The organism is Aeromicrobium sp. Leaf291 (assembly GCF_001423365.1).
Taxonomy (GTDB): domain Bacteria; phylum Actinomycetota; class Actinomycetes; order Propionibacteriales; family Nocardioidaceae; genus Aeromicrobium.
This window is the reverse complement of record NZ_LMNM01000002.1, coordinates 113,283-169,258: the sequence shown is the minus strand read 5'-3', so window position 1 is coordinate 169,258 and position 55,976 is coordinate 113,283. Positions and strand designations below refer to the sequence as shown.

At 72.5% G+C, this 55,976-nt stretch carries 58 protein-coding genes and 1 tRNA gene (2 of these 59 cut by a window edge); 34 read left to right on the top strand and 25 right to left on the bottom strand.

Annotated features, from left to right (window positions below; genetic code table 11):
* The 4 genes from thrB to ASF35_RS10580 all read right to left on the bottom strand — a co-directional run.
* Positions 1–880, bottom strand: the 5' portion of a protein-coding gene (thrB, locus tag ASF35_RS10595; protein ID WP_055966921.1) for a homoserine kinase. 11 nt of this gene lie to the left of the window's left edge; only the first 880 of its 891 coding nucleotides appear in the window; it begins with the start codon at positions 878–880; its stop codon lies off the left edge, out of view.
* Positions 881–887: 7 nt separating this feature from the next.
* Positions 888–1,952 (bottom strand): threonine synthase, encoded by a 1,065-nt coding sequence (gene thrC, locus ASF35_RS10590; protein WP_055966919.1) that lies wholly within the window; start codon positions 1,950–1,952, stop codon positions 888–890.
* 13 nt (positions 1,953–1,965) lie between these two features.
* On the bottom strand, positions 1,966–3,285 hold the full coding sequence (locus ASF35_RS10585) for a homoserine dehydrogenase (RefSeq protein ID WP_055966917.1): 1,320 nt from the start codon (positions 3,283–3,285) through the stop codon (positions 1,966–1,968).
* A gap of 81 nt (positions 3,286–3,366) precedes the next feature.
* Complete coding sequence (locus tag ASF35_RS10580; protein WP_082495476.1) at positions 3,367–4,767, bottom strand: MFS transporter; 1,401 nt, start codon at positions 4,765–4,767, stop codon at positions 3,367–3,369.
* Positions 4,768–4,822: 55 nt separating this feature from the next.
* On the opposite strand from ASF35_RS10580, the gene soxR reads away from it, so the two are divergent.
* The 4 genes from soxR to ASF35_RS10560 all read left to right on the top strand — a co-directional run bounded on the left by soxR (position 4,823) and on the right by ASF35_RS10560 (position 7,031).
* A complete protein-coding gene (soxR, locus tag ASF35_RS10575) occupies positions 4,823–5,263 on the top strand; it encodes a redox-sensitive transcriptional activator SoxR (RefSeq protein ID WP_055966911.1) in 441 nt (146 codons plus the stop codon).
* Positions 5,264–5,439: 176 nt separating this feature from the next.
* A complete protein-coding gene (locus ASF35_RS10570) occupies positions 5,440–5,907 on the top strand; it encodes a hypothetical protein (RefSeq protein ID WP_156368015.1) in 468 nt (155 codons plus the stop codon).
* A gap of 33 nt (positions 5,908–5,940) precedes the next feature.
* Positions 5,941–6,720, top strand: coding sequence for an AzlC family ABC transporter permease (locus ASF35_RS10565; protein ID WP_235497731.1), 780 nt, complete (start codon positions 5,941–5,943; stop codon positions 6,718–6,720).
* A complete protein-coding gene (locus ASF35_RS10560; RefSeq protein WP_055966904.1) occupies positions 6,717–7,031 on the top strand; it encodes an AzlD domain-containing protein in 315 nt (104 codons plus the stop codon). The genes ASF35_RS10565 and ASF35_RS10560 overlap by 4 nt, the downstream gene beginning before the upstream one ends.
* A 4-nt stretch (positions 7,032–7,035) precedes the next feature.
* Here ASF35_RS10560 and lysA read toward each other — a convergent pair whose 3' ends face one another.
* From lysA to ASF35_RS10545, 3 genes are all read right to left on the bottom strand, one after another.
* Positions 7,036–8,448 carry a diaminopimelate decarboxylase gene (gene lysA, locus ASF35_RS10555; RefSeq protein WP_369797011.1) on the bottom strand — a complete coding sequence of 471 codons (1,413 nt, stop codon included), beginning with the start codon at positions 8,446–8,448 and terminating at the stop codon, positions 7,036–7,038.
* Entirely contained in the window at positions 8,445–10,109 is a 1,665-nt protein-coding gene (gene argS, locus ASF35_RS10550) for an arginine--tRNA ligase (protein WP_055966897.1), read from the bottom strand. Before argS ends, lysA begins: the two co-directional genes overlap by 4 nt.
* Before the next feature lie 65 nt (positions 10,110–10,174).
* On the bottom strand, positions 10,175–10,567 hold the full coding sequence (locus ASF35_RS10545) for a response regulator transcription factor (RefSeq protein ID WP_156366927.1): 393 nt from the start codon (positions 10,565–10,567) through the stop codon (positions 10,175–10,177).
* Between the two features lie 81 nt (positions 10,568–10,648).
* Between ASF35_RS10545 and ASF35_RS10540 the strand changes: the two genes are divergently transcribed.
* Positions 10,649–10,720: transfer RNA gene (locus tag ASF35_RS10540), tRNA-Arg, on the top strand.
* Between the two features lie 31 nt (positions 10,721–10,751).
* Here the strand turns inward: ASF35_RS10540 and ASF35_RS10535 are convergent.
* Entirely contained in the window at positions 10,752–12,074 is a 1,323-nt protein-coding gene (locus ASF35_RS10535) for a cytochrome P450 (RefSeq protein ID WP_055966892.1), read from the bottom strand.
* 90 nt (positions 12,075–12,164) lie between these two features.
* Positions 12,165–12,503, bottom strand: a complete 339-nt coding sequence (locus ASF35_RS10530) for a hypothetical protein (RefSeq protein ID WP_055966889.1) — start codon at positions 12,501–12,503, stop codon at positions 12,165–12,167.
* Between the two features lie 76 nt (positions 12,504–12,579).
* On the opposite strand from ASF35_RS10530, the gene ASF35_RS10525 reads away from it, so the two are divergent.
* Positions 12,580–13,107, top strand: coding sequence for a MarR family winged helix-turn-helix transcriptional regulator (locus tag ASF35_RS10525; protein WP_055966886.1), 528 nt, complete (start codon positions 12,580–12,582; stop codon positions 13,105–13,107).
* Positions 13,108–13,372: 265 nt separating this feature from the next.
* Here ASF35_RS10525 and ASF35_RS10520 read toward each other — a convergent pair whose 3' ends face one another.
* The gene (locus ASF35_RS10520; protein WP_255353920.1) at positions 13,373–14,500 is read right to left on the bottom strand and encodes an EAL domain-containing protein; all 1,128 of its coding nucleotides are present in this window, start codon (positions 14,498–14,500) and stop codon (positions 13,373–13,375) included.
* A complete protein-coding gene (locus tag ASF35_RS10515) occupies positions 14,497–14,934 on the bottom strand; it encodes a DUF952 domain-containing protein (RefSeq protein ID WP_055966878.1) in 438 nt (145 codons plus the stop codon). The genes ASF35_RS10520 and ASF35_RS10515 overlap by 4 nt, the downstream gene beginning before the upstream one ends.
* A gap of 67 nt (positions 14,935–15,001) precedes the next feature.
* Here ASF35_RS10515 and ASF35_RS10510 point away from each other — a divergent pair, with 67 nt between their 5' ends.
* The 4 genes from ASF35_RS10510 to ASF35_RS10495 all read left to right on the top strand — a co-directional run bounded on the left by ASF35_RS10510 (position 15,002) and on the right by ASF35_RS10495 (position 18,157).
* Complete coding sequence (locus ASF35_RS10510; RefSeq protein ID WP_055966875.1) at positions 15,002–16,018, top strand: LLM class flavin-dependent oxidoreductase; 1,017 nt, start codon at positions 15,002–15,004, stop codon at positions 16,016–16,018.
* An 88-nt stretch (positions 16,019–16,106) separates the two neighbouring features.
* A complete protein-coding gene (locus tag ASF35_RS10505) occupies positions 16,107–16,481 on the top strand; it encodes a hypothetical protein (RefSeq protein ID WP_055966871.1) in 375 nt (124 codons plus the stop codon).
* 96 nt (positions 16,482–16,577) lie between these two features.
* Entirely contained in the window at positions 16,578–17,621 is a 1,044-nt protein-coding gene (locus ASF35_RS10500) for an N-acetyltransferase (RefSeq protein WP_055966869.1), read from the top strand.
* An 89-nt stretch (positions 17,622–17,710) separates the two neighbouring features.
* Positions 17,711–18,157 carry an OsmC family peroxiredoxin gene (locus ASF35_RS10495; RefSeq protein WP_055966866.1) on the top strand — a complete coding sequence of 149 codons (447 nt, stop codon included), beginning with the start codon at positions 17,711–17,713 and terminating at the stop codon, positions 18,155–18,157.
* 18 nt (positions 18,158–18,175) lie between these two features.
* On the opposite strand, the gene ASF35_RS10490 is transcribed toward ASF35_RS10495, so the two are convergent.
* Positions 18,176–19,459 (bottom strand): glutaminase, encoded by a 1,284-nt coding sequence (locus tag ASF35_RS10490; protein WP_055966863.1) that lies wholly within the window; start codon positions 19,457–19,459, stop codon positions 18,176–18,178.
* A gap of 131 nt (positions 19,460–19,590) precedes the next feature.
* Here ASF35_RS10490 and ASF35_RS18235 point away from each other — a divergent pair, with 131 nt between their 5' ends.
* From ASF35_RS18235 to ASF35_RS10465, 6 genes are all read left to right on the top strand, one after another.
* Entirely contained in the window at positions 19,591–19,917 is a 327-nt protein-coding gene (locus tag ASF35_RS18235; RefSeq protein WP_055966860.1) for a hypothetical protein, read from the top strand.
* Between the two features lie 62 nt (positions 19,918–19,979).
* Positions 19,980–21,041, top strand: coding sequence for a winged helix DNA-binding domain-containing protein (locus ASF35_RS10480; protein ID WP_055966857.1), 1,062 nt, complete (start codon positions 19,980–19,982; stop codon positions 21,039–21,041).
* 181 nt (positions 21,042–21,222) lie between these two features.
* A complete protein-coding gene (locus tag ASF35_RS10475) occupies positions 21,223–25,005 on the top strand; it encodes a multifunctional oxoglutarate decarboxylase/oxoglutarate dehydrogenase thiamine pyrophosphate-binding subunit/dihydrolipoyllysine-residue succinyltransferase subunit (RefSeq protein WP_055966855.1) in 3,783 nt (1,260 codons plus the stop codon).
* A gap of 3 nt (positions 25,006–25,008) precedes the next feature.
* Positions 25,009–25,185, top strand: coding sequence for a DUF6104 family protein (locus tag ASF35_RS18345; RefSeq protein WP_156364744.1), 177 nt, complete (start codon positions 25,009–25,011; stop codon positions 25,183–25,185).
* Between the two features lie 36 nt (positions 25,186–25,221).
* The gene (locus tag ASF35_RS10470) at positions 25,222–25,953 is read left to right on the top strand and encodes an AAA family ATPase (RefSeq protein WP_055966853.1); all 732 of its coding nucleotides are present in this window, start codon (positions 25,222–25,224) and stop codon (positions 25,951–25,953) included.
* A complete protein-coding gene (locus tag ASF35_RS10465) occupies positions 25,946–27,079 on the top strand; it encodes an SLC13 family permease (protein ID WP_055966850.1) in 1,134 nt (377 codons plus the stop codon). The genes ASF35_RS10470 and ASF35_RS10465 overlap by 8 nt, the downstream gene beginning before the upstream one ends.
* A 19-nt stretch (positions 27,080–27,098) precedes the next feature.
* Here the strand turns inward: ASF35_RS10465 and ASF35_RS10460 are convergent, their stop codons facing one another.
* The 3 genes from ASF35_RS10460 to ASF35_RS10450 form a co-directional block, all read right to left on the bottom strand.
* On the bottom strand, positions 27,099–28,067 hold the full coding sequence (locus tag ASF35_RS10460) for a zinc-binding dehydrogenase (RefSeq protein ID WP_055966847.1): 969 nt from the start codon (positions 28,065–28,067) through the stop codon (positions 27,099–27,101).
* Between the two features lie 21 nt (positions 28,068–28,088).
* The gene (locus tag ASF35_RS10455) at positions 28,089–29,288 is read right to left on the bottom strand and encodes an NADP-dependent malic enzyme (RefSeq protein WP_055966842.1); all 1,200 of its coding nucleotides are present in this window, start codon (positions 29,286–29,288) and stop codon (positions 28,089–28,091) included.
* A 129-nt stretch (positions 29,289–29,417) separates the two neighbouring features.
* Complete coding sequence (locus ASF35_RS10450; protein ID WP_055966840.1) at positions 29,418–29,867, bottom strand: hypothetical protein; 450 nt, start codon at positions 29,865–29,867, stop codon at positions 29,418–29,420.
* 197 nt (positions 29,868–30,064) lie between these two features.
* On the opposite strand from ASF35_RS10450, the gene ASF35_RS10445 reads away from it, so the two are divergent.
* The gene (locus ASF35_RS10445) at positions 30,065–30,316 is read left to right on the top strand and encodes a WhiB family transcriptional regulator (protein ID WP_055966837.1); all 252 of its coding nucleotides are present in this window, start codon (positions 30,065–30,067) and stop codon (positions 30,314–30,316) included.
* Positions 30,317–30,458: 142 nt separating this feature from the next.
* On the opposite strand, the gene ASF35_RS10440 is transcribed toward ASF35_RS10445, so the two are convergent.
* Positions 30,459–31,892, bottom strand: a complete 1,434-nt coding sequence (locus tag ASF35_RS10440) for a sensor histidine kinase (RefSeq protein ID WP_055966834.1) — start codon at positions 31,890–31,892, stop codon at positions 30,459–30,461.
* 68 nt (positions 31,893–31,960) lie between these two features.
* Here ASF35_RS10440 and ASF35_RS10435 point away from each other — a divergent pair, with 68 nt between their 5' ends.
* The 6 genes from ASF35_RS10435 (at position 31,961) to ASF35_RS18630 (ending at position 38,879) form a co-directional block, all read left to right on the top strand.
* Entirely contained in the window at positions 31,961–32,914 is a 954-nt protein-coding gene (locus ASF35_RS10435) for a DUF2785 domain-containing protein (RefSeq protein ID WP_235492933.1), read from the top strand.
* A gap of 10 nt (positions 32,915–32,924) precedes the next feature.
* Entirely contained in the window at positions 32,925–34,721 is a 1,797-nt protein-coding gene (locus tag ASF35_RS10430) for an acetolactate synthase (protein ID WP_082495512.1), read from the top strand.
* A gap of 60 nt (positions 34,722–34,781) precedes the next feature.
* Positions 34,782–36,518 (top strand): ABC transporter ATP-binding protein, encoded by a 1,737-nt coding sequence (locus ASF35_RS10425; protein WP_055966830.1) that lies wholly within the window; start codon positions 34,782–34,784, stop codon positions 36,516–36,518.
* A complete protein-coding gene (locus tag ASF35_RS10420) occupies positions 36,515–38,332 on the top strand; it encodes an ABC transporter ATP-binding protein (RefSeq protein ID WP_055966827.1) in 1,818 nt (605 codons plus the stop codon). Before ASF35_RS10425 ends, ASF35_RS10420 begins: the two co-directional genes overlap by 4 nt.
* 14 nt (positions 38,333–38,346) lie before the next feature.
* Positions 38,347–38,697, top strand: a complete 351-nt coding sequence (locus tag ASF35_RS10415) for a thioesterase family protein (protein ID WP_235499145.1) — start codon at positions 38,347–38,349, stop codon at positions 38,695–38,697.
* Positions 38,698–38,804: 107 nt separating this feature from the next.
* On the top strand, positions 38,805–38,879 hold the full coding sequence (locus ASF35_RS18630; protein WP_369797015.1) for a 50S ribosomal protein bL37: 75 nt from the start codon (positions 38,805–38,807) through the stop codon (positions 38,877–38,879).
* Positions 38,880–38,981: 102 nt separating this feature from the next.
* Here ASF35_RS18630 and rsrA read toward each other — a convergent pair whose 3' ends face one another.
* From rsrA to ASF35_RS10395, 4 genes are all read right to left on the bottom strand, one after another.
* Positions 38,982–39,269: a mycothiol system anti-sigma-R factor gene (gene rsrA / locus ASF35_RS10410; protein ID WP_055966818.1), complete on the bottom strand. Its 288-nt coding sequence runs from the start codon at positions 39,267–39,269 to the stop codon at positions 38,982–38,984.
* A complete protein-coding gene (locus tag ASF35_RS10405) occupies positions 39,266–39,985 on the bottom strand; it encodes a sigma-70 family RNA polymerase sigma factor (RefSeq protein WP_235497726.1) in 720 nt (239 codons plus the stop codon). The genes rsrA and ASF35_RS10405 overlap by 4 nt, the downstream gene beginning before the upstream one ends.
* 180 nt (positions 39,986–40,165) lie before the next feature.
* A complete protein-coding gene (locus ASF35_RS10400; protein WP_055966815.1) occupies positions 40,166–40,897 on the bottom strand; it encodes an SOS response-associated peptidase in 732 nt (243 codons plus the stop codon).
* 209 nt (positions 40,898–41,106) lie between these two features.
* On the bottom strand, positions 41,107–41,757 hold the full coding sequence (locus ASF35_RS10395) for a hypothetical protein (protein WP_055966812.1): 651 nt from the start codon (positions 41,755–41,757) through the stop codon (positions 41,107–41,109).
* A 171-nt stretch (positions 41,758–41,928) separates the two neighbouring features.
* On the opposite strand from ASF35_RS10395, the gene ASF35_RS10390 reads away from it, so the two are divergent.
* The 4 genes from ASF35_RS10390 to rsgA all read left to right on the top strand — a co-directional run bounded on the left by ASF35_RS10390 (position 41,929) and on the right by rsgA (position 46,639).
* Positions 41,929–43,665: a sigma-70 family RNA polymerase sigma factor gene (locus tag ASF35_RS10390; protein WP_055966809.1), complete on the top strand. Its 1,737-nt coding sequence runs from the start codon at positions 41,929–41,931 to the stop codon at positions 43,663–43,665.
* A gap of 86 nt (positions 43,666–43,751) precedes the next feature.
* On the top strand, positions 43,752–44,237 hold the full coding sequence (locus ASF35_RS10385) for a DoxX family protein (RefSeq protein ID WP_055966807.1): 486 nt from the start codon (positions 43,752–43,754) through the stop codon (positions 44,235–44,237).
* A 75-nt stretch (positions 44,238–44,312) separates the two neighbouring features.
* On the top strand, positions 44,313–45,590 hold the full coding sequence (gene aroA / locus ASF35_RS18045) for a 3-phosphoshikimate 1-carboxyvinyltransferase (RefSeq protein ID WP_055966803.1): 1,278 nt from the start codon (positions 44,313–44,315) through the stop codon (positions 45,588–45,590).
* Complete coding sequence (gene rsgA / locus ASF35_RS10375) at positions 45,587–46,639, top strand: ribosome small subunit-dependent GTPase A (protein WP_055968499.1); 1,053 nt, start codon at positions 45,587–45,589, stop codon at positions 46,637–46,639. The genes aroA and rsgA overlap by 4 nt, the downstream gene beginning before the upstream one ends.
* Before the next feature lie 6 nt (positions 46,640–46,645).
* Here rsgA and ASF35_RS10370 read toward each other — a convergent pair whose 3' ends face one another.
* Entirely contained in the window at positions 46,646–46,972 is a 327-nt protein-coding gene (locus tag ASF35_RS10370) for a hypothetical protein (protein ID WP_055966799.1), read from the bottom strand.
* A gap of 114 nt (positions 46,973–47,086) precedes the next feature.
* Here ASF35_RS10370 and ASF35_RS10365 point away from each other — a divergent pair, with 114 nt between their 5' ends.
* The 4 genes from ASF35_RS10365 to arfB all read left to right on the top strand — a co-directional run bounded on the left by ASF35_RS10365 (position 47,087) and on the right by arfB (position 49,795).
* On the top strand, positions 47,087–48,013 hold the full coding sequence (locus tag ASF35_RS10365; RefSeq protein WP_082480763.1) for an inositol monophosphatase family protein: 927 nt from the start codon (positions 47,087–47,089) through the stop codon (positions 48,011–48,013).
* A gap of 119 nt (positions 48,014–48,132) precedes the next feature.
* Positions 48,133–48,564 carry a CBS domain-containing protein gene (locus ASF35_RS10360; protein ID WP_055966797.1) on the top strand — a complete coding sequence of 144 codons (432 nt, stop codon included), beginning with the start codon at positions 48,133–48,135 and terminating at the stop codon, positions 48,562–48,564.
* A 198-nt stretch (positions 48,565–48,762) separates the two neighbouring features.
* Positions 48,763–49,368 (top strand): PadR family transcriptional regulator, encoded by a 606-nt coding sequence (locus tag ASF35_RS10355; protein ID WP_055966795.1) that lies wholly within the window; start codon positions 48,763–48,765, stop codon positions 49,366–49,368.
* Positions 49,361–49,795 carry an alternative ribosome rescue aminoacyl-tRNA hydrolase ArfB gene (gene arfB, locus ASF35_RS10350; protein WP_055966792.1) on the top strand — a complete coding sequence of 145 codons (435 nt, stop codon included), beginning with the start codon at positions 49,361–49,363 and terminating at the stop codon, positions 49,793–49,795. The genes ASF35_RS10355 and arfB overlap by 8 nt, the downstream gene beginning before the upstream one ends.
* A 26-nt stretch (positions 49,796–49,821) precedes the next feature.
* On the opposite strand, the gene ASF35_RS10345 is transcribed toward arfB, so the two are convergent.
* Both ASF35_RS10345 and ASF35_RS10340 read right to left on the bottom strand, forming a co-directional pair.
* Entirely contained in the window at positions 49,822–50,109 is a 288-nt protein-coding gene (locus ASF35_RS10345; RefSeq protein WP_055966789.1) for a hypothetical protein, read from the bottom strand.
* A gap of 115 nt (positions 50,110–50,224) precedes the next feature.
* Complete coding sequence (locus ASF35_RS10340; protein ID WP_235499144.1) at positions 50,225–51,463, bottom strand: Fic family protein; 1,239 nt, start codon at positions 51,461–51,463, stop codon at positions 50,225–50,227.
* A 158-nt stretch (positions 51,464–51,621) separates the two neighbouring features.
* On the opposite strand from ASF35_RS10340, the gene ASF35_RS10335 reads away from it, so the two are divergent.
* Together ASF35_RS10335 and ASF35_RS10330 are read left to right on the top strand one after the other, a co-directional pair.
* Positions 51,622–51,921 carry a hypothetical protein gene (locus tag ASF35_RS10335; RefSeq protein WP_055966787.1) on the top strand — a complete coding sequence of 100 codons (300 nt, stop codon included), beginning with the start codon at positions 51,622–51,624 and terminating at the stop codon, positions 51,919–51,921.
* Between the two features lie 45 nt (positions 51,922–51,966).
* Positions 51,967–52,461, top strand: coding sequence for a DoxX family protein (locus tag ASF35_RS10330; protein WP_055966784.1), 495 nt, complete (start codon positions 51,967–51,969; stop codon positions 52,459–52,461).
* A 38-nt stretch (positions 52,462–52,499) separates the two neighbouring features.
* On the opposite strand, the gene ASF35_RS10325 is transcribed toward ASF35_RS10330, so the two are convergent.
* The gene (locus tag ASF35_RS10325; RefSeq protein WP_055966782.1) at positions 52,500–53,504 is read right to left on the bottom strand and encodes a nitronate monooxygenase family protein; all 1,005 of its coding nucleotides are present in this window, start codon (positions 53,502–53,504) and stop codon (positions 52,500–52,502) included.
* 162 nt (positions 53,505–53,666) lie between these two features.
* Between ASF35_RS10325 and ASF35_RS10320 the strand changes: the two genes are divergently transcribed.
* A complete protein-coding gene (locus ASF35_RS10320; RefSeq protein WP_055966780.1) occupies positions 53,667–54,062 on the top strand; it encodes a nuclear transport factor 2 family protein in 396 nt (131 codons plus the stop codon).
* Here ASF35_RS10320 and ASF35_RS10315 read toward each other — a convergent pair.
* On the bottom strand, positions 54,059–55,976 hold the 3' portion of the coding sequence (locus tag ASF35_RS10315; protein WP_055966778.1) for an MMPL family transporter. Its footprint extends 317 nt past the window's final position; only the last 1,918 of its 2,235 coding nucleotides appear in the window; its start codon lies beyond the right edge, outside the window; its stop codon occupies positions 54,059–54,061. The two genes, ASF35_RS10320 and ASF35_RS10315, sit on opposite strands and share 4 nt — an antisense overlap.

Here is a 55,976-nt window from a genome sequence, read left to right as displayed (position 1 = left end):
CGACGACGTGCGCACCTCGGTCCGCGACCTCGACCTCGAGCACGCGCCAGCCGTCGGGGCAGGCCTGGGCGACACCACGCGCGAAGGCGAGCACGGTGGGCCCGGCACCCGAGATGACCGCCGGCACACCGTCGACGCGCAGGCTCCGCACGAGCTGGTAGGAGTCGGGCATCGCGGACGCCCGGTACTGCTGGTGCAGGAGGTCCTCGGTGGCCGCCGCGAGCCGCTCCGGGGCCTGGGTGAGCGCCGCCACCAGCAGGGCCGCACGCCCCGCGTTCGCGGCGGCGTCGGCGTGGGGCACGGCGTCGGGCAGCAGGCCGCGAGCCGCCTCGGTGGACACCGGGCTGTCGGGCACGAAGAGGGTGACGGGGACCGCGACGTCGAGGCGGAGCGCCTCGGCGGCGAACCCCTCCGTCCAGGCGATCGTCAGGCCGCCCAGCAGCGCGGCCGCCACGTTGTCGGGGTGACCCTCGAGGTCGTGGGCGAGCTGCAGCGTGGCCCGGTCGTCGAGCACCTCGACCCCCTCGACGAGGGCCTTCGCCAACACGATGCCGCCCACGATCGCGGCGGACGACGAGCCCATCCCGCGTCCGTGGGGGACCACGTTCCGGCAGGTGAGTCGAAGGCCGGGACGCCTCAGCCCCATGAGGTCGAGCGCGGCGTCGAACGACCGGACGACCAGGTGTCCCGCGTCGCGGCTCACCTCGTCGGCACCCTCACCCTCGACCACGATCTCGAGGGCGTCGCCGGGCAGCACCTCGGCGGTCAGCTCGTCGTGCACGTCGAGGGCCAGGCCCAGGGCGTCGAAGCCCGGCCCCAGGTTGGCGCTGCTCGCCGGGGTGCGCACGGTCACCGGGCGGTCGACGAAGGGTGAGGTCATCGCGCCCTCAGGCCAGGCCGGCAGCGGCGGCGGCGTCGTGCACGTCGGCGTCGATCACGGAGTCGACCACCGAGCCGACGCCGGACAGCGCCGTCTCGACGTCCTTCAGGCCGTGGCCCGTCACCGTGACCGTGATGGTGAGACCCGGCTCGACCTCGCCCGCCTCGGCGGCGGCGAGGAGACCGGCGACGCCCGCGGCCGACGCCGGCTCGACGAACACGCCGTCCTGCGAGCCGAGCCTGCGCTGCGCGTCGAGGATCTGCTCGTCGCTCACGGCGTCGATGCGACCCCCGGAGGAGTCCCGAGCCGCCTCCGCGAGGTGCCACGACGCGGGGTTGCCGATCCGGATGGCCGTGGCGACGGTCTCGGGGCGGGGCACCACCGCACCGCGCACGATCGGTGCGGCGCCCTCAGCCTGGAAGCCCCACATGCGGGGGCGCCGCGTGGCGAGGCCGGCGTCGGCGTACTCGGTGAAGCCCATCCAGTAGGCGGAGATGTTGCCGGCGTTGCCGACGGGGAGCACGTGCAGGTCGGGGGCGTCGCCGAGCACGTCGACGATCTCGAACGACGCCGTCTTCTGCCCCTGCAGACGCACCGGGTTGACCGAGTTCACGAGGGCGACCGGGTACTCCTCGGCGAGCCCGCGCGAGAGCTGGAGGCACTCGTCGAAGCCCCCACGGACCTGGATGACCTCGGCGCCGTGCATCACCGCCTGCGCCATCTTGCCGGTGGCGATCTTGCCGTGCGGGACGAGCACGATCGGGGTCAGGCCCGCCCGTGCGGCGTAGGCCGTCATGGAGGCCGACGTGTTGCCGGTCGAGGCGCACACCACGGCCTTGGCGCCCTCACCGACCGCGACCGAGATCGCGGCGGTCATGCCACGGTCCTTGAAGGACCCCGTGGGGTTGTCCCCCTCGACCTTGAGCCAGACGTCGCCCTTGACGAGCGCCGACAGCCAGGTGGAGTGCACGAGCGGTGTCCCGCCCTCACCCAGCGTGATCACAGGGGTGTGCTCGTCGACCGGGAGCCACTCTCGGTACTCCTCGACGACTCCGCGCCACGGCTGTGCCATCAGTGTGTTCCCTTCACTGGTCGAGACCCTCCACGCGCATGACCGAGGTGACGTCGCGCACCATGTCGAGCGCGCGCACGGCCTCGACCGTGGCGGCCAGGGCGGCGTCGTCGGCCTCGTGGGTCACGATGACGAGCTGTGCGTCGGACCCGTGGCCCTCCTGGCGGACCGTCTTGATGGAGACGTCGAAGCCGGCGAACGCGTCGGCGACGGACGCGAGCACGCCCGCGCGGTCGTCCACGTCGATCGACACGTGGTAGCGGGTGCGCGCCCGGCCGACGTCGAGCACCTCGAGGTCGGCGTGGGAGGTCTCGCCCGGGCCGTGCACGCCCTGGCGGCGGTTGCGCGCCACCGAGACGACGTCGCCCAGGACCGCGCTCGCGGTGGGCGCTCCCCCGGCCCCCGGGCCGTAGAACATCAGACGTCCGGCCGACTCGCTCTCCACGAACACGGCGTTGTACGCGCCGCGCACGCTGGCGAGCGGGTGGCTCTTCGCGATCATCGCGGGGTGGACACGCGCCGAGACGGCCGGGCCGTCGGGGGTCTGGATCTTCTCGCAGATGGCCAGGAGCTTGACCACGCAGCCCATCTCGTCGGCGGAGCGGACGTCGCCGGCGGTCACGTCGGTGATGCCCTCGCGGTGCACGTCGCCGATGGTGACGCGGGTGTGGAAGGCCAGCGAGGCGATGATCGCGGCCTTCGCCGCGGCGTCGAAGCCCTCGATGTCGGCGGTCGGGTCGGCCTCGGCGTAGCCGAGCCGCTGAGCCTCGTCGAGCGCCTCGGAGAAGCCGGCCCCGGTGGTGGTCATGGCGTCGAGGATGAAGTTGGTCGTGCCGTTCACGATCCCGAGCACCCGCTCCACGGCGTCACCGGCCAGGGACTCCTGCAGGGGGCGGACGATCGGGATGGCGCCGGCGACGGCGGCCTCGAAGGCGATGTCGCGCTCGGCCTTCTCGGCGGACTCGAACAGGTGGGCCCCGTCCTCGGCCAGCAGGGCCTTGTTGGCCGTGACCACGGAGGCTCCGTGCTCGAGTGCGGCGAGGATGAGCTCGCGGGCCGGCTCGATGCCCCCGATCACCTCGATCACGACGTCGAGGTCGCCCCGGGACACGAGCGCGAGGGCGTCGGTCGTGAAGAGGTCGGTCGGGAGGTCGAGGTCGCGGTCGCGCCCGAGCCGCCGGACGGCGATGCCGACGAGCTCGATCGGCGCACCGATCCGCCGGGCCAGCTCGTCACCGTCGCGGGTCAGCAGGCGTGCGACCTCGGAGCCGACGACGCCGCAGCCCAGCAGGGCGACCTTGAGGGGTCGGACGGCGGCGGGTGCGGTAGTCACGCGGACAGCCTATCGGCGCCGCACCGCGCCCCGGGCCGCAGTGGGTCGCCGTGAGACCCGACCCCGCACGGACGGCCCCCGTCAGGAGGTGAAGCCGCGACGCAGGACCACGAGGGCGGCGACCGCACAGCCCACCGGGACCACGAAGGCCGCGAGCACGGCGGCGCCCACGCCGTGGACCACGACGGACGCGAACACCGCCGACCCCAGCGCCAGCGCGGTGGACTCCGCGACGGAGTCGCTGGTCTGCAGCGACGCGCTGCTCGATGCCTGCTCCCCCGGCGCCGACCGCGCCAGGACCTCGGTGACGAACGACGTCATCGCCGCACCCATGCCGAACCCGCCCACGGCCCAGGCCGCGACCACGAGCACGACCGGGACCTGCGGCAGCAGCACGAGGGGCACCGCCAGGATGCCCAGGCAGATGGCGCCGGCGCCGAGAGCGGCCCGACGCTGCGTGGTCGCCAGGAAGGGACCGAGGCGCTCAGGACGCGAGACGGCCCACGCGCCGGCGAACCAGGTGAAGGCGGCCACGGACAGCACGGCGCCTGCCAGGCCCACCGGCACGTCGTGCAGGTCCACGAGGGCGAGCGGCACGTAGACCTCGGCGGCGAAGTAGGCCGAGGCGAGCAGGGACCTGGCACCCATGAGCGACGGCAGGCCCCGTCCGCCGGTCCAGGTCCGTGGCGGGACGAGCTGCCGGACCGCCCCCGCGAGCAGCACCGCCGAGCCCACGAGCAGGCAGGGCCACCACGTGACCGCGCGCTGGCCGGCGACGGAGAGCAGGAGCACCGCACCGCCGGCCGTCGCGGCGGCCGCCACCGGGACACGTCGTGCGGCCGGACCGGCCCGGTCGGGGGTCTCGACGGCTCCACCGAGGTCCCGGACGGGCCGCCAGGCGACGGCGAGGCTCACGACCGCGAGGGCCGGGGCCATCAGGAAGACGGCACGCCAGCCGAGCAGGTGGGCGAGCCCTCCCGCGACGGCTGGTCCGACCACGGCCGGCAGCGTCCATGCGCTCGTCATGACGGCGAGCGCCCGGGGCCGCAGGTCGACCGGGTAGGCCCGCGCGACCACGACGTACAGACCGACGCCGATCGCCCCCATTCCCAGGCCCTGGACGGCGCGTCCGACGAGGAACCAGGTCATGGTCGACGCCGTCCCGCACGCGAGGAGCCCGAGGGCGAAGACCGCCACGCCCCCGGCGAGGGCCGGGCCGGGGCCGGAGCGGTCGATCCACGGCACCGCGACGGTGCGCGACAGGATGCTCACGGCGATCGGCGCGGCGAAGGCGACCGCGTACGCGCCGAGCCCGTCCAGGTCCCGTGCCACCTCGGGCATCACCGTGATGACCGCCAGCGACTCGAAGGCCACCAGGAACGCCAGGGCGAAGAGCCCGACCGTCGTCCGGCCCAAGGGCCCCGTCCACAGCGCGACGGGCTTCCCCGTCGGCGCTCTCCCCACCCCTGCTCCGATCGCCATGCCCTGATGCAACAACCTCGAGTATGGTTGAGGTCAAGCCGAGCGAGGAGACCCTGTGCGCCCGACCGACCAGCTCACGCCCCAGGAGGTGTCGCAGCGCTCCGGCGTGGCCGTGTCGGCGCTGCACTTCTACGAGTCACGTGGACTCATCAGCGCCACGCGGACGAGCGGCAACCAACGGCGCTACCGGCGCGAGGTCCTGCGCCGCCTCGCCTTCGTCCAGTTCTCCCAGCGGCTGGGCATCCCCCTCGCGGAGGTGGGTGCGGCGCTCGAGACCCTCCCGGCCGACCGCACGCCCACCAAGCGGGACTGGGCGCGCCTCACCGCCCGGTGGCGCGAGGACCTCGACCGACGGATCGAGCGCCTCCAGCGCCTGCGCGACGACCTCGACGGCTGCATCGGCTGCGGCTGCCTGTCCCTGCGCAGCTGCGCCGTCTACAACCACGACGACGAGCTCGCCGGCCTGGGGTCCGGACCGCACCGCGGTCTCGTGTGACCGACGCGGGCCCCGCCCCCGATCCAGTCCCCCACTTCCCCCCATCGGTGGATGCTCAACCGCAGGTCGACGTCTGCGGTCGATGATCCACCGATGCGGGCCCTGATGGTGCGGATCCACCGATGGCTCCGCACGATCGGGCCCGACGCCGTCCCGCGGTCGCCTACTCTGTGCGCGTGTCCTCTCGATCCGGCCGCCTGAAGCGTCGACTTCGTGGGCTCGGGGCGATTCCCCTGGTGGGTCTCGTGACCATCGTGGTGGTCGCCGTGATCCTGGTCTGGGCGGTGCTCGACGTGCGGTCACTCCTGGCCGACCGCCCGGCCACCGTTGCCGCTCCGGCGCAGGACACGACGGGGACCCGGGAGGCCACCACCGCGGTCCAGGTCGCCGTCCGGGTGACGTTCTCGTCGGACGGACCGTTCACCGCCACGGTCGTGGACGCCGCGAAGAAGGAGCGGACGTTCACCTCCGCCGGCGAGGACGTCGTGTTCACCCGCGTCTACGAGGGAACGGGACCGTACGTGTTCGCGAGCGCCCAGACCTCGGCCGACGCCACGATCCGCTGCCGCATCGACGTCGACGGCCGCAAGGCGTCGTCGAACGAGGAGTCCGGGCTCTACGCCCAGACCATCTGCGCCGACTGACGGCTCGCCGCGACCCGATGACAGACTGACGCGGTGACCCCGGCCGAACGGTCCTCCTTCCGAGAGGGCCTGAGACTCGGCGTGCCGTTCGGACTCGCCTCGTTCCTGCTGTCGATGTCGTTCGGCGTGGTGGCCCGAGAGGCCGGCTTCAGCCTGGCTGCGGCCGTCGTGATGTCGCTGGTGGTGTTCGCCGGGTCCGCCCAGTTCGCGGCCGTCGCCGTGATCGCGACCGGTGGCGGGGCCGGCGCGGCGGTCGCCGCAGGCACGCTCATGAACTCGCGGTTCCTGCCCATGGGGGTGGCGCTCGCACCGTCACTGCCTGGTCGCGCCTGGTGGCGCGGGCTGCAGGGCCAGGCCGTCGTCGACTCGTCGTGGGCGGTCGCCGCCCGCGGGGACGGGACGTTCGACCGCTGGCGGCTGTTCGGGACGACGGCACCCCAGCTGGTGGCCTGGCAGCTCGGCACGGTGGTCGGCGCGTTCGGCGGCGACCTCATCGGCGACCTCGAGCGGTTCGGGCTCGACGCGATCTACCCCGCGTTCTTCCTCAGCATCCTGCTGCCGGAGCTGCGTGACCGGAACCGGCTCGGCGTGGCCGTCGTCGGCGGGCTGCTTGCCCTCGCCCTCGTGCCCTTCGCCCCGCCCGGGGTGCCCGTGCTGGCGGCCGGGCTCGCGGCCCTGTGGGGGCTGCGCCATCGGGATCAGGGCCGTCGGGATCAGGGCCGTCGGGATCAGGGCCCTCGGGATCAAGGCCCTCGGGATCAAGGCCCTCGGGAGCAGGGCCCCCCTGGCCCGGACCTGCAGGACCCGGCATGAGCACGGTGTGGTGGACGATCCTCGGTCTCGCCCTGGCCACGGCCGCGGTGAAGGGCGTCGGACCCGTGCTGCTGGGCGGGAGGGACCTGCCGGAGCGGTTCACGGGGGTCATCGTGCTCATGGCACCCGCCCTGCTCACCGCCCTGGTGGTCACCAGCGTGCTCGCCGACGGCGACCGGTGGCACGCCGGCGCCGACACCGTCGGGGTCGCGACGGCCGGCGTGGCGGCCTGGCGCGGCGCGTCGGTGATCACGACCATCGGCATCGCCGTGGTCCTCACCGCCCTGCTCAGGCTCGCGGGGCTGCCGTAGCCGCTCAGCCGACGTCGAGCGTGAAGAGGTCGTCCTCGGTCTCGCGGCGCAGCACGAGGCGAGCCTCGCCGTCGCGGACGGCGACGACGGCCGCCCGCGGCACGTGGTTGTAGTTGCTGGCCAGCGATCGGCAGTAGGCGCCGGTCCCGGGCACCGCCAGCAGGTCGCCCGCAGCGACGTCGGCCGGGAGGTACTCGTCCTTGACCACGATGTCGCCGCTCTCGCAGTGCTTGCCGACGACGCGGCTCAGCACCGGGTGCGACGTGGACCGACGCGACGCGAGGGTGCAGGAGTAGTCGGCGCTGTACAGCGCGGGACGGATGTTGTCGCTCATCCCGCCGTCGACGGCCACGTAGCGACGCGAGGCGCCGCCGTCGAGACCGACCTCCTTGGTGGTGCCGACCTCGTAGAGCGTGAACGTGGACGGGCCGGCGATGGCCCGGCCGGGCTCGATCGAGATGCGCGGGACCTCCAGACCCATCGCCGCGCACTCGTCGTCGACGATCTTGAGCAGGCCGCCGGCGAGGTCCTCGGGCGAGCGCGGGTCGTCCTGGGTGGTGTAGGCGATGCCGAACCCCCCGCCGAGGTCGAGCTCGGGCGGCGTGACGCCGAGCTCGGTGGCGATCTGGGCGTGCAGCCGCAGCACGCGCCGCGTGGCCACCTCGAAGCCGTCGGTGACGAAGATCTGCGACCCGATGTGCGAGTGCAGGCCGAGCAGCCGCAGGCCCCCACCCTCAGGACGCTGCGCCGAGAGCACACGACGGACCGCGGCGAGCGCGGCACCGTCGGCGATCGAGAAGCCGAACTTCTGGTCCTCGTGCGACGTGGAGATGTACTCGTGGGTGTGGGCCTCCACGCCGGCGGTGACGCGGACCATGACGGCGGCCTCGCGCCCGGTCTCGGCGGTCAGCGCCTCGAGACGGTCGATCTCCTCGAGCGAGTCGACGATGATCCGCCCGACCCCCACCTCGAGCGCACGGCGCAGCTCGGCGACCGACTTGTTGTTGCCGTGCAGGCCGATGCGGGCCGGAGGGAAGCCGGCGCGCAGCGCGACCGCGAGCTCACCCCCGGTGCAGACGTCGAGGTTGAGGCCCTCCTCGTTCACCCATCGGGCGGTCGCGACGCAGAGGAACGCCTTGCCGGCGTAGTAGACGTCGGCGTCGGGGAACGCGTCGCGGAACGCCCGGGCCCGGGCCCGGAAGTCGTCCTCGTCGATGACGTAGAGCGGGGTCCCGAACTCCTCGGCGAGGTCGGTGACGGGCTCCCCCGCGACGGTGACCACGCCGTCGACCTTCGACACGTTCTGGGCCCACAGGTGCGGGACCAGCGCGTCGGCGTCGTCGGGCTTGCGCAGCCAGGCGGGTCCGCGGTCGCCGGCCTGTCCGTGCAGGGCGCCTGCCTCGTGGGACCTCATCACATGCGCTCCGGGGCCGAGACGCCCAGCAGCGCCAGACCGTTGGCGACCACCTGGCGCGTGGCGTCGACGAGGACGAGGCGCGCGCGGTGGACGTCGCTCACGTCCTCGTCGCCCTGGGGCAGCACCCGACAGACGGCGTAGAAGGCGTGGAACGCCGCCGCGGTCCGCTCGAGGTAGCGAGCCACCCGGTGCGGCTCCCGCAGCTCGGCGGCGCGTGCCGCGACCTCCGGGAAGCTGGCGAGCGCCCGCAGGAGGTCACCCTCCTTCTCGTGCTCGAGCAGTCCCGGGTCGAACAGGTCGAGCCCGTGCTCGATGCCGAGGTCGGTGGCGTTGCGCAGGATGCTCGACAGGCGGGCGTGCGCGTACTGGACGTAGTAGACGGGGTTGTCGTTCGTGGTGCTCGCCCACAGGTCCAGGTCGAGGTCGATCTGGGAGTCGGTGGAGTACCGCGCCAGCGCGTACCGGGCGGCGTCGACACCGATGGCCTCGACCAGGTCCTCGAGCGAGATCACCGTGCCGGCCCGCTTGCTCATCCGCAGCGGCTGGCCGTCGCGCAGCAGGTTGACCATCTGCCCGATGAGCAGCTCGAGGTTGACGCCCGGCTCGTCACCGAAGGCCGCGCACATGGCCAGCATCCGGGAGACGTACCCGTGGTGGTCGGCGCCGAGCATGATCAGGCACCGGTCGAAACCGCGCTCGCGCTTGTCGAGGTAGTAGGCGAGGTCGCCGGAGATGTACGCGGCCTGCCCGTCGGACTTGACGACCACACGGTCCTTGTCGTCGCCGTAGTCGGACGTGCGCAGCCAGCGGGCGCCGTCGCGCTCGTACATCTTGCCCAGCTCGTCGAGGCGAGCGATGGCGCGATCCACGGCACCGGACTCGTGCAGGTCGTTCTCGTGGAAGTAGACGTCGAAGTCGACGCCGAAGTCGTGCAGCGACGCCTTGATCTCCGCGAACATCTGGTCGACGCCCTCGGCGCGGAACAGCTCGACGGCCTCGGCGTCGGGGAGCGAGGCGGCGTCGGGGTGCTTGGCGACGACGTCGGCGGCGATGTCGTGGATGTACTGGCCGCCGTAGCCGTCCTCCGGTGCGTCCTGTCCGCGGGCGGACGCCAGGAGGGACCGGGCGAACCGGTCGATCTGTGCCCCGTGGTCGTTGAAGTAGTACTCGCGGGTGACGTCGGCGCCGGCGAAGGAGAGGAGTCGGCCGAGCGAGTCGCCCACGGCGGCCCAGCGCACGCCGCCGATGTGGATCGGCCCGGTGGGGTTGGCGCTGACGAACTCGAGGTTCACCTTCTGGCCGGCGTAGAGGTCGCTGCGGCCATAGGAGGCTCCGCCCTGCAGCACCTTCTCGGCGACCTGTCCCTGGGCGGAGGCGGCGACCCGCAGGTTGAGGAACCCGGGCCCGGCGACCTCGGCCGCGCTGACGCCGTCGTGCTCGGCAAGGACGGCGGCCAGGTCGGTGGCCAGGTCGCGCGGGTTCAGCCCGGCCTTCTTGCCCAGCTGCAGCGCGATGTTGGTGGCGTAGTCGCCGTGCTCCTTGACCTTCGGACGCTCGACGCGCACCTGCGTCGGCACGCCGTCGGGCAGGCTCAGACGACCCTCGTCGGCGAGCCGGGAGAGGGCGGACACGATCACGTCGCTGAGCTGCTCGGGAGTCACCCGGCCAGCCTATCGAGCAGCGACGCCCCGCCGCGCCGCGGGAACGACCCGTAGGTGCTGCCCGGTCAGCCCTGCGCGCGCTGGCGGATGACGTCGCGGACCGTGGCCACGAGGAAGTCGGGGTCGAAGGGCTTCGTCACGTAGGCGTCGACGCCGGCCTTGACACCCCGCTGGACGTCGGCCGGGTGGTTCTGGGTGGTCACCATCACCACGCCGAGGTGCCGCAGCCGGGGGTCCGACCGGATGGCGTGCACCGTGCTGACACCGTCCTGCCGCGGCATCATCACGTCGACCGTGATCACGTCGGGGAGGCTCCCTCGGTCGGCCGACTCGCGCAGCTTCTCCAGGCAGTCCAGACCGTCGACCGCCTCCTCGACGTCGAACCCGGCGAGCTCCAGGTTCGTCCGGATGAGGAACCGGATCGACTGCGTGTCGTCGGCAACCAGGACGGTGGGCACGGGTCCCACGGTATCGGCCGTGCGGTAGGCTCACACCGCACTCGGCCAGATCGGGTTCCGCCCTCGCGCGGCACCCATCAGGCCCCCGTAGCTCAGGGGATAGAGCGCCGCCCTCCGGAGGCGGAAGCGGAGGTTCGAATCCTCCCGGGGGCACTCGTGCGTCGTGGCCGCAACCTCGGCGCACTCACGGCGCGAGCGTGGCCGGGAGCGTCGCGTGGCCCCGCAGGATGCGGGTGGGTCGGCGAGTGGCGCCCGGCTCGAGCCGCAGGTCCGGGAACCGCTCGAAGATCGTGCGCAGGCCGACCTCGCCCTCCATGCGGGCCAGCGCCGCTCCGAGGCAGTAGTGCCGTCCCGAGGAGAACGACACGTGGTCGCCTGCGTTGGCACGGGTCACGTCGAAGCGCGCCGGGTCGGCGAAGACCTCGGGATCGCGGTTGGCACCGGCCAGCAGGGTGGTGATCATCGAGCCGCGCGGCACTCGCTCGCCGGCGATCTCGGTGTCACGCGCCGCCATGCGTCCGGTGAGGAGCACCGGCGGGTCGTGGCGCAGGGCCTCGTCGACGGCGTTCGGCCACACGGTGGGGTCCTCGCGCAGCACGGCGAGCTGGTCGGGGTGGTCGTGCAGCAGCCGGATCCCGTTCCCCAGCAGGTTCACCGTCGTCTCGAAGCCGGCCGCCAGCACCAGCCCTGCGGTGGACTTGAGCTCGGCGTCGCTCAGCACCTCCCCGTCGTCGTGCGCGGTCACCAGCTGGCTCAGCAGGTCGTCCCCGGGCTCTCGGCGCACCTTCTCGATGTGCTGCTCGAGCCAGCGGTCGAACTCGGTCAACGACGACTCGACCCGACGGAAGACCGACCACGACAGCCCGAGGTCGAGCGAGGGCGCCGCGCCGGTGCCGAAGCGCAGGACCCGGTGCTGGTCCTCCCTCGGCACACCGAGGATCTCGGCGATCACCGTGACCGGCAGCTGCGAGCAGTAGGCCTCGACCAGGTCCACGGGCCGGGTCGGGTCGAGGCCGTCGAGCAGCTCGTCGGCGATCTGCTGGGTGCGCTCCCGCAGACCCTGCACGGCCTTCACCGAGAAGACGCGGGTGACGAGCTTGCGGTACCGGGTGTGGTCCGGCGGCTCGGTGACCAGGAGCGACGGCGGGGTCAGCGGGCCGAGCGGCGCCGACCGGAAGGCCCAGCCACTGACCTTGGCCAGCGGTCCGCCCGGCCCGAAGTCGATGCCGGTCCGCATGTCGGGACTCGTCAGCACCTCCTTGACCACCGGCTGCGTGGCCGTGACGTAGGCGAACCTCGCACGGTGCAGCGGTCCCCCGGCGCGGATCTGGTCGAACAGTGCGAAGGTCTCGGCCTCGTCGGACGCCTCGATCAGACGACCGTGCAGGTCGCCCCGCTTGGACGAGCCACGGATGGCAGCCCGCGGCAGAGCGTGCCCGAGACCCCACCGCAGGGTGCTGGCCGCACGGGCCTCCGCCTGCGACCTGATCTGGTGCTGGATCGACATGCCGTCTCCTGTCGTGCCGTCAGCGTCGGATACCGCGAGTATCGCAAAGTCCCAGGCGCACGGCGATCTGCCGACCCACACGCCGCAGACTCAGGGGCGCCCCTGGTCCGCCTCGGACTCCCGAGCGGTCGTCGACGCGGCGTGGGCCCTGCTGAAGGTGAGGACGTACAGGCCGATCGCCATGAGGGCGAGGAGGGCGCCGAGCATCGCGGCGCCCGGCGACGTCGAGGGCACGCCGGCGTCCCGCAGGGCGGCAAGCCGCCACAGCCCCGCCCCGTAGGACAGGGCGAGCATCGCCCACAGGGTGGCGGTGAGGCGACGTGTGCGCCCGGCGGAGTCCGCGGGGACGCGATCGATCGGCGCGTCGACGGCAGGCGTGCCGCGTGCTCGCTGTCGGTGGCGCACCGGCATGAGGTCATGGACGGTCATGGAGACTCCTAGATATTTGTAGGTACAACTATCTCCATAGTACTTGTACCTACAACCATGCCGGTAGGGTCGGACCATGCCCTCCCGCGAAGCGTGGCTCTCCGAGTCGGAGGCCGACGCGTGGCTCGACCTCGTCGCCCTGACCGAGCTGCTCCCCGCCGCTCTCGACGCCCAGCTCACTCGCGACTCCGGGCTCACCTTCTTCGACTACTTCACGCTCGCCCAGCTGGCCGAGGCGCCCGGCCGCTCGTTGCGGATGTCCGACCTCGCCGCGCAGACGAACGCCACCGCGGCCCGCCTGTCGCGCGTGGTCGGCCGCCTCGAGAAGGACGGACTCGTCGAACGGGTCCGCGACGAGAGCGACGGACGCGCTCGACACGCCCGCCTCACCGCGGCCGGGGTCCGCGTGCTCGCCGAGGCGGCACCCGGTCATCTGCGCACGGTGCGACGCCTGTTCGCCGATGCCCTCGATCCCGACCAGATGGCCCGGCTCTCCGAGCTGTGCCGCCTGCTCCTCGTCTCGCTCGACCCTGACCGCGTGATGCTGGCGCAGACCCTGGCCGGACGGGCGGGGCGCGCCGGGCTGTCCGCACCGCCGCGCTGACCCTGCCGCACGAGGGCCAGGCCGACCGCGACGTGAGAAATGTAACTCTCGGTGACATTCTCGCGACAGAAGCACTCAGAGGGGTCCCGAGGCCCTAGTGTCAGCCCCGCGCCGAACGCTTCATCCCCTGGTAGCGGCCGGTGGCAGCGCCCCTGCTCTCGTACAAGGAGAGCAGGGGCGCCCACGGGCTCACGTGGGCGCGAGCCCGCTTCGAGGATACGGACGTCCAACTTCTCCGCTCGTCGGCGACGGCAGGAGCCCAGCGCTAGAGCTCGCGCACCACGTGGGTGATGCCGAGCTCCTCCATCCAGGCCAGGTCCTGGTCCGACGACACCCCGAGCGCGACGGCGTCGGCCTCGATCTTCGCGGCCAGCGTCGCGATCGACTCCACCAGCACCCGTCGGCTCGGGTCCTCGGAGAGGCCCTGGACGAGGGAGGCATCGATGCGGATGACGTCGGGCGAGAGCAGCAGGATGTGGCGCAGGTCGGCCGACCCGTCGCCGACGCGGTCGACCGCGACCCGGGCTCCGAGCAGACGGAGCGGCTGCAGCAGGTGGGTGAGCTCCTCGTAGTCGTCGATCTTCTCGTCGACGTCGAAGCGGAGCATGAGCCGCGAGGGCGGCATAGCCGAGATCAGGGCCTGGAACGCCGGATCGCGGAGCGCCTCGGCCGACAGCGAGGTGCTGACCACCGGGACGGTGGAGTCCTCCACCGCCGCAAGGGTCTGGGTCAGGACCGACAGCTCCAGCTCGACCCCTCGACCCAGCTCGCGGGCCTCGGCGAGCCGACGGCGGAACGGCACCCCGTCGCCGAACCGGGCGACCGCCTCGTGGCCGACGACCGCCCCGGTGGCGACCTCGACGACGGGCAGCAGGTCGATCGTCGTCCCGGCCTCGAGCGCCTCGTCGACCGTGGCGGCGAGGTCGCGCAGCCTGCCGTCGACCTCCTCCTCCACCTCGATCAGCCGCATGATGAGCACGGCCGTGGCTCGCAGGACCTCCGCCTGGGCGGGCGACAGGTCGGGGCGTGGCTTCCGCGAGAACGCGCAGAGCGTCCCGAACAGCTCCCCGCTGCGGCGCATCATCGGCACGCCCACGTAGGCGCCGATGCCCAGGTAGGAGGTGTGGAACGCATCGACGGTGAGCGGGTCACGCGACGTGTCGGGGACGACCTCCTCGAGCTTCCCGCTCGTGATCATCTCGCAGTACGTGCCCTCGTACGGCTCGTTGAAGCCGATCTCGATGGGCAGGTCGACGTCGGAGACGAGCGCCCGGAACGTGCGCCGGTCACCCTCGATCTCGCTGATGAAGGCGACGTTGAGACCCAGCTCGCGGCGCACCAGCTCGACCATGGACGTCGCCGCCGTCCGTGCATCCGATCGTGTCTCGCTCACACACCACGCCCATCCGTGCCCCGAACCGTGACGCCCATCATCGCAGGTGCGGACTCCACGAGGTCAACCGCGGACGAACCGCTCCACACGACCTGCTGCACCCGCACCACGGCGTCGCGGTCGAGCGGCCCGCGCACGTGGGGGAAGAGCACGTCGTCCCCCACGCCCGGCGGCGGCACCGGGACGGCCGCCTCGCGCACGACGGGAGCCCGCAGTCGGGACTCGTCCAGGTGGAGCACCAGCAGCGGACGCGGCGCATCGGAGTAGAACGCCGTGGCGACCGCCAGCGTGGTGGCCACGTCGGGCGAGCAGTGCACGAAGCCCTCGGCCTCCAGCGACGCCGGCGCGTAGGGGCGGTCGGGCTCGGCCGTCCAGTCGGAGGCGGGAACCAGGTGCAGGAGGCCGGTGGGAGCGGTGTCGTCGGCTGCGGTCACGAGGACATCGGACCATGACCATCGGTCACGAGGGAATGTCGGGCCGGTCCCGATGCTTGACGTGGGCATGAAGAACATCGGCTTCCTCTCCTTCGGGCACTGGTCGGACTCGCCGCACTCGGCCACGCGCAGCGCCTCCGACGTGCTCCACCAGTCGATCGAGCTGGCCGAGGCCGTGGAGGACCTGGGTGGCGACGGGGCCTACTACCGGGTGCACCACTTCGCCCAGCAGCTCGCGTCGCCCTTCCCTCTGCTGGCCGCCGTCGGCGCGCGGACGAGTCGGATCGAGATCGGCACCGGCGTCATCGACATGCGGTACGAGAACCCCCTGTACATGGCGGAGACCGCGGGGGCGGCCGACCTCATCAGCGACGGTCGGCTCCAGCTCGGCATCAGCCGCGGATCACCGGAGCAGGTGATCGACGGCTACCGCTACTTCGGCTACGTGCCGAGCGAGGGCCAGAGCGACGCCGACCTGGCACGCCAGCACACGCAGGTGCTCCTCCACGTGCTGGAGGGCGAGGGCTTCGCCGAGCCGAATCCGCGTCCGATGTTCCCCAACCCTCCCGGCCTCCTGCGCCCCGAGCCGCACTCCCCCGGCCTGCGCGACCGCATCTGGTGGGGCGCCGGCAGCCGAGCGACCGCCGAGTGGACCGCGCAGCAGGGCATGAACCTCATGAGCTCCACGCTCCTCACCGAGGACACCGGGGTGCCGTTCCACGAGCTGCAGGCCGAGCAGATCCAGCGGTTCCGCGACGCGTGGAAGGAGGCGGGGCACGACCGCGAGCCGCGCGTGTCGGTGAGCCGCAGCATCTTCGCCCTCGTCGACGACCGTGACCGTGCGTACTTCGGCGGCTCGGGCGGGGACGACCAGGTCGGCTACATCGACGGTGGCCGCGCACGATTCGGCAAGACCTACGCAGCCGAGCCGGACCAGCTCGTGGAGCAGCTGCGCGAGGACTCCGCCGTCGAGGCCGCCGACACCCTGCTGCTCACCGTGCCCAACCAGCTGGGCGTCGAGTACAACGCCCACGTGGTGGAGAGCATCCTGAAGCACGTCGCGCCCGAGCTCGGCTGGCGCTGAGCGAGCCTTCCGAGGCCGTCGCAGATCGGTGCCGACGAGCGACCTGCGGATCCTGAGAAGCACGTCCACCCGTCGCTACGCTTCCGCCGTGGACCTCTACCTGCCCGCCGAGGACCCGCTCGTCCCCGACGTCGAGGCGGCGCTCGACGTTCGCGCCACACGCCGACCGTTGATCTCGCCGTACCTGCGTCCATCGAGCCACGTGGCCCTGTGGCTGTGCGCGTGCGTCAGTGATGCAGCCGCGCCGACCTGGGTGATGTGGCTGGAGACTGTCGGCGTCGCCTGGAGCCGCGTGCCCACCGGCGTCGACGAACGAGCGCTCGTGGACGCGAGCCGATGGACCGGCGCTCACGTCGATCCGGCTGAGGTGCTCAGCTGGTTGGAGTCGCGGGCCGCTCTCCCCGACGACCAGGTCGAGATCTCGGTCGTCGAGCTCGTCGAGCAGGCGCTGCGTCCCTCCTGACCACTTCGTCGAACGCGCCGTGCGCACGAACGCAGAATCCTGCGTCACCACGGCCCCGTGCGCGCCGGACGGCGGAAGTGGGAGACTCGTGTCTCGATGAGCCCAGCCGACGAGAACGTGCCGCCCACCGAGCCCGACGTCCCCGAGCTGCCTGCGCCATGGGTCGCCCGCGTCCCGACCTACGGAGACGTGGAGGCCCTCGTCGCCCTGCGCCACCTCGACGAGCTCCAGGGCACGGGCGAGGCGCACGTCGACCCGGCGGGCATCGAGAACGAGGTCGCCGGACAGGCGTCGTGGACCCGACGCCAGCTCGTCGCCGTGGGTGACGACGACGTCCCGCGGGCCTGGATCACGGTGCACGACCGAGCGGCCGGGCGTGCGCTCGTGTGGGGCTACTTCGACCGCGACGTCGCCGAGGTCGACGAGATCGCCCGCCTCTTCTACGCCTGGGCCGAGGACGTCGCGACCCTCATGGCACGGATCCGCGGCATCACCGAGACCCGGCTCGACGAGAGTCCGTTCGGCGGCGACACCCGGCAGGCGGGCTGGCTGCGCGACGCGGGATACACCAAGCGCCGCACCTGGCTGCACATGGAGCGCCCGGTCACGCCGGAGGACGCCGAGCTCGAGCCGCGCGAGGGCGTGCTCGTGCGCACCGTCGAGAAGCACGAGAACGGGTTCCCGGTCGCCGCGGACCTGCAGACCGTGCACCACATGCTCGAGACGTCGTTCGAGGACCACTTCAACAACTACCGCGAGTCGTTCCCGGAGTTCGTCCAGCGCATGCGGGAGGAGCCTGGGCACCGCTGGGACCAGTGGTGGCTGGCCTACGTCACCGACGAGGACGGCGAGCAGGTTCCGGCCGGCACCGTGGTCTGCTCCGTGCTGCCCGGCAAGGACGGCGGACCCGAGGGCTCGTACGTCGAGTACATCGGCGTCAACCGGCACGCCCGGGGACGCGGCGTCGCCAAGTCGCTGCTCGCCGCCGTCATCAGCGACGCCGCCCGTCGCGGACGCAACCGGGTCGGCCTCGAGGTCGACGACGACTCCCCCACGTCGGCCGACCAGCTCTACCTGTCGCTCGGCTGGGAGACCGACTACGTGACCGACTCGTGGTTCAAGGACCTCACGCTGGAGTGACGCCCGAGGAGCGGATCGGCTTGCGTCCCGCCACGACGACCGTAGCGTCGACCTCGCAAGCACCAGCACCCGATGCAAGGGAGTCACCCATGCCCACACGCTCCGCACGCACCGCCTGGAACGGCGGATTCGAGGACGGTTCCGGCCAGGTCGAGCTCAGCAGCTCCGGCCTCGGGACGTTCGAGATGTCCTTCCCGAAGCGCTCTTCCGAGGACGGGGGCGGCGCGACCAACCCCGAGGAGCTCCTCGGCGCCGCGCACTCGGCCTGCTACACGATGCAGCTGACCGCACTGCTCGGCCAGAAGGGCGGCACCGTCCACTCCATCGAGACCAAGGCCGACGTCTCCCTCGGGAAGGACGACGCCGACGGCGGCTTCAAGATCACGAAGATCGCGCTCACCGTCCGCGGTGAGGTGGAGGGAGTCGACGAGGCCGGGTTCCTCGAGGCGGCCGAGGAGGCCAAGACCGGTTGCCCGCTCAGCAAGGCGCTCGCGTCGGTCGAGGAGATCACCCTCGACGCCGCACTGGAGTCCTGAGCCGCCAGGCAGCCCGCGCTAGGAGCGCACCGCGGTGGCGACGTCCTCGAACGACTCGGGGACGAAGCCACCGCGGGGCTGCTCACCTCGCACGATCTCCCCGTCGCCGGTCTCGGGCTCGCCCAGCACCCTCGACGGATCGACGATCCGCACCGGGTGCCCGTCCTCGTGGAGACGCCGGATGCCCTCCAGCACCATCCGTCGGGCGATGTCGTTGACGTGGTGGACCCGGTCCAGGTCGACGACCACGACGTTCGTTCCTCCCGGCTCCTGCTCGAACGACCGCAGCACCCGCTCCGCCTCCACGAATCGAAGGTCGCCGGCCACCTCCTGCACCGGGACGCCGCCCTCCACGTAGCGTCGCGCGACCGACCGCGCACCCTCGGCCGCATCCATGAGGTGCAGGCCCATGTCCTGGTTCAGCCGTCCGAACACCTTCACGCCGCGGGTGCTGTTCCCGTGGGCGTCGAGACGCGGCGAGAACACCGCGATGCCCAGCTGACCGGGGAGCACCCCGATGAGTCCGCCCGCGACGCCGCTCTTGGCCGGGATGCCGACGGTGGTGAGCCAGTCGCCTGCCGCGTCGTACATGCCACAGGTGGCCATGACGCTCAGGACCTGTCGGTTGACCGCCTGCTCGATGAGCTGCTCGCCGTCCGGCGAGCGCCCACCCGATGCCAGCACGGCGGCCATCCGGGCCAGGTCCTCGACCGTGACCGCGGCCGAGCACTGCCGGGTGTACCCACGCACCACGTCCTGCGGCTCACCCTCCAGGGTGCCGACCGTCCGCAGCATGTAGGCGATCGCCATGTTGCGGTCGGCCGTGGCGAGCTCGGACTCGAAGACCGCCTCGTCGACGTCGAGCCGGCGCCCGGCGAGGCTCGAGTAGAGGTCGAGGATGCGACCCGTGCGCTCCTCGTGACCGGCCCCCTCGACCAGGGAGTGCGCAGCGATCGCACCGGCGTTGATCATCGGGTTGCGTGGGTGTCCCGAGACCGGGTCGAGCGAGATCTCGTTGAACGCGTCGCCCGACGGCTCCACGTCGATGTGCCGCAGGACCTCGTCGAGACCACGGTCGGCGATCGCCAGGGCGTACGTGAAGGGCTTGGAGATCGACTGGATCGAGAAGGCGACGTCCGTGTCGCCACGGCTGTAGACCTTCCCGTCGGGCGTCGCGAAGGCCACGGCGAACCGGTCGGGGTCGGCGTTCGCGAGCTCGGGCACGTAGTCGGCCACCGCCCCACCGTCCTTGCCACACGAGTCGAGCAGCTGCGCCATGTACTCCTCGATGGGGGTCCGCATGCCCCGATGCTGCCATGCCTCGCAGCGGGTGCCGGAGCCCCGGTTCGGTCCGTGCGGCGCACCGGCACCGACCCCATGCCCTAGCGTCGTGACCACCACGGCAGCAGCCGCGACGCCATCGGGAGGAACCCATGCACGCACCGAAGACCACCGCCATCACGACCGCGCACGATGCGGACCGAACCTTCGGCGCGCTCGTCGAGACGGTCGAGTCCGGCTCCTACACCCTCACCACGCGCGACGACGCGTCGCGCACCATCGCGTTCACGAGCGGCAAGACCGCCTTCTCCTGGGGCCACGAGTACCTGGCCACCGTGACCCCGGCCGCCAGCGGCGCGAACCTCGAGGTCGTCGCCGGCGGCCTCGACGACAAGCCCAAGGCCCTCCTCGACGGCCGCAAGAACGTGAAGGCGGGGGCCAAGGTCGTCGAGGCCGTGAAGGCCGTGCTCGGCGACTGACGCGGGACGTCGGAGCGTCTTCGAGGGACAGTGGTGTCCGCGCCCGGTGTCACGATGGCCTCGTGCGCCAGTCCCTCGCTCCCTACCGCCTGCGGTCGCAACGACTCGTGGGACCCGGCCTGCCCGATCCCGTCGCGGTCGTGCGCCACCTCGGCGCCGTGCAGTCGCAGGAGCACACCACGGCGCCGTGGAGCATCGGGCGGCGGTGCGGCGCCACGCTGACCCAGGTGCTGGACGCCCTCGACGTCGGCCGGGTCGTGCGGATCCACGCCCTGCGCACGACCTGGCACCACGTGCACCTCGACGACCTCCCGCTCGTCGTGGCGGCCGCGGGCGACCGCGTGATGGCCCAGGTCGTCCCGCACGTCCGTCGTCAGGGTGTCGACGAGGCGACCCTCGTGGCCTCGAGCGAGGTGGTCTCCGCCGCGGTCCGGGACACGCCGGGGTGCACCCGCGACGTCATCGCCGACCGCCTCGCCGCCGCGGGTCTGCCCGCCCGGGGCGACGTCCTGGCCCACGTCGTGATGGCGGCGGAGCTGCGGGGGGAGATCGCGGGTCGGCGCGACCCCGGCACCCAGCACCGCTACCACCCCGTCGTCCTCACCCCGTCCCCCCTCGACGCCCAGGCAGCCCGGGCGTGGCTGGCCGCCACCTACGTGCGCGGACACGGGCCGGCCGGTGCCGCCGACCTCGCCTGGTGGTCCAGCCTCACGCTCACGCAGGCGCGGCGCGCCCTCGTCGACGCGGGCCTGCACGAGGTGCAGGTCGCGGGTCGCTCGCTGTGGACCGACGTCGATGCCGGCGCCCTCGAGTCCGAGCGCGTCGACGTCCCGCCGGTGCTGCTGCTCGCGAACTTCGACGAGCTGATCTCCCACGCGCGCGACGGCGACCTGCGGGCCGAGGTGGGTCCCCGCTACGACGACGTCCTGGGTGGGGTCGGGATCCTGGTCCTCGACGGTCGCCTCGCCGGGAGCTGGAACCGCTCGGTGAGCGCGGGTCGGCTCGAGGTCACGGTGCGGACCGACGCGTCGCTGTCGCCGCGACACCGCTCGGCCCTCGACGAGGAGGCGCAGGCCCTCGCCACCTTCCACGGGCTCGCCGAGGCCCGCGTCGCGGCGTCCTGAGCCTGCGCCGAGCACCGTCTCGAGGCTCGCGAAACGCTGCGCCGTCGACGTCGCCGTGGCACGGTGAGAGCACGGCTCCGCGGTGGTCGAACCGGGCGTTCGGCGTCGGACCCTCCGCGCTACCCTGGAGCCGCACCGTGTCCAGTGCGCAGGGAACCAACCGGAAGAGGCGATCGAGGCCGTGGCCGAGTCCTCACATGACCCGTCAACCCCCGATTTCGGGACGAACCAGTGGCTCGTCGAGGAGATGTTCGACCAGTACCGGGCCGACCCCTCCTCCGTCGACCAGACTTGGGTGACGTTCTTCGAGGAGGGCGACGGAGCAGCGCTGGCCGCGAGCAACGGCAGCGCCCCGTCGGCCAACGGCAGCACGGCCACGAAGTCTCCCGCCGCGAAGGCCGAGCCGGCCCCGAAGGCGCAGCCCGCCGCCGAGAAGCCCGAGCCGGCCCCCAAGGCGCAGCCCGCTGCCAAGAAGGCCGAGCCCGCCGCGGAGAAGCCTGAGCCCGCCAAGAGCGCCGAGCCGGCGAAGAAGGCACAGCCCGCCGCCAGGAAGGCCGAGCCGAAGGCTGCGGCGTCCGCGGCGCCCACCCCGTCCGGTCCGGGCGAGGTGCAGCGCGTCCCGCTCAAGGGTGCGCCCGCGCGCACCGCGGCCAACATGGACGCGAGCCTCGAGGTCCCTACCGCCACGAGCGTGCGGGCCGTCCCCGTCAAGCTGCTCTTCGACAACCGCGTCGTGATCAACAACCACCTGGCGCGTGCCCGCGGCGGCAAGGTCTCGTTCACCCACCTCATCGGCTACGCCGTGGTCAAGGCCATCGCGTCCATGCCGGAGATGAACACCGGCTACGACGTCGACGAGAAGGGCAAGCCGGTCCAGCTCAAGCCCGAGCACGTCAACTTCGGCCTGGCGATCGACACCAAGAACGCCAAGGGCGAGCGTCAGCTGCTCGTGCCGTCGATCAAGGCCGCGGAGACCATGACCTTCGCGCAGTTCTGGCAGGCCTACGAGGCCATGGTCAAGAAGGCGCGCGACGGCAAGCTCGAGGTCTCCGACTTCCTCGGCACCACCGTCAGCCTCACCAACCCCGGCGGCATCGGCACCAACCACTCCGTCCCCCGGCTCATGAAGGGCCAGGGCGTCATCGTCGGCGTCGGCTCCATGGACTACCCGCCGGAGTTCCAGGGCGCGTCCGAGCACACGATCGCCAACCTGGCCGTCAGCAAGATGATGACGCTCACGTCCACCTACGACCACCGCGTCATCCAGGGCGCGCAGTCCGGTGAGTTCCTGCGCCGTCTCCACCAGATGCTGCTGGGCGAGGAGGGCTTCTACGACGAGATCTTCCGCGCGCTGCGCATCCCGTACGAGCCCATCCGCTGGGCCCAGGACATCGCCGTCAGCCACGACGACGAGGTGCACCGCCAGGCGCGCGTGCTCGAGCTCATCCACGCGTTCCGCGTGCGCGGCCACCTCATGGCCGACACCAACCCGCTGGAGTACCGCCAGCGCAGCCACCCGGACCTCGACACCGCGTCGCACGGCCTCACGTTGTGGGACCTCGACCGCGAGTTCGCCACCGGCTCCTTCGCGAGCGGCAGCGGCAAGCGGTTCATGAAGCTGCGCGAGATCCTCGGCGTGCTGCGCGACTCCTACTGCCGCTCCATCGGCCTGGAGTACATGCACATCCAGGACCCAGGCGAGCGCCAGTGGCTCCAGGACCGCATCGAGGTCGGGCACACCAAGCCTCCGCGCGAGGAGCAGCTGCGCATCCTGCTCAAGCTCAACCAGGCCGAGGCCTTCGAGACGTTCCTGCAGACGAAGTTCGTCGGGCAGAAGCGCTTCAGCCTCGAGGGTGGCGAGACCACGATCCCGCTGCTCGACGAGATCTGCGAGGAGGCAGCCGGCGACGGCCTCGAGGAGGTCTGCATCGGCATGGCCCACCGCGGTCGCCTCAACGTCCTCGTGAACATCGCGGGCAAGAGCCCCGGCACCGTCTTCCGCGAGTTCGAGGGCAACATCGACCCGCGCACCGTGCAGGGCTCCGGCGACGTCAAGTACCACCTGGGCGTCGAGGGTGAGTTCCGCTCCGAGCACGGCGACACGATCAAGGTCTCCGTCGCGGCCAACCCGTCGCACCTCGAGGTCGTCGACCCCGTGCTGGAGGGCATCACGCGCGCCAAGCAGGACCGCCTGAACCGTGGCGCCGAGTTCCCGGTGCTGCCGGTGCTCGTGCACGGCGACGCCGCGTTCGCCGGCCAGGGCGTCGTGGCCGAGACGCTCAACCTCTCGCAGCTGCGCGGCTACCGCACCGGCGGCACGATCCACCTGATCGTCAACAACCAGGTCGGCTTCACCACCAGCCCGTCGTCGTCGCGGTCCTCCACGTACTGCACCGACGTCGCCCGCATGGTGCAGGCGCCGATCTTCCACGTCAACGGCGACGACCCGGAGGCGTGCATCCGCGTCGCCGACCTCGCCTACGAGTACCGCAAGACGTTCAACAAGGACGTCGTGATCGACCTCGTCTGCTACCGCCGTCGCGGTCACAACGAGGGCGACGACCCCTCGTTCACCCAGCCGCTGATGTACGACACGATCAACGCCAAGAAGTCGGTGCGCAAGCTCTACACCGAGGCGCTGGTCGGTCGTGGCGACATCACGATCGAGGAGGCCGAGGCGGCCCTGGCCGACTACCAGTCGCAGCTGGAGCGCAACTTCGCCGACGTCAAGGAGGCGTCCTCGGGCGAGCTGGAGTACACGCGGACCCCCGACTACCCCGAGAAGCCCGAGCAGGCGGGTGCGCTCGAGACCGCGATCACGCCGGAGACCATGAAGGCCATCTCGTCGGCCTACACGTCGGTCCCCGACGGCTTCACGGTGCACCCGAAGGTGCTGCCCCAGCTCCAGCGACGCGCGCAGTCCATCGAGACCGGCCCGATCGACTGGGGCACCGGCGAGATCCTCGCCATGGGCTCGCTGCTGCTCGACGGACGCCCCGTGCGCCTCGCCGGCCAGGACTCGCGCCGCGGCACCTTCTCGTCACGCTTCGCCACGATCATCGACCGCAACGACGCGAGCGAGTGGACCCCGCTGGCCCACGTCGGCGACGAGCAGGCGACGTTCTACATCTACGACTCGCTGCTCAGCGAGTACGCCGCGCTCGGCTTCGAGTACGGCTACTCGGTGGCCCGCCCCGAGGCGCTCACCATGTGGGAGGCGCAGTTCGGCGACTTCGTCAACGGCGCGCAGTCCGTCATCGACGAGTACATCTCCTCGGGCGAGACGAAGTGGGGCCAGAAGTCCGGTGTCGTGCTGCTGCTGCCGCACGGCTACGAGGGCCAGGGCCCCGACCACTCGTCGGCACGCATCGAGCGCTTCCTGCAGCTCGCCGCGAACGACGAGATGACGATCGCCCAGCCGTCCACGTCGGCGTCGTACTTCCACCTGCTGCGCCGTCACACGCTCGAGGGCCAGCACCGCCCGCTCATCGTGTTCACGCCCAAGCAGCTGCTGCGCCGCAAGTCCGCGGCCTCGCAGCCGGACGAGTTCACGTCGGGCCAGTGGCGCCCGGTCATCGGCGACGACGCGGTCGACGCCGAGAACGTCGACACCGTGCTGCTGTGCTCGGGCCGGATCTCGCACGACCTGTTCGAGGAGCGCGCCAAGCGCGAGGGCGACAACCCGACCACGGCGATCGTGCGGCTCGAGCAGCTGTACCCGCGTCCGGTGGAGCAGATCAAGTCCGAGCTCGCCCGGTTCAGCGGCCTCAAGGCCGTGCGCTGGGTGCAGGACGAGCCGGCCAACCAGGGCCCGTGGCCCGACGCGGCGCTGCACTACCCCGAGGCCGTCGCGTCCGGCTCGCTCACGGTCGTCTCGCGTCCGGCGTCGTCCACGACGGCGGTCGGCTCGAAGGCGCGGCACGACGTCGAGCAGCGCGAGCTCATGGACGCCGCGTTCGCCTGACCCGTGTACTTCACCGATCGAGGCATCGAGGAGCTGGCGGCCCGCCGCGGCGAGGAGGACGTGTCCTTCGCGTGGCTGGCCGACCGGCTCGTCGAGTTCGTCGACCAGCACCCCGACTTCGAGGTGCCGGTCGAGCGGCTGGCGACCTGGCTGGCCCGCCTCGACGACGACGAGGACTGAGCGCGACGTGTCGGTGCGGGCTGCCAGACTGAACCAGTGAGGTTCGACCAGCCACCCGTGGTGCGCGTGAAGCCGGAGCGTCACGGCGACGGTCCTCCCCTCGAGCCCTGGCTCCTCGACGTCCCCGCGGTGCAGCAGGTGCTGCGCGACGGGCTCGACCTCGCGCCCGGCGTCACGTTCCTCGTGGGCGAGAACGGGGCCGGCAAGTCCACGCTCGTCGAGGCCGTCGCCATGGCCTACGGCTTGTCCCCCGAGGGCGGGAGCACGCAGGGCTGGCACCGCACCCGACCGAGCGAGTCCGCGCTGCACAACGAGCTGACGCTCCAGCGCGGCGTCGGCACCGGCAGCTGGGGGTTCTTCCTGCGCGCCGAGACCATGCACGGCTGGTACACGTACCAGGAGGGCGTGGGCGGACACGACCTGCACGCGATGAGCCACGGCGAGTCGTTCCTCGCGGTGCTGCGCCGGCGCTTCGACTCCCCCGGCTTCTACTGCCTCGACGAGCCCGAGGCCGCGTTGTCGTTCTCCTCCAGCCTCACGCTGCTGCGCACCCTCCACGACATCGCCGAGGGCGGGGGCCAGGTGCTGTGCGCGACCCACTCGCCGATCGTCGCCTCGCTGCCCGGCGCCCGGGTGCTCGAGGTCGGTCCGTGGGGACTGCGCGAGACCACGTGGGACGACCTCGACCTGGTGCACCACTGGCGTGCCTACCTCGCCGCGCCCGGGCGATACCTGCGCCACGTCCTGGCCGACGACGACGATGAGTGAGTCGCCGGCGACCTCGCGCACGCGGCGGCTGCTGACCGCCAACCCGTTCCTCACCGCGACGGCCGCCCTCGCGCTGCTCACGTGCGTGCTCGTCCCGCCGAGCCGGGAGTACCTGGACTACCCGGAGTACCGCACCCTGGTCTGCCTGTGGTGCTTCCTCACCGTCATCGGTGCCCTCGACCGCACCCACCTGGTCACGGCCGCGGCCCAGGGCGTGGTCGCCGTCCTGCGCACCCGACGCGCGCTGGTCCTCGGACTGGTGCTGCTCACGATGGTCGCCTCGATGCTGATCACGAACGACATGGCACTGCTGACCCTCCTGCCGCTCAGCCAGCTGGCCCTGCGCGCCACCGGCGACGATCGTCACCTGGCCTACGTGTTCGTCCTGCAGACGGTCGCCGCGAACCTCGGTGGGATGATCACGCCGTTCGGCAGCCCGCAGAACCTCTTCCTCTACCAGTACTTCCACCTGTCCGTCGGCGAGCTGGTCGGCGTGATGGTCTGGCCGTTCGTGGTGTCCCTGGTCCTTGTGGTGATCGCCTGCCTGCTGGTGCCGAACGCCCCGATCTCCCCGGTCACCGACCGCACGTCGGTCCGCTGGCCCCCCGCCACCGTGCACCTCGTCCTCTTCGTCGTGGCGGTCGCGATCGTCGTCCGGGCACTCCCCGTCTGGGCGGGCGTCGTCGTGGTGGCGGTCGTCGCGGTCCTCGACGCACGGGCTCTGCGCTCGGTCGACTACGGACTGCTCGCCACGTTCGTGCTGTTCTTCGTCTTCGCCGGCAACCTCGAACGGGTGCCGCAGGCCAGCGGCTTCCTGCAGGACCTGCTCCAGGAGCACGTCCTGCTCTGGGGCGTGGCCGGCAGCCAGCTCGTCTCCAACGTCCCCACGGCGCTGCTGTTCGCACCGTTCACCGACGACTGGCGCGCCCTGCTGCTGGGCGTGAACATCGGCGGCGTCGGCACGATCGTGGCGTCGCTGGCGAGCCTGATCACGCTGCGCCGCTACCAGCAGCTCCGGCCCGACGGCACGCGCGCCTTCCTCGGCCTGTTCACCGTGGTCAACGTGCTGTTCCTCGTGCTGCTCCTGGGAGCCACGGGCCTGCTGCTCGCCGCCGGGGTGCTCTGAGCCGACCCCGGCGCCACGGTCAGAGCGTCAGGACGATCTTGCCGAACACGTCGCCGTCGACCACGCGCTGCAGCCCCTGGGCCGCGTCCGCCATCGGGATCTCGCTGTCGATGAGCGGCCGGGTGCCGGTCACGTCCATGAACTGGGCCAGGGCGTGCAGCTCGTCGCGCGTCCCCATGGTCGAGCCGTGCACGCGCATCTGCTGGAAGAAGATGCGGGTCAGCTCGGCCGCCTTCGGCGCGTCGCCCGACGTGGCTCCGGAGATGACGATCGTGCCGCCCGGACGCATCGACTTGATCGAGTGCGACCACGTGGCGGCACCGACCGTCTCCATGACCGCGTCGACCTTGGCGGGCAGACGGGCACCGGACTCGAACACCTCGTGCGCACCGATCTCGAGCGCCTTGGCGCGCTTGTCCTCGTCACGGCTGGTGGCGAACACCCGGAACCCGGCCGCGCGGGCCAGCGTGATCACGGCGGTGGCCACGCCTCCGCCGGCACCCTGGACGAGCACGGTGTCGCCCTGCTTGAGACCGGACTGCGTGAACAGCATCCGGTAGGCCGTCAGCCACGCCGTCGGCAGGCACGCGGCCTCGGCGAAGGACAGACCCGCGGGCTTCGGCACCACGTTGCGCGCGGGCACGGCCACCTTCGCGGCGAAGGTGCCCTGGTGGCGCTCGGACAGCAACGACCGCTTGGGGTCGAGCGTCTCGTCGCCCCGCCAGGAGGGGTCACTGATGACGGCGTGCACGAGGACCTCGTTGCCCTCCTCGTCGAGTCCCGCGGCGTCGCAGCCGAGGATCATCGGCAGCGACTCCTCGCGCAGGCCGACGCCCCGCAGGCTCCACACGTCGTGGTGGTTGATCGACGCGGCCTTGACCGTGACGGTCGTCCAGCCCTCGGGGACCTCGGGGTCGGGACGCTCCCCCACCACGAGCCCGTCGAGCGGGTTCTCGGGGTTGATCTGACCTGCGTAGACGGCGAACATGCGACTCCTCGGGTGGACGGATCAGTAGGGACGGCGGGCGAGACCCTCGCGACGGGCCGTCTCGGTGACCGCTCGGGTCACCACGTCGGCGACGCGCGGGTCGAACGGCGACGGGATCACGTAGGACTCGCTCAGGTCGTCACCGACGAGGTCGGCGATGGCGTGGGCGGCCGCGAGCTTCATGCCCTCGGAGATCGCCGTGGCACGGACGGCCAGGGCGCCCCGGAAGATGCCCGGGAAGACGAGCACGTTGTTGATCTGGTTCGGGAAGTCCGACCGCCCCGTCGCCACGACCCGGGCGTGCCGGTGGGCGACGTCGGGGTGGACCTCGGGGTTGGGGTTCGCCATCGCGAACACGATGGCGTCCGGCGCCATCCGGGCGACGTCCTCCTCGGGGACCGTGCCGCCCGAGACGCCGATGAACACGTCGGCCTTCTCGAGCGCGTCGCCCACCGTGCCGGGGCGGGCCCAGTCGGCCGTCTGCTCGGCCAGCATCTGCTTGACGCTGTTCAGGTCGTCGCGGCCCGGGTGGATGACACCCTGGCGGTCGACGACGCTGATCCGGTGCACCCCGGCCGACCGCAGGATCTGCGTGATGGCCACACCCGCGGCTCCCGCACCGGAGATGACGACCTTCACGTCCTGCATGTCCCGGTCGGTGAGGCGGACCGCGTTGATGAGCGCGGCCAGGGTCACGACCGCGGTGCCGTGCTGGTCGTCGTGGAAGACCGGGATGTCCAGCTGCTCGATCAGGCGACGCTCGATCTCGAAGCATCGCGGGCTCGAGATGTCCTCGAGGTTGATGCCGCCGAACGTCGGGGCCAGGCGCACGACCGTCTCGACGATCTCGTCGACGTCGGTGGTCGCCAGCGCCACGGGGATCGCGTCGACGCCGCCGAACTGCTTGAAGAGCACAGCCTTGCCCTCCATGACGGGCATGGACGCCGCCGGCCCGATGTCACCGAGCCCGAGCACCGCCGTGCCGTCGGTGACCACGGCCACCGTGTTCGAGACCCAGGTGTAGTCGTGGGCCATGTCGGGGTCGGCCGCGATCGCCTCGCACACCCGGGCGACGCCGGGCGTGTAGGACAACGACAGGTCGTCGGCGTCGCGCAGCGGCACGGTCGACGCCACCTGCATCTTGCCGCCGCGGTGCAGCGCGAAGACCGGGTCGTCGGGATCGAACGCCTCGAACGGCGTGCTGGTGTCGGGGGCGACCATGGCGGTTGTCTTCTCTTTCGAAGGGGGCAGGATCTCGCGGAACGAGCGTCGACGCGGCCCGCGACCGGTAGGTGCACGGCGGGCCCGCGGACGCGGGGAGACGGCAGGTGATGCCCGCCGACGAGTCTCTCACACGGGGTCGTGGCCTCCGAGAGCCTGGGTGACCGGTGGGGACACGAGGCAGCCGAGCGCGACCAGGGCGCCGACGGCCATGGTCGGGGTGATCCACGCCGCGTCCCCCCGGAAGTTGAAGGAGAGCACGAGGCACAGCAGCTGGGAGAAGACCAGGAAGCCCCGCGGCCAGGTCTGCCCGGCCAGGATCCGCACCACCGCGACCAGGAGGAGCGCGCCGAAGGCCCCCAGGAACCCGGCCGTGCTCACACCCAGACCGACCCGGTCGGCCTCGACGGACCGCAGCTCGAGCGCGGCGATCGTCAGCAGGCCGAGTGCCTGCGCGGACACGACGGCACCGGCCACGGCCAGCAGCGTCCTGGCCCTGCCGCGCGGCGCGACGGAGGACTGGCCGGGCGAGGACGCCGACGGCTCGTCCGCAGGTGAGGGATCGGGGTTCGAGGTCACGGCACCAGGGTAGGTCCGGCACCCCGGTCCAGCCCGCGAGGCAACTGGTATGACCTGTGTGACTGACCCGACACGGACCCGCCGCGCAATCCCTTGTGCCCAGAGGATTTTGTTGAAACGATGAAGCGAACGCGCACGCCGGTCTCGCCGGCTTTTTTTCGTGCGTTCGCACTCACACAAGGGAAGGAGCTGTCGTCATGGACTGGCGCCACCACAGCGCATGTCTCGATGAAGACCCCGAGCTCTTCTTCCCCATCGGCAACACCGGCCCCGCGATCCTGCAGATCGAGGAGGCGAAGGTCGTCTGTCGCCGCTGCGACGTCCGTGAGCAGTGCCTGCAGTGGGCACTGGAGTCCGGTCAGGACCACGGCGTCTGGGGAGGCATGAGCGAGGACGAGCGTCGTGCCCTCAAGCGTCGCAACGCGAGGGCACGCATCCGCACCGCCTGAAGTCGTTCCACGCAGCACGCGTCCGAACCCCGTACCCGCGTCGGGTACGGGGTTCTCGGCGTCCGGGCCCCTGGCCTGGTTCCCGAGGCCGACGCCGAACGGTCCGGCCCACCCCTGTCCGCCCGTCGCCCGTGGCCGTCGGTCAGAGCGAGATGCTGATGGTCACCGTGGCGCCGCGGCCAGGCCGTGACTCGAAGCCCAGCGTGCCGCCCAGCTCGGACTCGACCAGCGTCGACACGATCGACAGGCCGAGGCTGCGCGTCGGGTCGAAGTCGGCCGGCAGACCGGTCCCGTCGTCGCTCACCCGCATCCGCACCCGTTCCCGGATCCGGTTGACCGCCACCGTCACCCGACCCGCGCCGCCCGGGAAGGCGTGCTCCGCCGCGTTCTGCACCAGCTCGGTCAGCACCATCGCCAACGGGGTCGCGACCTCCGCCGGCAGCAGGCCGAAGCTCCCGATGCGCTCCGCCCGGACCTGGGGCCCGCCGACGTCGAGCACCGAGCGCAGCAGACGGTCGGCGATGTCGTCGAAGGCCACCGTCTCCTCGAAGCCCTGGCTCAGCGTCTCGTGCACCAACGCGATCGACCCCACCCGGCGGACGGCCTCGTCGAGCGCCGCCCGCGCCTCGGGCACGTCCATGCGTCGGGCCTGCAGGCGCAGCAGCGCCGCGACCGTCTGGAGGTTGTTCTTCACCCGGTGGTGGATCTCGCGGATCGTCGCCTCCTTGGAGACGAGCTGCTTCTCCCGCAGCCGCAGCTCGGTGACGTCGCGCAGCAGGACCACGGCGCCGTCACGACCGGTCCCGGGCGCGGTCAACGGGATCACTCGGAGGAGGAGAGTGGCCTCCGCGCCCGAGACCTCGGCCTCGGCCGGCGACGATCCCCCCAGGGCCGCGGCGGTGCTCAGGTCCGTGGGCGTGCGCCCCACGCACGCTGCCGTGACCTCCGCCAGGTCCGCACCCTGGAGGGCCCCCGTCAGACCGAGCCGACGGTACGCCGAGTGCGCGTTGGGGCTCGCGTACTGCACCGTGCCGTCCGCCGTCGTGCGGATGAACCCGTCGCCCACCCGCCACGCGTCGGCCAGCTCCGACCGGGCCCCGGGCGTCGGGAACTCCCCCCGCCCGATCATCGAGACGACGGTGTCGGCCGCGGCCCGGTAGGTGACCTCCAGCTGGCTCGTGGCCCGCGCGTCACCGCCGCTGCGCAGCGCCAGGACCGCGATCGTGCGCTCCTCGCGCCGGACCGGGACCACGCGCACGTGCACACCCTCGGCCACCGCGGCGTCGTCGTCGTCCTGCGCGCCCTCCCCGGCCAGCACCCGCGCCGCCGCCGGCGACCGCTCCCCCGGCACGAACGTCCCCGTGACGTCCTCCAGGAGCGTCGTCGCCACCGTCGTGGGACGGATCTGGGCCACCGCCCACAGACCCTTGGACTCCGCGTCCGGCACCCACAGCACGAGGTCGCCGAAGGAGAGGTCGGCCAGGATCTGCCAGTCCGCCACGAGGGCCTGGATCCACGCGACGTCGTCCGGACCCAGGGTCGTCTGCGACCGGATGATGTCGTCGAGGGTCGGCACGCGCCCAGCCTATCGACGGCAGCGGGCCGACCGTCCCTTCCGCCGGTCGCTCCAGGACGTCTGGCACGATGAACGAGATGTCCGAGGCCTACTGGCAGTCCGTCATGAAGACCGGCATGCAGGTGCCGCTCGACCGCTCCCTGGACGAGTCCACGGTGGAGCTCGTCGAGATGCTCGGTCACCCCAATCCGCGGCTGCGTGAGGACCTCGCCTACCCGCTCCTCACGACCTGGATCGCCAACGGCGTGTACGACGGCCTGCTCGCCGGCCTGGGCGACGGGGTCGCGCCCGGGCTGCGGTACGGCCTCGGCCACGACGGCGACGTCTCCGTCATCCGCCGGTCCTACAGCGCCCTCATGCTCGCCGAGATCATCGGGCGGGACAACGACGAGCACCTGCTCCCCGCCACGACCGTCCTCGGGTGGGGCGACCTCGCCACCAGCTGGTACGTGCGCGAGCTCGACCACCGCGGCTGGATCCCCGAGCAGGGGTGGGCCCACGCGGTCGCCCACGGCGCCGACCTGCTGGCGGCCCTCGCCCGTTCCCGCCACTTCGGCCGTCTCGAGCTGACCGTCCTGCTCGACGTCATCGCCGACCGCGTGCTGACCCCCACCGCCTACGGCTGGCGCCACGGCGAGGACGACCGGCTCGCCTACGCCGTCATGACCCTCCTGCACCGCAACGCGCTCGACCCCGGCATCGTCGAGCCGTGGCTCGCCCGGCTCGGCGCCGGCATCAAGGCACCACGGACCCGCGGCCACCTCGACGACGAGTGGCCCTCCCCGACGGCCAAGAACGCGTCGTCGTTCCTGCGCGCCCTCCACCTCCAGCTGGCCCTCGGCGTGCAGGGACGCGCCGACCTGCGCGGCGACGCCGAGCTGTTCGCCGAGCAGCCGGCCCATCGGGCCGACCTCCTGCTGGCCGTGCTCGACCAGATCCGCGGCGAGAGCCCCTGGCTCTACCGACCCACCACCCGGGCCCGGCCCGTCGACGGCCCGGCGGGCGACACCCCCGTGCAGTAGCGTGCGCCGCATGTCACAGAACGACGGCACCGCAGGGACCCCCACCGAGACCGGGAACGACCAGAGCGCCGACGAGGTGCGCTCCGCGCCCAGCGCCGACGAGGTGCGCTCCGCGCCCAGCGCCGACGAGGTGCGCTCCGCGCCCAGCGCCGACGAGGTGCGCTCCGCGCACGGGGGCGTGCACGCGCTCGAGGTCGCCCGCGCCCACGGCGTCCAGGCCATGTTCACCCTCTCCGGCGCCCACGTGTTCCCGATGTACGACGCCGCGGTCACCGCCGCCGACCCGATGCCCATCATCGACGTCCGGCACGAGCCCACCGCCGTGTTCGCCGCCGAGGCCGTCGGCAAGCTCACCCGCACCCCCGGCCTGGCCGTCCTCACGGCCGGACCCGGGGTCACGAACGGCGTCAGCCCGGTCGCCCAGGCCCACTTCGCCGGCTCGCCCCTGGTCGTGATCGGCGGTCGTGCGCCGGAGGCCCGTTGGGGCATGGGCACGCTCCAGGAGCTGGACCACCCGCCGATCTTCGAGACGGTCTCCACCTGGGCCTCCACCGCCCGGACCGTCGGCGACATCGCCCCCACCGTCCACGAGGCCTTCACCCGCGCCGGGTCCTCGCACCGCGGCCCCACCTTCGTGGACGTGCCCATGGACGAGTTCTTCAACTCCGGCCCCGTCACGGCACAGCCAGGACTCCAGCGGGCCCGGATCGAGCCGGACCCCGACGACCTCGCCCGCGCCGGTCGCCTCCTGCAGGAGGCGCGTCGCCCGGTCCTCGTGCTCGGCACCGACGTCTGGGCCGACGGTGCCGAGGAGGCCGCTCAGCGCTTCGCCGCCGAGACCGGCATCCCCGTCATCGCCAACGGCATGGGTCGCGGCATCCTGCCCGGCGGGCACGGCCAGCTCGTCACGAAGGCCCGGTCGGCGGCCTTCAGCGGCGCCGACCTCGTGGTCGTCGCCGGGACCCCGCTCGACTTCCGCCTCGGCTACGGCGTGTTCGGTGGCAAGGACGGCGCCACCCCGGCGCGCGTGGTCCACCTCGCCGACTCCCCCGCCCAGCTGTCCACGCACGCCACGCTGGCCGCCTCCGCCTCGGGCGACCTCACCGTCGTCCTCGACGGCATCCTCTCGGCCCTGCAGTCCGCCCCCGGTGCGCGCCCGGACTGGACGCCGTGGCTGACCGAGCTGCAGGACGTCGTGGCCTCTGCCGCAGCACGCGACGTCGACCTCCTCGGCTCGCAGAGCGACCCCATCCACCCCGCGCGCATCTACGGCGAGCTGCTCCCCCGCCTGGCCGACGACGCCGTGGTCATCGGCGACGGCGGTGACTTCGTGTCCTTCGCCGGGAAGTTCGTGGAGCCGCAGCGCCCCGGTGGCTGGCTCGACCCAGGGCCGTACGGGTGCCTCGGCGCGGGCATGGGTGCGGCCATGGCCGCCCGCATCACGCGGCCCTCCAGCCAGGTCGTCGTGCTGTTCGGCGACGGCGCTGCCGGCATGTCGCTCATGGACGTCGACACCCTCGTCCGTCACGACCTGCCGGTCGTCATGGTCGTGGGCAACAACTCCGCCTGGGGGCTGGAGAAGAGCCCCATGCAGATGCTCTACGGCTACGACGTCGCCGCGGACCTCGCTCCGAACACGCGCTACGACCAGGTCGTCACGGCGCTCGGCGGTGGCGGCGAGATGGTCACCGACCCCGCCGAGATCGGTCCGGCGATCGACCGGGCGTTCGCGTCGGGCGTGCCCTACCTCGTCAACGTCATGACCGACGTGTCGGCGCAGTACCCCCGCACCACCCACGGCGTCTGAGGTCGGCGCGGGACCCGACCGGACCGCCGCGTCCCGCGCGGGTGAGGGTAGCCTCACCTCGTGGCGAGCACGAGGACGCAGGTCGAGGCCCCTGGGACGGGTCCGGACGACCGCACCCCGCCCGACGGGGCCGGCGCACTGCTGCGTCGGAGCGTGCGACGCCAGGCCCGCCAGCTCGTTCCCGGCTACTCCCTGCTCGTCGTCTGGCAGCTCTGCGAGACCCTCGTGCCGGTCGTCATCGGCCTGGTCGTCGACCAGGCCGTGGACGGCGGCACCCTGGGTGACCTGGCCTGGACGCTCGGCGTCCTGGTGGCCCTCTTCCTCGTCCTGAGCAACGGCTACCGCTACGGCGCCCGGTTCATCGTGCGCGGCATCCAGACCGAGGCGCACCTGCTGCGCGGGGAGGTCTCCGCCCACGTGCTGCACCCGCGCGGAGCGCGCACCGACCGGCTCGCCGGCGAGACGCTCTCGATCGCGACGTCGGACGCCGAGCTCGTCCCCTCCGTGCTGCACCAGCTCGGCTACGCGCTCGCGTCGCTCGTCGCCGTCGTCGCGACGGCCGTCTACGTCCTGTCCGTCGACGTCGTGCTCGGTCTGGTGATCCTGCTCGGCGTGCCCGGCGTCCTGCTGGTCATCCAGGCGCTCGCCCCCCTCGTGGCCAGGCGCACCCGCCGCCAGCAGGAGAGCACTGCGTCCGCCTCGGGCGTGGCCGCCGACGTGCTGACGGGACTGCGTCCGCTCAAGGGCATCGGCGGTGAGGACGTCGCTCTCGGCCGGTACCGGTCCGCCAGCCGGCAGGCGAGCAGCGACACCATCGCCGTCGCGCGCTCCTGGGGCTACCTGGCCGGACTCACCACCGCACTCAGCGGGATCCTGCTGGCCGTCGTCGCGGTCGTGGCCGGCGAGCGCGCCCTCGACGGCACCATCGGTCTCGGTCAGCTCATCGCGCTCGTGGGCCTGACCCAGTTCCTCGCGGAGCCGATCCGCGGCCTGGGCGACGTGAGCGCGCAGTTCGCGGCGTCGCGCGCCTCGGCCGGACGCATCGTGGAGTTCCTGAACACCCCCCGTGTGCTCGCCCCCGGCGGTCGCGGACCGTCCGAGGACCGTCCCGGCCTCGTGCTCGAGTCGGCCGTCGTGGGACCCCTGCGGGGGGTGGACCTGCGGACCTCGGCCGACGAGCTGGTCGCCGTGAGCATCGACGACCCCGCCGTCTCCGACACGCTCATGGCCGTGCTCACGGGCGAGGTCACGCTCACGTCGGGCCGGGCGCGACTCGGCGACGTCGACCTGCACGAGCTGTCCGTCGAGGGTCGACGCTTGCACCTGCTCGTCGCCTCGCACCACTCCGGCGTCTTCGAGGGGACGCTGCGCAGCACGGTCGACCCCGGCGGCGAGCGCACCGACGCGGACCTCGCGCCCGCCCTGGCTGCGTCGGCGGCCGACGACGTCGTCCGCCTGCACCCCGACGGACTCGACCGCGCCGTGCGTGCCGCCGGCTCGAGCCTGTCCGGCGGTCAGCGGCAGCGCCTCACCCTGGCCCGGGCCCTCGCGACGGACCGTCCGGTCCTCGTGCTGCAGGACCCGACGAGCGCGGTGGATGCCGTGACCGAGCAGAACATCGCCCGCGGCGTGCGCCGGCTGCGTCGAGGACGCACCACCCTCGTCATCACCTCCAGTCCCGCGCTGCTCCAGCACGCCGACCGCGTCGTGGTGGTGCGCGACGGACGCGTCGTGGCCGAGGGCACCCACGCCGACCTCGTGCGCGATCCCACCTATCGCGCGGCGGTGGACCGATGAGCACGGACGAGGCGACGAACGTCCACCTGCTGCCGGTCGCCGACGCACGAAGCACGACGGCCGTCGCGTGGCGGCTCGTGCGCGCCCGTCGGGCGAGCCTGGCGCTGACGATCGCCTCGTTCCTGCTCACCGGCTTCGCCGGGGTCGCGCCCGTGCTGATGATCGGCCGGATCGTCGACGCCGTGCGCGAGGACGGGACCCTGCGCGAGATCGTCGTCGCCGCCACGGTGATGGTGCTCGCCGGTCTCGTCGCCGGATTGTTCTCGACGCTGTCGTCCGCGGCACTGGCGCAGGCCGTGGCGCCGGCCTTGGCCGAGCTGCGCGAGGACGTGCTGGACCGTGCCCTGCACCTGGAGTCACAGCGGATCGAGGAGGCAGGCATCGGCGACGTGCTGAGCCGTGTGGGTGACGACGTCCGCAAGCTCACCGAGGCGCTCGACGAGGCCATCCCCCTCCTGCTCGGCTCGCTGTCCGCCATCGGCTTCACGGTCGGCGGACTGTTCACGCTCGACTGGCGCCTCGGCCTGGCCGGTCTCGCCGCCGCGCCCTGCTACGTGCTCGCGCTCCGCTGGTACCTGCCCCGCTCGATCCCCTACTACCGCGCCGAGCGAACCGCCGAGGGTGCGCGGGCCGAGGCGCTCATCACCGGGGTGCGCGACGCCGCGACGCTGCGGGCGTTCGGCGTGGAGCGCATCGCGCTCGAGCGGATCGAGCGCCGCTCCGCCGCCGCCGTCGAGATCACCGTCGACGTGTTCAGGCTCTTCACCCGCTTCGGCGCCCGGATGAACGGGTCGGAGTGCGTGGGCCTGGTCCTGGTGCTGGGCACCGGGTACCTCCTCGTGTCGAGCGGTGCCGCGAGCGTCGGCGACGCCACCGCCGCTGCGCTGTTCTTCCATCGCCTGTTCAACCCCATCGGGGCGGTGCTGTTCGTCTTCGACGCCGTGCAGGCGAGCGGAGCGGCGCTGGCCCGGCTGGCCGGCGTCGTCCTCATCGCGCCGCGCGACCACGCCCCCGTGGACGTCGGCCCCGACCCGACGTTGCGGCTCACGGGTGTGCACCACGCCTACGAGGTGGGCCGTCCGGTGCTCGCACCGATCGACCTGGAGGTGCGCCCCGGGGAGCGCGTGTCCGTCGTCGGGGCCACCGGCGCCGGGAAGACCACTCTCGGGGGGATCGCCGCCGGGACCCTCTCCCCGAGCGGCGGCAGCGTCCGACTCGGCGCCCTCGACATCACCACCGCCGCCGAGACCGTCGTGCGCCGGCACGTGGCGCTCGTCTCGCAGGAGGTCCACGTCTTCGCCGGCACGCTGCGCGACAACCTCGTCCTGGCCGACCCGCACGCCGACGACGACACGCTCTGGGCGGCGCTCACCGCCACCGAGGCAGCGGCCTGGGCACGGACGCTCCCCCACGGCCTGGACACCGTGGTGGGCGACCTCGGCCACCCCCTCACCCCGGCCCAGGCCCAGCAGCTCGCCCTCACCCGGGTGCTGCTGCTCGACCCGCAGGTGGTCGTGCTCGACGAGGCCACGGCGGAGGCAGGGTCGTCCGGGGCCCGTGAGCTCGAGCAGGCCGGCGAGGCCGTCACCCGCGGACGCGCCGCGCTCGTCATCGCCCACCGGTTGAGCCAGGCCCGCACGGCCGACCGGGTGATCGTGATGGAACACGGCGCGGTGGTCGAGGAGGGGCCCCACGACGACCTCGTGCGGGCCGGCGGGCGCTACGCGGCCCTCTGGTCGGCGTGGTCGGACGCAGGAACCGGGGACGTCGGGCAGGCTGGGTGGTCCCCCGCCCGTGACCTGGAGGACCGATGACCCGCAGTGCATCCGTGACCCACACCGTCGGCGACGCCGACACGGCCGCCGCCCTCGGCAGCGGTGACCTGCCGGTGCTGGCGACGCCGCGCGTCCTGGCCTGGCTGGAGGCAGCGACGTGCGCGGCCCTGGACCTCGACGACGGCCGCACGAGCGTGGGCACGAGGGTCGAGGTCGAGCACATCGCCGCCAGCCCCGTGGGGGCGACGATCACCGCCACGGCGGACCTGGTGCACGAGGACGGCCGACTCCTGCGCTTCCGGGTCGCCGCCCACGACGGGCACGGGACGCTCGTGGCGCACGGCGAGGTCCGTCGCGTCGTCGTGGACCGCGCGCGCTTCCTGGAACGGGTGCCCCGACCCTGAGCGACCCGACCCTGACCCGTCGCCCTCGGTGCCGGGCCGCGGACCACGTTCGCAGGCGAGAGGGACGATGTGGGACGATGGACGCTGAACGTCTGAGGAGGACCATCATGGGCAAGACCGGCCGCAAGCGCCGCGCGCGTCGCAAGAAGGGCGCGAACCACGGCAAGCGCCCCAACGCGTGACCTGACGCTCCTCGCGGAGCGCACAGACGATCGAAGCCCCCGTCCGGTGACCGGACGGGGGCTTCGACGTCGCCGGGACCGACGTCGCGGTCGGTGGACCGGTCAGGTCTGGCGGTACTCGGAGATCTGCACCTGCACGGTGCGGATCGAGAACAGCACCTTGTCGCGCAGCGGCTCGGGCGCGACCTCGCTGCACGAGCGCGACACCAGCGACTTCACGAGCCGCTCGAGGTCGTACTCGGTGAGGCACTCGCTGCAGTCGTCGATGTGGGCCTGGATCTCCGCACAGCTGGCGCTGTCGATCTCGCGGTCGAGGAACAGGTAGAGGCTCTCGAGTGCGGTCTCGCAGTCAGGGCCGTCGCAGCCGTCGGCGGTGAGGTCGTCGCTCATGAGTCGCTCACCCCGCTCACGGCCATGCCGCGGTCGCGGGCGTAGTCGGCCAGCAGCTCACGCAGCTGACGGCGTCCGCGATGCAGACGGGACATGACGGTGCCGATGGGCGTGCCCATGATCTCGGCGATCTCCTTGTAGGGGAACCCCTCGACGTCGGCCAGGTAGACCGCGTAGCGGAAGTCCTCCGGCAGCGCCTGCAGCGCATCCTTGACGTCGCTGTCGGGCAGCCGCTCCAGCGCCTCCATCTCGGCCGACTTGAGGCCCGAGGACGAGTGCGCCTCGGCGGCGGCGATCTGCCAGTCCTCGATCTCGTCGGTGACCTGCTGCGGCTGACGCTGCTTCTTGCGGTACGAGTTGATGTAGGTGTTGGTGAGGATCCGGTAGAGCCAGGCCTTCAGGTTGGTGCCGGGCTTGTACTGGTGGAAGGCGCTGAACGCCTTGGCGTACGTCTCCTGCACCAGGTCCTCGGCGTCCTGGGGGCTGCGCGTCATGCGCAGACCAGCGGAGTAGAGCTGGTTCAGGAACGGCAGGGCCTCGGCCTCGAAGCGAGCCTGTCGCTGCTCCGGCGTCTCCGTGGCGACGTCGACGTCGCTGTAGTCGATGGCGACGGCTCCGTCGTGGCTGCCGTCCTCGACGGTCGAGGTGGCGTCGACGGACCCGGCGTCGGACGCGTCCGACGTGGGCGGGGGGGTGGTCTCGGGGGTGTTCGTCATCGTGCTCCAGCCTACTCCCGACGTACGACGTCCGTCGTCCGAGCGGGGGCCGCGAGCGACCGGACCCGTGGTGGTGGGGCTGGCGAGGGTGCGTTCAGGGCACGCGAGCATGTCGACCTCCTTCGTGAGGTGGAACGACGTGGCCGTGGGCTGTATTCCGAACCGTGCGCCGCGCAGGGCCTACTCGGCGGGAAGGGGCTCGACGAGCTCGGGGCCGTTGTTGCGGACGTTGTTGACCTGGGTCGTGACGGGCCAGGCGTCGAGACGTCCCGGCGTGGCCGGCACCAGCAGGTCGAGCAGCTCGGCCGCCGGCCGCTCCACCGGGCTCAGCCACGTGTCGCGGACCTCCGGCGCCACCAGGAGCGGTGCGCGGTCGTGGAGCATGCCGTCGCCGCCCTCGGCGCTCGTGGTGAGGATGGTGAACGTCACGAGCCACGGCTCCTCCGCCGAGGACCGCCAGAACTCGTAGAGCCCGGCCAGGCCCAGCACCTCGCGGCGGCCGTCCTGCTCGCCGGAGGTGATGTAGAACGGCTGCTTGGGCGCCTTCGGGCCGTGGCCCGCGTACCACTCGTAGTAGCCGTCGGCCGGGACGATGGCACGCCGCCGCGCGAAGGCACGCCGGAACGACGGCTTCTCGGCCACGGTCTCGGACCGGGCGTTGATCATCCGGCTGCCGATGGAGCGGTCCTTGGCCCAGCTCGGCACGAGACCCCAGGTGGCCGCCAGGAGCTCACGCCGCGGTGGCGCCGACTCCTCGGCGTCGTCCCGGGCCCGGCCGATCACCACCGGCGCCTGCTTGGTGGGTGCCACGTTCCAGTCGGGCGGCGGCAGCTCCGCACCGTCGGCCAGACGGGCCGCGAAGGCGTCGTCGAGGTCGCTCGAGGTCCGGGTGGTCGCATACCTGCCGCACATGGGGCCAGCCTTCCACGCCGCACCGACGGTGCGGTGGGACCGGGATCGATCGAGCCTCCCGGCCCCCGTTCTGCGTTGCGACATGCGTTCTGGACAGTTGCGGGGCACGTGGAGCCCGATCCATGCCCCGGAGGTGTCCGAAAAGGAGTGACGGCCCGGCACCCCCGCCGGGCCCGACGCAGCCCTGGTGCGTCGGGTCCGGACGGGTGTCAGCGCGCCAGGGCCTGCAGGAGGCCCGGCAGGTCCCCGGCCGTGGGCGGAAGCTCCTCCACCCACAGCCGGGGCGCACTCCCGCCGTCCGGCGTGCGCCCGAGAAGCACACCGACCAGCGCGAGGGTCGTGGCGTGGGCGCGCTCGCGCGCCGTCAGCACCACGAAGCGGCTCGACCCGACCCGGGCCACGGTCTCGTCGCCCGGGAAGACCGATCGCAGGACCTGCCCGACCTCGACGGCCCGCAACGAGGCCTCCAGGGGCGAGCGTCGTCGGTCGTCGGACGGCTCGACCACGACGAGGACGTGACCGTCGCCGGCGCGCTGCTCCTCGACAGCGGCGGCGCGGTACACGTCCCCCAACCTGCTGTGCAGGTGGGGCACCGTCGACAGCGACGTCAACGGGTCCTCGCACCCTGCGTCGTGCACGCGCCCGAGTGCGCGCTCCGCCCAGGCGAGGCACGCAGCCCGCACCGACGCGTGTCGGGGGGCTCCGTCGAAGGCACGCTCCACGAGATCGATGACCTCGTGGAGCGGGGACCCGTCCGCCGCTGCACTCGCTCCCACCACGTGTGCAACGGCATCGACGTCGGTCCGACCGTCGCGAACGGCCTCGACCAGCGACGTCGCTGCGTGCTGGGTGTCGTCCATGACGGTCCTCCTCTCGTGTGCGGTGACCATGGGACGGCCGGGGGCGGTGATCGTGACGCGATCGGCGGAACTTTCTCGACTCGGGTCCGATGGCCCCCGACCGGCCGGGCGTGACGTGCAGGAACGTTCCTCGTTGGACCCCGTGGGAGTGCAGACGAGGGAGCCGAACCGATGGACGACCTGATCGAGACGACGCAGCAGCGCAGCGACGCGCAGCTGATCGCTGCCGTGCGTGCCGGCGACACCGCGGCCTACGGTCTGCTGTTCCAGCGGCACGCGGCCGCCGCGACCCGCCTCTCCCGCCAGCTCCTGAGCACCGGCGAGGCCGACGACCTGGTGTCGGAGGCCTTCCTGAAGGTGCTGAGCCTCCTGCAGGACGGCAAGGGTCCCGACGAGGCCTTCCGCGCGTACCTGCTCACCGCGGTCCGGCGCCTGCACGTGGACCGCATCAGGGCCACGACCCGCACCCGTCCCACCGACGACGAGCACGTGCTCGACCGGGGTGTGCCCTTCGACGACGCCGTGAGCGCCGCCTTCGAGAACGACGCCGCCGCGCGCGCCTTCGCGTCGCTGCCCGAGCGGTGGCAGCTGGTGCTGTGGCACCTCGAGGTCGAGGGGCAGAAGCCCGCGGCCGTCGCACCGCTGCTCGGCATGAGCCCCAACAGCGTCTCCGCCCTGGCCTACCGCGCACGGGAGGGTCTGCGGGCCGCGTACCTCGAGAGCCACGCGGCGGCCACCACCGACGAGGCCTGCCGCGCCGTGACACCGCTGCTCGGCGGCTTCGTGCGCCAGACGCTGTCGGCCCGCGACACCGCGAAGGTCGACCGGCACCTCGACGGGTGCCGACGCTGCACCGGCGTCCACCTCGAGCTCGTCGAGGTCAACCAGAACCTGCGCGGCCTTCTCGCGCCCGCCCTCCTCGGACCCGCCGCCGCGGGCTACCTCGGGGCGACCGGGACGGCCGCCGCCGCCCTGGGGGCCGGGGGGATCGCGGCGGGAGGCGTCTGGGCGACGGCCGGCACGGCGGCCGGGGGGTCGCTCGCCGTCGGCACCACCGCGGCCGGCGGCGGGTTCGCCGCCGCGAGCGGCTACGCCGGGGCGACCATGCTGACGTCGGCGATCGTCTCGCAGGTCGCCCGGGTGGCTCTCGTGCCGGCCCAGGCCGCCGCCGCGACGGCCGTCAGCGCCGGGACGCCCGCCGTGGTCGCGACCACCGTGGTCACCGGGGCCTTGACGACCGGCATGGTCGTCGGCGGGACGGACCTGCTCACCTCGGCGCCGCCCGCGGTGGTCGCCTCGCCGAGCCCGTCCAGCCCCCTGGCGCCGGAGTCGACCGCGGCGCCCACCACCGAGCCGACGCCGGAGCCCACCACCGAGCCGACGCCGGAGCCCTCCGCGGAGCCCACCCCGGAGACGCCGGTCGAGACGACGCCGCCCGCACCGACCCCGGCCACCGCGGACGCCTCCGCCTCTCCCGACCAGCCCGTCTCCGAGCAGCCGGTCGTCACGCCCGCGCCGCCGCCGGTCACGCCCACCGACTTCTCCCTCGGCGCCGCCACGGTCACGAACGACTCCACCCTCCTGCAGCGCCGCGTGGTCGTCCCGATCGCCGCCGACGGCGGCAGCAACCCCGTGGCGCGCACCGTGACCATGACCGTGTCGTTCGACCGGACCGTGAAGTTCCGTGGGATCCCCGGCGACGGGTGGGCGTGCGACGCCACCCGCAACCAGCGGCTCCGCACGCTCCGCTGCAGCGCCACGCTGCCCGCCGGACAAGGCGGCTCGTTCCCCTTCAAGGTCATCGGCGCCCGCCCCGCCGCCACCGTCACCGCCACCGCGCCCGACGATCCCCGCTCCGACAACGACACCACCACGTTCCGGTCCACGGGCTGGCTCCTGCCGATCTGATCGAACCGGTCCGTCGCCTCGAGCGCGCTCGGGCCCGCTCGCGCGCTGACGTTGTGGAACTCGCCGACGTTGGCATGATGGGAGCCATGACCGTCCTGCGCACCATCGCCCGTCCCCTGCTCGCGTCGATGTTCGTGTACGGAGGTGTCAACGCGCTGCGCAACGCCCCCGCCATGGGCCCGAAGGCCGAGCCCGTGGCCGACGCGCTCGGCAAGGCCGCGCCGCAGCTCGCGACGTCGCCCACGAACCTGGTGCGGGTGAACGGCGCCGTCCACGTGGTCGCGGGCACCGCGCTGGCCACGGGTCGCTTCCCCCGGCTGTCGGCGTTCGTGCTGGCCTCCACCCTGGCACCCACGACGGCCGTCGGGCACCCCTTCTGGAACGAGACCGACCCGGCGTCGCGCCAGAACCAGACGGTGCACTTCCTCAAGAACCTCTCGCTCATCGGCGGACTGCTCATGAGCACGCTCGACCCCGACCCGCACAAGAAGTTCATCGGCACACGCGCCAAGAACCGGGTCGTCGACGCGAAGGGCGTCGTCGTCGAGCGCATCGACGACCTGCGCCCCTGAGCCCGAGACGTCTGGCCCGAGACGTCTGGCCCGAGACGTCAGGTCCGGCGCGCCGGTTCACTACAGTGGGGCGTGATGAACGCCCCGCTGCCCTGGCTCGCCCCCACCCGCGAGAGTCCTGTCGACGCGCAGGTGCTCGTCCCCGGCTCCAAGTCCCTGACCAACCGTGCGCTCGTGCTGGCCGCGCTGGCCGACGGCCCCTCGGTCATCACCCGTCCGCTCGGCTCCCGCGACACGCAGCTCATGGCGGCGGCCCTCGGCGCCCTCGGAGCCGGCGTCGAGAAGGACGGCATGACGTGGCGCGTCACGCCGGTCGACCGCACCCGGACCGGCTCGACGGCCGTCGACTGCGGTCTGGCCGGGACGGTCATGCGGTTCGTCCCACCGCTCGCGGCCCTCGGCTCGTCCGCCGTCACGTTCGACGGTGATCCGCACGCGCGACGGCGACCGATGGGTCAGACGATCGCCACGCTGCGCGACCTGGGCGTCCGGGTGGACGACGGCGACCGCGGCTCGCTGCCCTTCGTCGTCCACGGCACCGGCGCCGTGGCCGGTGGGCCTCTCGTGGTCGACGCGTCGGCCTCGAGCCAGTTCGTCTCCGCGCTGCTGCTGGCCGCGCCCGCCTTCACCCAGGGCCTCGACCTGCAACACCGGGGCGCTGCCCTGCCCTCGCTCCCCCACGTGGAGATGACCGTCACGGAGCTGCGCCGACGCGGCGTCGAGATCGACGACTCCTCCCCCGACCGGTGGGTCGTGAGCCCCGGTCCGGTGCGCGCGCTCGACGTCGAGATCGAGCCCGACCTCTCGAACGCAGGGGTCTTCGTGGCGGCGGCGGTCGCCACCGGCGGCTCCATGCGGGTCCGCGGCTGGCCCGAGCAGACCCAGCAGGCCGGCGACGCGTGGCGCGAGCTGGTCGTGGCCTTCGGCGGCACCGCGGAGCGCGACGGCGCCGACATGGTCTTCCGCGGCGGTCCCTCGATCAGCGGGGTCGACCTCGACCTGCACGACGTCGGCGAGCTCACCCCCGTGGTGGCCGCGCTCGCCGCCCTCGCCGACGGCCCGTCGCGACTGCGGGGGGTCGCGCACCTGCGCGGCCACGAGACGGACCGGCTCGCCGCGCTGGCCACGGAGCTGAACCGGCTCGGTGGCGACGTCACCGAGACCGACGACGGGCTCGAGATCCGTCCGCGCCCCCTCCACGGCGAGATCTTCGAGACGTACGACGACCACCGCATGGCGCACGCCGCCGTGGTCCTGGCCCTCAAGGTCCCGGAGCTGTTCGTGGAGAACGTCTCGACGACCGTGAAGACCTACCCCAACTTCGCGCCGGTGTGGGAGCGCCTGGTCGCGTGAGGCAGGACGACGAGCACGCCGCATTCGAACGACCGCGTCGCCGCACGCGCCCTCGCACGAAGGACCGACCCAACTACGACGACGCGCCCCTGGCCCGTGTGGTCACGATCGATCGTGGCCGCTTCACGTTGCGTCTGCTCGATCCCGACCTCCCGCCGACCGCCGGTCTCGTCACCGCCATGAAGTCACGCCCCATCGGACGGCAGGGCGTGGTGGTCGGCGACGAGGTCAAGGTCGTCGGCGACGTGAGCGGCGCCGACGGGACGCTGGCCCGCATCGTCGAGGTGCTGCCCCGCCGCACCGTGCTGCGCCGCACCGCCGACGACGACGACCCGATCGAGCGGGTGGTGGTCGCCAACGCCGACCAGCTCGTGGTGGTCACCGCCCTGGCGGACCCTCCGCCGCGACCCGGCCTCATCGACCGCTGCCTGGTCGCGGCGTTCGAGGCCGGCATGGAGCCGCTCGTCTGCCTCACCAAGTCCGACCTCGGGTCGCCCGACGAGATGCTGGCGCTCCTGGAGCCTCTCGACGTCCGCACGGTCGTCACGCGGCGCAGCGGCACGGGCCCGGGCGACGACGAGCGGGGCGACGGCATGGAGAGCCTCGACGAGCTGCGCGAGGCCCTGGCCGGCCGCGTGAGCGTGTTCATCGGTCACAGCGGGGTGGGCAAGTCGACCCTGGTCAACGCCCTCGTCCCCGGGACCGGCCGCATCACCAGCCACGTCAACGAGGTCACCGGCCGCGGTCGTCACACGTCGACGTCGGCGCTGGCCATCGAGCTGGAGCCCACCGACGGCGGCGACGGTGGCTGGATCATCGACACCCCCGGCTTCCGCTCGTTCGGTCTCGCGCACGTTCAGGTCGACGACGTGCTGCGCGCGTTCCCCGACCTCGACGACGCGACCCGCGACTGTCCTCGCGGCTGCACGCACGCGGCCACGGAGCCCGAGTGCGCGCTCGACCTGGCGGTGGCCGCCGGGACGCTGCCCACGGCCCGGGTCGAGTCCTTCCGCCGCATCGTCGCGGCCAAGGACACCACGGCCTGGTGAACGGGCTCAGAAGCTCCCGAGCCAGAGCGCGATGACCACGCCGACGGTGGCGGCCACGAGCTCCAGCACGGCGACGCGCCGCATCCAGCGGCGTCCACCGGAGAGCACGAGGACGAGGGCGGGGAAGCCCCACGAGATCGCCGCACCGGCGAGCATGAGCAACGCTCCCTGGCTCTGCTCCTCAGAGCTCGGCGACTCCCCGAACAGGCTGAGTCCGGTGACGAAGCCGAAGAAGCCGAGCCACGGTCCGAACGGCCACAGGAGCAGCAGGACGACGGAGACGGCGAGGCCGGCGCGACCGGGCGACGCGGCCCGGGACGTCGAGGGGTCCATCGGGCCACCGTACGTGCCGCGCGTCCGCTCGACACCTCGCCGCGCGCAGGCACGACGTGCGGCAGCACCCCCTGCCTCCCCCACCCCGGCGAACCACGCCGTTACCCTGCGACCATGACGCACTCCTGGAACGACGACGTGCGGCTGGCGCACGTGCTGGCCGACTCCGCCGACAACCTGTCGATGGACCGGTTCGGCGCGATCGACCTCGAGGTGTCGACGAAGCCGGACATGAGCTACGTGACCGAGTCCGACCAGGCGGTCGAGGAGACCATCCGTCGCATGCTGAAGTCCTCCCGCACCCGTGACGTGGTGCTCGGCGAGGAGCAGGGCGAGCAGCTGGGCTCGACCGGGTCCCAGGAGCGCCGGTGGATCATCGACCCGATCGACGGCACGTCCAACTTCGTGCGCGGGGTCCCGGTGTGGGCCACCCTCATCGCCCTGGAGGAGGACGGCGAGATCGTGGTGGGCCTCGTCTCGGCGCCGGCGCTGGGCCGACGCTGGTGGGCCTCGAAGGGCGCCGGCGCCTACACCGGCAAGTCGTTCATGCACGCCCGCGAGATCCGCTGCTCGCAGGTCTCCGACCTGTCGTCGGCGTCGCTGTCGTTCAGCTCGGCCCCCTCGTGGGAGGACATCGGCAAGGGCGAGGCGTTCTGGGCGCTCGCACGCCGGTGCTGGCGGACCCGCGGCTACGGCGACTTCTGGTCGCACATGCTGGTCGCCGAGGGAGCCGTCGACATCGCGGCCGAGCCCGAGCTGAAGCTGTGGGACATGGCCGCCCTCGACGTCATCGTGCGCGAGGCCGGTGGACGGTTCACGTCGCTGGACGGCTCCGACGGCCCGTGGGGCGCGAACGCGATCTCGACGAACGGCCGCCTGCACGACGCCGCCATGGCCTACCTCGGCCACTTCCCCGACGCCGAGGACACCGACCTCGACGGCGTCGAGGACGATGACGCCGAGGACGCCGGCGGCGGCACTGCCGGCACCGTGCGCCGCCTGGACTTCTCGCGTCCCTGGGGCTCGCCCGACGCACCCTGACCTCCGCGGCCGGTGGAGGTCCGGCTCCCTTCGGCGGCCCGGTCCCGGCGCACGCCGTCGAGGGTGGCGGCCTGCGGTGTGACCCGCGTTACACTGGCGTGGAGTCTCCAGGAGGCACCATGCGAGTCAGCGACGTCCTGTCCTCCAAGGGCAGCGCCACCGTCCACACGATCGCGCCCGAGGCCACGGTCTCGGACCTGCTCGAGGCGTTCGCGACGCACGACGTCGGCGCCCTGGTGGTGAGCGAGGACGGCTCCACGATGGTCGGGATCGTCTCCGAGCGCGACGTGGTGCGCAAGCTGCGCCACGTGCCCGACGCGCGGTCGGCGACCGTGGCCTCGATCATGACCACCGAGGTGCTCGTGTGCTCGCCCGAGGACTCGTTCGGCTCCCTCATGGCCACCATGACCGACCATCGCGTGCGCCACGTGCCGGTGGTGGTCGACGACCGGCTGGCAGGCGTCCTGAGCATCGGCGACGCCGTGAAGCACCGGATGGAGCAGCTGGAGTTCGAGCGTGACCAGCTGAGCTCCTACGTCGCGGGCGGCTGACCGACCCCCTGCCGTCACGCGGCCGCCGAGCCCCGAGCCCGGCCTCGTCGTCATGCCGCCGCCGCGACCGACCCTGCCCGGCCGAGGTCCTGGTGGGCAGGTGTCCGTTGACGTCGATACATTATCGATATATCGTTGACCTATTACCAACCGATCGGCCCGTGATCCGGCGTCGATCGAACGACCGAGGAGGCTCCCATGAGGAACCACGACCACCACCACAGCCCCGACCGCCGCCGTGAGGATCCGCGGGACCGGCGTCGGGGACGCCGCGGACCCGGCCCCGACTGGAGCCTGGGCGGCCCGCCGCCCTTCGGCGCCGACCCGTTCACCGACGGGCCCGGACGCCGTGGCCGACGCCAGCGAGGCGGCGACGTCCGCGCCGCCGTGCTGCTGCTCCTGGACGAGCAGCCACGCCACGGCTACGACCTCATCACCGAGATCGGCACCCGGAGCGACGGGAGCTGGACACCCAGCCCCGGCTCCATCTACCCGGTGCTCCAGCAGCTGGAGGACGAGGGTCTCATCGAGATCGAGAAGGTCGACGGTCGCAAGACCGCGAGCCTGACCGAGACCGGGCGGGCCCACGTCGAGGAGCACCGCACCCGGCTCGGCACTCCCTGGGAGGTCCGAGGAGGACGCCCGCAGGCAGCGCGCGAGCTGCGCGAGTCGCTCGGCAGCTTCATGGCCGCGTGGCAGCAGGTCGTCCGCACGGGCGATGCCGCACAGCACCAGAGGACGATCGCGGTCGTCGACGACGCCCGCAAGGCTCTCTACCGCGTCCTCGCCGACGACGATGCCTGAGCACGCCCCAGGCCGTCACGACCGGTTCCGGGTCCCCGACGACGAGCTGAGCTGGAGGTTCAGCCGTTCGTCGGGACCCGGTGGTCAGCACGTCAACACCAGCGACACCCGCGTCGAGGTCAGCTGGGACCTCGCCTCCAGCTCGGCGCTGTCGGCCACCCAGCGCGCCCAGGCGCTCGAACGGCTCCGCACACGCCTCGTCGACGGCACGCTGACGATCGCCTCGTCGCAGTACCGCTCGCAGCACCGCAACCGCGAGGCCGCTCGCGTACGGCTGGAGCAGGTCGTGGCCGCCGCGATCGTCCCTCCACGCCCCCGCCGCGCCACGCGGCCGACCCGCGGCTCGCAGCAACGCCGCATCGACGCGAAGAAGCGCCGCGGCGACGTCAAGCGCGCACGCCGTCGCCCCGGGCCGAGCGACGGCTGAGGCGTCCCGCCCCGGCGGGGCGTCCGTCAGTCCGGCTTCTCGACGTCGGCCTCGTGCGTGGCACCCGCGCCCGGGGGCGTCTCGGTCTCGCCGTCCTCGTCGCCGCTGTCCGCCGACTCGTCCGCGTCGCCCTCCCGATCGGGATCGGCACCGTCGACACCCTTGACCCCCTCGGGCTGGTCGACCTCCGGCGGGGAGGGCACGTCGGGGGCCAGCGACCCCTCCGAGGGCTCCGGGACGTCGGGACCGGGCGGGTCGTTCGGCACTCCGGGGTCGTCGGCGTCGACCTCACGGCCTGGCTGGTGCTCGCTCATGCGTACCTCCGTCGTCGGGTCGTGCGTCCGGATGCGCCACGGACCCGGCCGTCGAGGCCGGGCGGCACCCGTCCGTCCATCCTGACCGCTCAGCGCGCCGCACGCGACCGGAGGCTCAGCGGTCGCGCAGACGGCTGACGGCCACGATCCGGTCGTTGAGGTCGGTGAGCTCGTCGAGGATGTCCCGAGCCGACCACACCCGGTCCGCACCGCGGCCCGAGACGCGGTCCGTCACCCCTCTGCTCGCAGGCACCAGGACGTCGGCGGCGCGCAGCACGTCCACGGCGGCGGCGCTCTCCTCGAGGTCGAGGTCGAGCCGCTCGGCCAGCTCGGTCACGGTGACGGTGGGGAACTCCGGCAGCGAGACGAGGACCCGGTGCACGGGCGAGCCGCGGCGCACCGGACCGAGCCGCTGGTCCCAGTCCTGGCGGATCTCGTGGAGCGCGGTCGCCGTGCGCCGGCTCTCGTGGGTCGCCACGATGACGGCACCGGTGAGCATCGCGATGATCGGGCGCGCCTGCCCCTCGCGGTAGTCGCCGAGCGCGTCGAAGTACTTCTCGCGATGGGCGACGAGCGCCGACGCGATCGGCACGGTGAGGTGCGTCGTGACGCGTCGGCGGCGCAGCACAGCGTGGATCAGGGTGCGACCGATGCGTCCGTTGCCGTCCACGAACGGGTGGATCGACTCGAACTGGGCGTGCGCGACGGCGGCCTGCACGAGCACGGGGACGTCGTCGCGATTGGCGAACGCGAACAGGTCCTCCAGCAGCTCCGGCACGAGTGCAGGGGGTGGAGGCACGTAGAGCGCGTTGCGCGGCGTGTAGTCGCTGCCGCCGATCCAGTTCTGCACCGTGCGGAAGCGACCGGCGTTGTGCTGCTGGTCGATGCTGCGCCGGAACAGGACGGCGTGGGCGTCCTGCATGGACCGCTGTCCCAGCACGCCGCTCACCTCGGCCTGCGTGATGATGCCGGTGAGGGCGTCGGTGGCAGCCGCCATCGACACGGCGGAGGCGCTGGAGCGCGCGCCGAGCACGGCCTTGCCGTAGTCGGCCAGGCTGGCCTCGATGTTCTCGATCTTGGAGGACGCGACCGACTCCGTGCGCAGCAGCAGCCGGTTGAGCGCCCTCAGGCGACGCCCGTGGCTGCCGTCGAGCTGGCGCAGGCCCGCCAGGGCGTTGGCCATCGACGAGGCGAGCGGCCGGTCCGCGTCGTAGTCCGCCCCAGCGATCCGCGGGGGCTCACGCACCTCGATCTCGCGCAGGAGGCGGTCCGCCCGTGGCCCACGCTCGATCTGCTGGCGCCACGGCACCACCACCCGTGCGTGCGGCTCCCAGTCCGGCTCGGCCTCGTCCACACCCCCAGTCTCCCAAGGCCGCCTCCCACCGGGGTCCATCGGGTCGATGACGCCGCACCACGCACAGGTCCTGAACTTGTTCATCTCGGCGTGCGACTGAACAAGTTCTGTCCTACTTTGGGAGTCCCTTCCCGATCAGACCCCAGGAGCACACGATCATGTCGAGCGCGGACGCCCTCACCGCCACCGTCACCTTCCACCTCGTCCGAGACGCCGCCGCCCTGCGCGCCGTCGTCGAGGCGATCGGCGCACTCGACCGACCGGGCCTGCGGGCGCTCGGCAGCACGACGGGGCACGGCCACGTCGTCGCGATCGAGTCCGACAACCTGGCCGATGCCATCCGTGGCCGCGGCATCGTCCGGCTCGTCGATCCCCGGTCCCGACGGCTCGACCACGCCCAGCCCGAGGTCCTGGACGGGCGCGGCGCCGCGCCCATCGCCGCCGGCCTCGCCGGCTGACCTCCCTACTCGCCGAGCGAGCCTCGCGGGCGGCATCATCGGGACATGGACCTCGACGTCGCCTCCGCCCTGCTCCGCGCCACCCTCGGCGCCGTCTTCGTCGCGCACGGCTGGAACCAGGGCTTCGGACCCGGCGGGCTGGACGGCACCGCCGGCTGGTTCGACAGCATCGGCCTGCGTCCGCCGCGCGTGCAGGCCGCCGTGTCGAGCTACCTGGAGATCGCCGTCGGGCTCGCCCTGCTCGCCGGCCTGGCCACCCCCTTCGCGGCGGCCGCCGGCGTCGGGATCATGACGACGGCGTTCGTCACGGTGCACCGCCGGAACGGCTTCTTCATCATCAAGGAGGGGTACGAGTACGTGCTGCTCGTCGCCGTGGCGCTCACGGCGCTCGCCACGCTCGGGCCGGGCCGGTGGTCGGTCGACCACGCCGTCGGCACCGTGGCCGACGGCTGGCCGATCGGGCTGGCCGTCCTCGGCGTGGGGATCGCCGGCAGCGCCGCGATGCTCGCGGTGTGCTGGCGACCACCCGCCGCCGGCTGACGGGTGGTTTCGGGTGCCGGGTCGGACCCGGAGCCGTATCAGGCGGGCGTGAGGCTGAGCTCGCGCCGGCCGTCCCACACCGGGGCCGCCAGCGCCTCGTCGTACTCGGCCCGCAGCTGCTCCACGAGCGCGGACACCGACTGGCGCCGACCGATGGCGCCGATGCCCTGGCCCGAGCCCCAGATGTCGCGCCAGGCCTTGGCCTTGGGCTGGCTGTCGTCGCCCCCGGTCCCGAAGTCCATCGCCGACGGGTCGGACTCCGGGAGCGCGTCGGGGTCGAGCCCCGCCGCGACGATGCTGCCGCGCAGGTAGTTGCCGTGGACTCCGGTGAAGAGGTTGCTGTAGACGATGTCGGCCGCCGAGGAGCCCACGATCATGTCCTTGTACTCCTGGGCCGCGTTCGCCTCGTCGGTGGACAGGAACGCACTGCCCACGTAGGCGAGGTCGGCGCCGGCGACCTGGGCCGCCAGGATCGAGCGTCCGTGGGCGATCGCGCCGGACAGCAGCACGGGTCCGTCGAACCACTGCCGGATCTCGCGGACGAGCGCGAAGGGCGACTGCGTCCCGGCGTGGCCACCGGCCCCCGCGGCCACGGCGATGAGGCCGTCCGCCCCCTTCTCGATCGCCTTGTGCGCGAAGCGGTCGTTGATGACGTCGTGCAGCACGATGCCGCCGTAGGAGTGGATCGCCTCGTTGACGTCCTCACGAGCGCCGAGCGAGGTGATGACGATCGGCACCTGGTGGTCCACGCACTGCTGCAGGTCGTGGTCGAGCCGGTCGTTCGACCGGTGCACGATCTGGTTCACGGCGAACGGCGCGACCGGCCGGTCGGGGTGCGCGGCCGCGAACGCGTCGTTCTGCTCGTTGATCTGGCTGAGCCAGTCGGTCAGCAGCGACGCCGGGCGCGCGTTGAGCGCGGGGAACGAGCCGATCACGCCGGAGGTGCACTGGGCGACCACCATCTCCGGGCCCGACACGATGAACATCGGGGAGGCCACGACAGGAAGGGCCAGGGGTCGGCGCAGGATCTCGGGCAGGGCCACGGCGGGTCTCCTCGTTTCGTCCGGAGCGAGCGTCGATCGGGTGATCGTCTCGCGTACTATGCAACTCATTGCATAGTCTGGGCCACAGCCTAGCGCGGCTCCCGAGCCTCGTCATGCCGAGGTGAGGCAGACCACAGCGGCACCTCGACCACAGGAGGAACCATGACCGACCCCCGTCCCGCCCCCGTCCGGGCCTGGCACGACATCGTGCGCACCCAGGACCTGGACCGGCTCGACGCTCTGCTCGCCGACGACGTGGTGTTCCGCTCCCCCGCCGTGCACACGCCCCAGGAGGGCAGGGCGCTCACCACCGCCTACCTGACCGCGGCGCTCGCCGTCCTCGGCCCGGGCCTCACCTACCACCGCGAGCTCGTCGGCGAGGACTCCGCGATGCTGGAGTTCACCACCGTGGTCGGCGGCAAGCAGGTGCACGGCATCGACCTGATGCGCTGGGGCGGCGACGGACGGCTCGTCGAGTTCACCGTGATGGTGCGTGCCCTGCAGGGCCTCACCGCCCTCGTGGAGGCGATGGGCGAGGCCCTGCAGCGTCGTTCCTAGCGCTGGGGCGCCGACTCCCGCTCGGCACGCAGCCGAGCCGTGAGGCCCTCCCCCTCGATGTCGAGGTTCGGCAGGCTGCGGTCCAACCAGCGAGGGAGCCACCACATCCGCCGACCGACGATCGACATGAGCGCCGGCACCAGCAGCATCCGCACCAGGAACGCATCCGCGAGCACCCCGATCGCGAGCGCGAAGCCGATGGTCTTGATGATCGGGTCCGACCCGCCGACGAAACCGGCGAACACGCCGATCATGATCAGGGCCGCGGCCGTCACCACGCGAGCACTGTGCTGGAAGCCGACCACGACCGCCTCACGCGCCTCGCGTCCGTGCACGTACTCCTCGCGCATCCGGGAGACGAGGAAGACCTCGTAGTCCATCGCCAGGCCGAACAGGATGCCCGTCAGCAGCAGCGGGAGGATGAAGACGACGGGCGCCTCGGTGTCCAGGCCGATGAGGCCCTGGAGCCAGCCCCACTGGAAGACCGCGACGGTCACGCCGAGCGAGATGCCGACCGATGCGAGGAAGCCCACCGTGGCCTTGAGCGGCACGAGCAGGGACCGGAACACGAGCACCAGCAGCAGGAACGCGAGACCGACCACCACCAGGAGGTAGGTGGGGAACGCATCGGCGAGGGTGTCGGCGATGTCGACGCCCGCGGCGGTCTGGCCCGTCACGTAGGCCTTCGCACCGGAGTCGCCCAGGTCGGTGAGCCTCTCGCGCAGGTCGGTCACCAGGTCCTTGGTGGCCTGGTCCGAGGGCCCGCTCTCGGGGACGACGGTGATCACGGCGAACTTGAGCTGCTTGAGCATGCCCTGGTACCGCGCCACGGCCTCCGGGTCGTCCGGGTCCGTCAGCGGAGGCACCACGGCGGCGACGTCCTTCTCCACCGAGCCGACGGCCGCGAGCGCCGTGTCGACCGCGGCGGTCGGGTCGGACGCCCACTGGGTGTCGACGACGACCGTGAGCGGCCCGTTCGCCCCGGCACCGAAGCTCTCGGAGATCCGGTCGTAGGCCTGGCGCGCCTCGGTGCTGCGCGGCTTCGTGCCGTCGTCGGGCAGGGCCAGCTGCATGGAGGCGACCGGCACCGAGAGCACGACGGCGGCGGCCAGGCCGAGCACGAGGGCCGGCCAGCGGAAGCGGGTCACGAGCTCGACCCAGCGGCGGCCGTTGGTGCGGACGCCGTCGCTCTCGGTGTCGCGCTGCTTCAGACCGGGGATCCGCCCCGAGGTGACCCGACGTCCCGCGAACGAGAGCAGGGCCGGGAGGAGGGTCAGGGCGATGAGCACCGCGAGGGCCACCGTGACGGCAGCCGCCAGACCCATCTGCGTGAGGAAGGAGATGCCGGTGATGGACAGACCGGTCAGCGCGATCACGACGGTGAGGCCGGCGAAGACCACCGCGGAGCCGGCGGTCCCGGTGGCGATCGCGGCCGCCTCCTCGTGGCTGCGACCGGCCTGCACCTCGTGCTTGAACCGCGACATGATGAACAGCGCGTAGTCGATCCCCACGGCCAGGCCGAGCATGCTGGCCAGCGCGGGGGTGACGGAGGACAGCTCGACGAAGCCGGACAGCGTCGTCACGCCCAGGAGTCCGATCCCGACGCCGACGACCGCGGTGAGCAGCGGCATGCCGGCGGCCACGAGCGAGCCGAAGGTGATGAGCAGGACGACGAACGCGATCACGATGCCGACCGCCTCGGCGAGGTGCCCGCCGCTGGTGGTCACGCCCGTCGCGTCGCCACCCACCACGGTGGAGTACCCGTCGCCCTCCAGCGCCTCGGCGGCCTTCTGCAGCGCACCGCGATCGGCGTCGGTGAGCTCACCGGCCTGGCGGTCGTAGGTCACCGTGGCGTACGCGGTACGACCGTCCTGGGAGACCGTTCCCGACGTGTAGGGCTCGGCCACCGCGGCC

Excerpts from the sequence above, each read along its gene's own strand:
- thrC (WP_055966919.1), bottom strand. The coding sequence starts at position 1,952 with ATGGCACAGCCGTGGCGCGGAGTCGTCGAGGAGTACCGAGAGTGGCTC.
- ASF35_RS10580 (WP_082495476.1), bottom strand. The coding sequence starts at position 4,767 with ATGGCGATCGGAGCAGGGGTGGGGAGAGCGCCGACGGGGAAGCCCGTC.
- ASF35_RS10560 (WP_055966904.1), top strand. The coding sequence starts at position 6,717 with ATGAGCACGGTGTGGTGGACGATCCTCGGTCTCGCCCTGGCCACGGCC.
- ASF35_RS10535 (WP_055966892.1), bottom strand. The coding sequence starts at position 12,074 with ATGTCGATCCAGCACCAGATCAGGTCGCAGGCGGAGGCCCGTGCGGCC.
- ASF35_RS10530 (WP_055966889.1), bottom strand. The coding sequence starts at position 12,503 with ATGACCGTCCATGACCTCATGCCGGTGCGCCACCGACAGCGAGCACGC.
- ASF35_RS10525 (WP_055966886.1), top strand. The coding sequence starts at position 12,580 with ATGCCCTCCCGCGAAGCGTGGCTCTCCGAGTCGGAGGCCGACGCGTGG.
- ASF35_RS10510 (WP_055966875.1), top strand. The coding sequence starts at position 15,002 with ATGAAGAACATCGGCTTCCTCTCCTTCGGGCACTGGTCGGACTCGCCG.
- ASF35_RS10500 (WP_055966869.1), top strand. The coding sequence starts at position 16,578 with ATGAGCCCAGCCGACGAGAACGTGCCGCCCACCGAGCCCGACGTCCCC.
- ASF35_RS10495 (WP_055966866.1), top strand. The coding sequence starts at position 17,711 with ATGCCCACACGCTCCGCACGCACCGCCTGGAACGGCGGATTCGAGGAC.
- ASF35_RS10490 (WP_055966863.1), bottom strand. The coding sequence starts at position 19,459 with ATGCGGACCCCCATCGAGGAGTACATGGCGCAGCTGCTCGACTCGTGT.
- ASF35_RS18235 (WP_055966860.1), top strand. The coding sequence starts at position 19,591 with ATGCACGCACCGAAGACCACCGCCATCACGACCGCGCACGATGCGGAC.
- ASF35_RS10465 (WP_055966850.1), top strand. The coding sequence starts at position 25,946 with ATGAGTGAGTCGCCGGCGACCTCGCGCACGCGGCGGCTGCTGACCGCC.
- ASF35_RS10460 (WP_055966847.1), bottom strand. The coding sequence starts at position 28,067 with ATGTTCGCCGTCTACGCAGGTCAGATCAACCCCGAGAACCCGCTCGAC.
- ASF35_RS10455 (WP_055966842.1), bottom strand. The coding sequence starts at position 29,288 with ATGGTCGCCCCCGACACCAGCACGCCGTTCGAGGCGTTCGATCCCGAC.
- ASF35_RS10445 (WP_055966837.1), top strand. The coding sequence starts at position 30,065 with ATGGACTGGCGCCACCACAGCGCATGTCTCGATGAAGACCCCGAGCTC.
- ASF35_RS10435 (WP_235492933.1), top strand. The coding sequence starts at position 31,961 with ATGAACGAGATGTCCGAGGCCTACTGGCAGTCCGTCATGAAGACCGGC.
- ASF35_RS10430 (WP_082495512.1), top strand. The coding sequence starts at position 32,925 with ATGTCACAGAACGACGGCACCGCAGGGACCCCCACCGAGACCGGGAAC.
- ASF35_RS10420 (WP_055966827.1), top strand. The coding sequence starts at position 36,515 with ATGAGCACGGACGAGGCGACGAACGTCCACCTGCTGCCGGTCGCCGAC.
- rsrA (WP_055966818.1), bottom strand. The coding sequence starts at position 39,269 with ATGAGCGACGACCTCACCGCCGACGGCTGCGACGGCCCTGACTGCGAG.
- ASF35_RS10405 (WP_235497726.1), bottom strand. The coding sequence starts at position 39,985 with ATGACGAACACCCCCGAGACCACCCCCCCGCCCACGTCGGACGCGTCC.
- ASF35_RS10400 (WP_055966815.1), bottom strand. The coding sequence starts at position 40,897 with ATGTGCGGCAGGTATGCGACCACCCGGACCTCGAGCGACCTCGACGAC.
- ASF35_RS10395 (WP_055966812.1), bottom strand. The coding sequence starts at position 41,757 with ATGGACGACACCCAGCACGCAGCGACGTCGCTGGTCGAGGCCGTTCGC.
- ASF35_RS10390 (WP_055966809.1), top strand. The coding sequence starts at position 41,929 with ATGGACGACCTGATCGAGACGACGCAGCAGCGCAGCGACGCGCAGCTG.
- ASF35_RS10385 (WP_055966807.1), top strand. The coding sequence starts at position 43,752 with ATGACCGTCCTGCGCACCATCGCCCGTCCCCTGCTCGCGTCGATGTTC.
- aroA (WP_055966803.1), top strand. The coding sequence starts at position 44,313 with ATGAACGCCCCGCTGCCCTGGCTCGCCCCCACCCGCGAGAGTCCTGTC.
- ASF35_RS10370 (WP_055966799.1), bottom strand. The coding sequence starts at position 46,972 with ATGGACCCCTCGACGTCCCGGGCCGCGTCGCCCGGTCGCGCCGGCCTC.
- ASF35_RS10365 (WP_082480763.1), top strand. The coding sequence starts at position 47,087 with ATGACGCACTCCTGGAACGACGACGTGCGGCTGGCGCACGTGCTGGCC.
- ASF35_RS10360 (WP_055966797.1), top strand. The coding sequence starts at position 48,133 with ATGCGAGTCAGCGACGTCCTGTCCTCCAAGGGCAGCGCCACCGTCCAC.
- ASF35_RS10355 (WP_055966795.1), top strand. The coding sequence starts at position 48,763 with ATGAGGAACCACGACCACCACCACAGCCCCGACCGCCGCCGTGAGGAT.
- arfB (WP_055966792.1), top strand. The coding sequence starts at position 49,361 with ATGCCTGAGCACGCCCCAGGCCGTCACGACCGGTTCCGGGTCCCCGAC.
- ASF35_RS10345 (WP_055966789.1), bottom strand. The coding sequence starts at position 50,109 with ATGAGCGAGCACCAGCCAGGCCGTGAGGTCGACGCCGACGACCCCGGA.
- ASF35_RS10335 (WP_055966787.1), top strand. The coding sequence starts at position 51,622 with ATGTCGAGCGCGGACGCCCTCACCGCCACCGTCACCTTCCACCTCGTC.
- ASF35_RS10330 (WP_055966784.1), top strand. The coding sequence starts at position 51,967 with ATGGACCTCGACGTCGCCTCCGCCCTGCTCCGCGCCACCCTCGGCGCC.
- ASF35_RS10320 (WP_055966780.1), top strand. The coding sequence starts at position 53,667 with ATGACCGACCCCCGTCCCGCCCCCGTCCGGGCCTGGCACGACATCGTG.